Origin of the sequence: Algoriphagus boritolerans DSM 17298 = JCM 18970, from assembly GCF_900108085.1 — a bacterium.
GTDB lineage: Bacteria > Bacteroidota > Bacteroidia > Cytophagales > Cyclobacteriaceae > Algoriphagus > Algoriphagus boritolerans.
On sequence record NZ_FNVR01000001.1, the window covers coordinates 1 to 57,671 of the forward strand.

General features: G+C 43.0%; 46 protein-coding genes and 3 pseudogenes (1 of these 49 running past the window's edge). 25 read left to right on the forward strand and 24 right to left on the reverse strand.

All coding sequences use genetic code 11. From position 1 onward, the window contains the following. From C4S61_RS00005 to C4S61_RS00035, 7 genes and pseudogenes are all read left to right on the forward strand, one after another. Positions 1–245: pseudogene (locus tag C4S61_RS00005) on the forward strand (IS4 family transposase); the annotation flags it as partial. A gap of 165 nt (positions 246–410) precedes the next feature. Continuing rightward, the gene (locus tag C4S61_RS00010) at positions 411–2,801 is read left to right on the forward strand and encodes a S8 family peptidase (RefSeq protein ID WP_103922756.1); all 2,391 of its coding nucleotides are present in this window, start codon (positions 411–413) and stop codon (positions 2,799–2,801) included. A 16-nt stretch (positions 2,802–2,817) separates the two neighbouring features. Continuing rightward, a complete protein-coding gene (locus tag C4S61_RS00015) occupies positions 2,818–4,986 on the forward strand; it encodes a KAP family P-loop NTPase fold protein (RefSeq protein WP_160111178.1) in 2,169 nt (722 codons plus the stop codon). Positions 4,987–5,654: 668 nt separating this feature from the next. Continuing rightward, the gene (locus C4S61_RS00020) at positions 5,655–6,134 is read left to right on the forward strand and encodes a zeta toxin family protein (protein WP_262494998.1); all 480 of its coding nucleotides are present in this window, start codon (positions 5,655–5,657) and stop codon (positions 6,132–6,134) included. After that, positions 6,124–6,330 (forward strand): hypothetical protein, encoded by a 207-nt coding sequence (locus tag C4S61_RS00025; protein WP_103922758.1) that lies wholly within the window; start codon positions 6,124–6,126, stop codon positions 6,328–6,330. Before C4S61_RS00020 ends, C4S61_RS00025 begins: the two co-directional genes overlap by 11 nt. 344 nt (positions 6,331–6,674) lie before the next feature. After that, positions 6,675–6,875 carry a YgaP family membrane protein gene (locus C4S61_RS00030; RefSeq protein ID WP_103922759.1) on the forward strand — a complete coding sequence of 67 codons (201 nt, stop codon included), beginning with the start codon at positions 6,675–6,677 and terminating at the stop codon, positions 6,873–6,875. Between the two features lie 162 nt (positions 6,876–7,037). Further along, entirely contained in the window at positions 7,038–8,444 is a 1,407-nt protein-coding gene (locus tag C4S61_RS00035) for a Gfo/Idh/MocA family protein (protein ID WP_103922760.1), read from the forward strand. Between the two features lie 30 nt (positions 8,445–8,474). Here C4S61_RS00035 and C4S61_RS00040 read toward each other — a convergent pair whose 3' ends face one another. The 3 genes and pseudogenes from C4S61_RS00040 to C4S61_RS00050 all read right to left on the reverse strand — a co-directional run bounded on the left by C4S61_RS00040 (position 8,475) and on the right by C4S61_RS00050 (position 10,671). Then, a complete protein-coding gene (locus C4S61_RS00040) occupies positions 8,475–9,320 on the reverse strand; it encodes a 3-keto-disaccharide hydrolase (RefSeq protein WP_103922761.1) in 846 nt (281 codons plus the stop codon). Further along, the gene (locus C4S61_RS00045; RefSeq protein ID WP_103922762.1) at positions 9,317–10,114 is read right to left on the reverse strand and encodes an endonuclease/exonuclease/phosphatase family protein; all 798 of its coding nucleotides are present in this window, start codon (positions 10,112–10,114) and stop codon (positions 9,317–9,319) included. Before C4S61_RS00045 ends, C4S61_RS00040 begins: the two co-directional genes overlap by 4 nt. A gap of 144 nt (positions 10,115–10,258) precedes the next feature. Next, positions 10,259–10,671, reverse strand: a pseudogene (locus C4S61_RS00050) (FMN-binding negative transcriptional regulator). Between the two features lie 50 nt (positions 10,672–10,721). Here C4S61_RS00050 and C4S61_RS00055 point away from each other — a divergent pair. Beyond that, positions 10,722–12,998, forward strand: coding sequence for a helix-turn-helix domain-containing protein (locus C4S61_RS00055; RefSeq protein WP_103922763.1), 2,277 nt, complete (start codon positions 10,722–10,724; stop codon positions 12,996–12,998). Between the two features lie 206 nt (positions 12,999–13,204). After that, positions 13,205–13,924, forward strand: coding sequence for a DUF502 domain-containing protein (locus C4S61_RS00060; RefSeq protein WP_160111179.1), 720 nt, complete (start codon positions 13,205–13,207; stop codon positions 13,922–13,924). 89 nt (positions 13,925–14,013) lie between these two features. On the opposite strand, the gene C4S61_RS00065 is transcribed toward C4S61_RS00060, so the two are convergent. The 6 genes from C4S61_RS00065 to C4S61_RS00090 all read right to left on the reverse strand — a co-directional run bounded on the left by C4S61_RS00065 (position 14,014) and on the right by C4S61_RS00090 (position 18,445). Continuing rightward, on the reverse strand, positions 14,014–15,531 hold the full coding sequence (locus C4S61_RS00065; RefSeq protein WP_103923133.1) for a M20/M25/M40 family metallo-hydrolase: 1,518 nt from the start codon (positions 15,529–15,531) through the stop codon (positions 14,014–14,016). Between the two features lie 168 nt (positions 15,532–15,699). Then, positions 15,700–15,894, reverse strand: a complete 195-nt coding sequence (locus C4S61_RS00070) for a DUF1059 domain-containing protein (protein ID WP_103922765.1) — start codon at positions 15,892–15,894, stop codon at positions 15,700–15,702. A gap of 28 nt (positions 15,895–15,922) precedes the next feature. Beyond that, on the reverse strand, positions 15,923–16,381 hold the full coding sequence (locus C4S61_RS00075) for a DsrE family protein (protein ID WP_103922766.1): 459 nt from the start codon (positions 16,379–16,381) through the stop codon (positions 15,923–15,925). Positions 16,382–16,552: 171 nt separating this feature from the next. Next, positions 16,553–17,185: a Crp/Fnr family transcriptional regulator gene (locus tag C4S61_RS00080; protein WP_103922767.1), complete on the reverse strand. Its 633-nt coding sequence runs from the start codon at positions 17,183–17,185 to the stop codon at positions 16,553–16,555. An 83-nt stretch (positions 17,186–17,268) separates the two neighbouring features. After that, positions 17,269–17,808, reverse strand: a complete 540-nt coding sequence (locus C4S61_RS00085) for a DinB family protein (RefSeq protein WP_103922768.1) — start codon at positions 17,806–17,808, stop codon at positions 17,269–17,271. Between the two features lie 169 nt (positions 17,809–17,977). Beyond that, a complete protein-coding gene (locus tag C4S61_RS00090) occupies positions 17,978–18,445 on the reverse strand; it encodes a YehS family protein (RefSeq protein ID WP_103922769.1) in 468 nt (155 codons plus the stop codon). A gap of 458 nt (positions 18,446–18,903) precedes the next feature. Here C4S61_RS00090 and C4S61_RS00100 point away from each other — a divergent pair, with 458 nt between their 5' ends. The 4 genes and pseudogenes from C4S61_RS00100 to C4S61_RS00115 all read left to right on the forward strand — a co-directional run bounded on the left by C4S61_RS00100 (position 18,904) and on the right by C4S61_RS00115 (position 22,693). Further along, positions 18,904–21,075, forward strand: a complete 2,172-nt coding sequence (locus C4S61_RS00100; RefSeq protein ID WP_103922771.1) for a B12-binding domain-containing radical SAM protein — start codon at positions 18,904–18,906, stop codon at positions 21,073–21,075. A 118-nt stretch (positions 21,076–21,193) separates the two neighbouring features. After that, positions 21,194–22,042, forward strand: coding sequence for an alpha/beta hydrolase (locus tag C4S61_RS00105; RefSeq protein ID WP_103922772.1), 849 nt, complete (start codon positions 21,194–21,196; stop codon positions 22,040–22,042). A 62-nt stretch (positions 22,043–22,104) separates the two neighbouring features. Further along, a pseudogene (locus tag C4S61_RS22585) lies at positions 22,105–22,293 on the forward strand (type II toxin-antitoxin system HigB family toxin); the annotation flags it as partial. 148 nt (positions 22,294–22,441) lie between these two features. Beyond that, entirely contained in the window at positions 22,442–22,693 is a 252-nt protein-coding gene (locus tag C4S61_RS00115) for a helix-turn-helix domain-containing protein (RefSeq protein WP_235009690.1), read from the forward strand. Between the two features lie 45 nt (positions 22,694–22,738). Here the strand turns inward: C4S61_RS00115 and C4S61_RS00120 are convergent, their stop codons facing one another. The 3 genes from C4S61_RS00120 to C4S61_RS00130 form a co-directional block, all read right to left on the reverse strand. Next, positions 22,739–23,941 (reverse strand): serine hydrolase domain-containing protein, encoded by a 1,203-nt coding sequence (locus C4S61_RS00120; RefSeq protein ID WP_103922773.1) that lies wholly within the window; start codon positions 23,939–23,941, stop codon positions 22,739–22,741. A 61-nt stretch (positions 23,942–24,002) separates the two neighbouring features. Next, the gene (locus tag C4S61_RS00125; RefSeq protein WP_103922774.1) at positions 24,003–24,239 is read right to left on the reverse strand and encodes a DUF2442 domain-containing protein; all 237 of its coding nucleotides are present in this window, start codon (positions 24,237–24,239) and stop codon (positions 24,003–24,005) included. Positions 24,240–24,270: 31 nt separating this feature from the next. After that, complete coding sequence (locus C4S61_RS00130; protein WP_103922775.1) at positions 24,271–24,453, reverse strand: DUF4160 domain-containing protein; 183 nt, start codon at positions 24,451–24,453, stop codon at positions 24,271–24,273. A 33-nt stretch (positions 24,454–24,486) separates the two neighbouring features. Between C4S61_RS00130 and C4S61_RS00135 the strand changes: the two genes are divergently transcribed. Continuing rightward, positions 24,487–25,323, forward strand: coding sequence for an alpha/beta hydrolase (locus C4S61_RS00135; protein WP_103922776.1), 837 nt, complete (start codon positions 24,487–24,489; stop codon positions 25,321–25,323). A gap of 14 nt (positions 25,324–25,337) precedes the next feature. On the opposite strand, the gene C4S61_RS00140 is transcribed toward C4S61_RS00135, so the two are convergent. The 3 genes from C4S61_RS00140 to C4S61_RS00150 all read right to left on the reverse strand — a co-directional run bounded on the left by C4S61_RS00140 (position 25,338) and on the right by C4S61_RS00150 (position 29,299). Further along, on the reverse strand, positions 25,338–26,354 hold the full coding sequence (locus C4S61_RS00140; protein WP_235009692.1) for a PDDEXK nuclease domain-containing protein: 1,017 nt from the start codon (positions 26,352–26,354) through the stop codon (positions 25,338–25,340). A gap of 78 nt (positions 26,355–26,432) precedes the next feature. Then, positions 26,433–26,921 (reverse strand): VOC family protein, encoded by a 489-nt coding sequence (locus tag C4S61_RS00145; RefSeq protein ID WP_103922778.1) that lies wholly within the window; start codon positions 26,919–26,921, stop codon positions 26,433–26,435. Positions 26,922–27,139: 218 nt separating this feature from the next. Beyond that, positions 27,140–29,299, reverse strand: a complete 2,160-nt coding sequence (locus C4S61_RS00150; protein WP_103922779.1) for an alpha-glucuronidase family glycosyl hydrolase — start codon at positions 29,297–29,299, stop codon at positions 27,140–27,142. Positions 29,300–29,474: 175 nt separating this feature from the next. Here C4S61_RS00150 and C4S61_RS00155 point away from each other — a divergent pair, with 175 nt between their 5' ends. Together C4S61_RS00155 and C4S61_RS00160 are read left to right on the forward strand one after the other, a co-directional pair. After that, positions 29,475–32,693, forward strand: coding sequence for a UvrD-helicase domain-containing protein (locus C4S61_RS00155; protein ID WP_103923135.1), 3,219 nt, complete (start codon positions 29,475–29,477; stop codon positions 32,691–32,693). Continuing rightward, positions 32,686–35,547: a PD-(D/E)XK nuclease family protein gene (locus tag C4S61_RS00160; protein WP_103922780.1), complete on the forward strand. Its 2,862-nt coding sequence runs from the start codon at positions 32,686–32,688 to the stop codon at positions 35,545–35,547. The genes C4S61_RS00155 and C4S61_RS00160 overlap by 8 nt, the downstream gene beginning before the upstream one ends. A gap of 166 nt (positions 35,548–35,713) precedes the next feature. Here the strand turns inward: C4S61_RS00160 and C4S61_RS00165 are convergent, their stop codons facing one another. Continuing rightward, complete coding sequence (locus C4S61_RS00165) at positions 35,714–36,163, reverse strand: YciI family protein (RefSeq protein ID WP_103922781.1); 450 nt, start codon at positions 36,161–36,163, stop codon at positions 35,714–35,716. A gap of 12 nt (positions 36,164–36,175) precedes the next feature. Beyond that, positions 36,176–37,564 carry a TIGR00341 family protein gene (locus C4S61_RS00170; protein ID WP_103923136.1) on the reverse strand — a complete coding sequence of 463 codons (1,389 nt, stop codon included), beginning with the start codon at positions 37,562–37,564 and terminating at the stop codon, positions 36,176–36,178. A 394-nt stretch (positions 37,565–37,958) separates the two neighbouring features. On the opposite strand from C4S61_RS00170, the gene C4S61_RS00175 reads away from it, so the two are divergent. From C4S61_RS00175 to C4S61_RS00190, 4 genes are read left to right on the forward strand one after another with little or no spacing between them, the layout of a single operon-like run. Next, the gene (locus tag C4S61_RS00175) at positions 37,959–38,330 is read left to right on the forward strand and encodes a response regulator (RefSeq protein ID WP_103922782.1); all 372 of its coding nucleotides are present in this window, start codon (positions 37,959–37,961) and stop codon (positions 38,328–38,330) included. A gap of 59 nt (positions 38,331–38,389) precedes the next feature. Beyond that, complete coding sequence (locus tag C4S61_RS00180; protein WP_103922783.1) at positions 38,390–39,187, forward strand: MlaE family ABC transporter permease; 798 nt, start codon at positions 38,390–38,392, stop codon at positions 39,185–39,187. Between the two features lie 3 nt (positions 39,188–39,190). Further along, positions 39,191–39,949 (forward strand): ABC transporter ATP-binding protein, encoded by a 759-nt coding sequence (locus C4S61_RS00185; RefSeq protein ID WP_103922784.1) that lies wholly within the window; start codon positions 39,191–39,193, stop codon positions 39,947–39,949. Next, on the forward strand, positions 39,946–40,929 hold the full coding sequence (locus tag C4S61_RS00190; protein WP_103922785.1) for an MlaD family protein: 984 nt from the start codon (positions 39,946–39,948) through the stop codon (positions 40,927–40,929). The genes C4S61_RS00185 and C4S61_RS00190 overlap by 4 nt, the downstream gene beginning before the upstream one ends. A 39-nt stretch (positions 40,930–40,968) precedes the next feature. On the opposite strand, the gene C4S61_RS00195 is transcribed toward C4S61_RS00190, so the two are convergent. Continuing rightward, positions 40,969–42,021, reverse strand: coding sequence for an endonuclease/exonuclease/phosphatase family protein (locus C4S61_RS00195; protein ID WP_235009694.1), 1,053 nt, complete (start codon positions 42,019–42,021; stop codon positions 40,969–40,971). Positions 42,022–42,339: 318 nt separating this feature from the next. On the opposite strand from C4S61_RS00195, the gene pgi reads away from it, so the two are divergent. Then, entirely contained in the window at positions 42,340–43,989 is a 1,650-nt protein-coding gene (gene pgi / locus C4S61_RS00200; protein WP_103922786.1) for a glucose-6-phosphate isomerase, read from the forward strand. On the opposite strand, the gene C4S61_RS00205 is transcribed toward pgi, so the two are convergent. Continuing rightward, positions 43,986–45,524 (reverse strand): hypothetical protein, encoded by a 1,539-nt coding sequence (locus C4S61_RS00205; protein WP_146064317.1) that lies wholly within the window; start codon positions 45,522–45,524, stop codon positions 43,986–43,988. The genes pgi and C4S61_RS00205 overlap by 4 nt on opposite strands. A 171-nt stretch (positions 45,525–45,695) precedes the next feature. Between C4S61_RS00205 and C4S61_RS00210 the strand changes: the two genes are divergently transcribed. Further along, on the forward strand, positions 45,696–46,106 hold the full coding sequence (locus tag C4S61_RS00210; protein ID WP_103922788.1) for a LytR/AlgR family response regulator transcription factor: 411 nt from the start codon (positions 45,696–45,698) through the stop codon (positions 46,104–46,106). On the opposite strand, the gene C4S61_RS00215 is transcribed toward C4S61_RS00210, so the two are convergent. After that, the gene (locus tag C4S61_RS00215) at positions 46,103–47,311 is read right to left on the reverse strand and encodes an S-adenosylmethionine:tRNA ribosyltransferase-isomerase (protein ID WP_103922789.1); all 1,209 of its coding nucleotides are present in this window, start codon (positions 47,309–47,311) and stop codon (positions 46,103–46,105) included. The two genes, C4S61_RS00210 and C4S61_RS00215, sit on opposite strands and share 4 nt — an antisense overlap. Before the next feature lie 70 nt (positions 47,312–47,381). Between C4S61_RS00215 and menC the strand changes: the two genes are divergently transcribed. Continuing rightward, entirely contained in the window at positions 47,382–48,464 is a 1,083-nt protein-coding gene (gene menC / locus C4S61_RS00220) for an o-succinylbenzoate synthase (protein ID WP_103922790.1), read from the forward strand. On the opposite strand, the gene C4S61_RS00225 is transcribed toward menC, so the two are convergent. Beyond that, positions 48,461–49,609, reverse strand: a complete 1,149-nt coding sequence (locus C4S61_RS00225; protein ID WP_103922791.1) for a lactonase family protein — start codon at positions 49,607–49,609, stop codon at positions 48,461–48,463. The two genes, menC and C4S61_RS00225, sit on opposite strands and share 4 nt — an antisense overlap. A gap of 172 nt (positions 49,610–49,781) precedes the next feature. Here C4S61_RS00225 and C4S61_RS00230 point away from each other — a divergent pair, with 172 nt between their 5' ends. Continuing rightward, a complete protein-coding gene (locus tag C4S61_RS00230) occupies positions 49,782–52,316 on the forward strand; it encodes a phosphoenolpyruvate carboxylase (protein ID WP_103922792.1) in 2,535 nt (844 codons plus the stop codon). A gap of 209 nt (positions 52,317–52,525) precedes the next feature. Here the strand turns inward: C4S61_RS00230 and C4S61_RS00235 are convergent, their stop codons facing one another. Next, on the reverse strand, positions 52,526–53,725 hold the full coding sequence (locus tag C4S61_RS00235) for an outer membrane protein assembly factor (protein ID WP_235009697.1): 1,200 nt from the start codon (positions 53,723–53,725) through the stop codon (positions 52,526–52,528). Positions 53,726–54,077: 352 nt separating this feature from the next. Here C4S61_RS00235 and C4S61_RS00240 point away from each other — a divergent pair, with 352 nt between their 5' ends. Further along, positions 54,078–54,626, forward strand: a complete 549-nt coding sequence (locus C4S61_RS00240) for a fasciclin domain-containing protein (protein ID WP_103922793.1) — start codon at positions 54,078–54,080, stop codon at positions 54,624–54,626. Positions 54,627–55,161: 535 nt separating this feature from the next. On the opposite strand, the gene C4S61_RS00245 is transcribed toward C4S61_RS00240, so the two are convergent. Together C4S61_RS00245 and C4S61_RS00250 are read right to left on the reverse strand one after the other, a co-directional pair. Beyond that, positions 55,162–57,501, reverse strand: coding sequence for a TonB-dependent receptor domain-containing protein (locus C4S61_RS00245; protein WP_103922794.1), 2,340 nt, complete (start codon positions 57,499–57,501; stop codon positions 55,162–55,164). A 62-nt stretch (positions 57,502–57,563) separates the two neighbouring features. Beyond that, positions 57,564–57,671, reverse strand: the 3' end of a protein-coding gene (locus C4S61_RS00250) for a sensor histidine kinase (protein WP_103922795.1). It continues 1,146 nt past the right edge of the window; 108 of the gene's 1,254 nt are visible here — the last part of the coding sequence; the start codon falls outside the window, past its right edge; the stop codon is at positions 57,564–57,566.

A 57,671-nucleotide genomic window follows, 5' to 3' on the forward strand; every position in this document is an offset into this window, starting at 1 on the left:
CGGACAGTGAAAACGGAATCAAAATCCAGATATGGGTGGCCCTGATCCTAAATCTGCTGTTCACGGTGCTTCATAAACGGGTTAAGGAAGCCGAGGACTTTTCCACCATGGTGATGGTGGCGGCGAAAAATCTATGCTCTTATGTCAGCCTTGAAAAGTTTCTGCTTCACACAGAGGCCTATTTTAAAAGTATATTTCAAAAGGATCTTAAAAATGTACAAACAGAATTGTTCTTCTCTGGATAGGGGGTACTTTTTGAAAAGAATAAAAAAAGCCCTCCAAAATTAATCTGAAGCACTTTTTCTGTACTTTGTGGAATTAGTCGGACGACAGTAACTTTAAAAGATACTTTTGAAAGAGAAGCAGTAAGCCTTTCGCTCAAGCCAGACGGATTTTTTACGGAGTATATTGTGGTTTTTGAGATTGCCGACTCAATAGATGAATTTTACAAGGCCATCAAAGAAGTGCCCGGCATGTTCTTTTTAAAGGAACAATTAGAAGAATTTGAGCCGGATGAAGATTTTTATAAAGGTGACCACAAACCTTATCCCGGACGAGTCATTGCGTCTATGGTAAACAAAAAATCCATTGATGAAATAATAAGGCTTTGGAATATATTCGATAAAGACAGAGATGCTCCCTTTGACACTGGATTAGCCAAATTCAAGGATTTATTCAAAAAGTTGAATAAGGTCAGACATTATACTGTTGAAGATAGATTACTGGATACAGGATTGTCTTCATACCTAGAGGAAATAAGGGAAATGGGGCAGGATATTGTCCGATTTGAAGTAGAATTCACCTATCCGGAAAGCCGGGAAAGAAGAGACAGAGCTTTTGATGAATTCCATAGATTAATTAAAGAAGTTGGGGGAAATGTCATTCATGGTTCTCGGTTGGAATTGGCAAGCATTCAGTATTTTGCATGTTTGGCTGATGCTCCTGTCTCTGCATTTGAAAATATCACCAATCAAACCAATGTAAGATTTTTAAGAGCATCACATGTTTTGTATTTCAGGCCACCAGGACAGTCTAGTGTTTCCGCAGAATCTAATGAAACAGTCGAACTTGAAAGTGAATTTCAAGCAGAAGAGCCATTTGGAGATCCCTTCGTGGCGGTTTTTGATGGTTTGCCATTAGAAAATCATGAACTGCTGCAAGGACGGCTAGTCGTTGATGATCCCGATGGATTTGCTTCTAAATATGTTGCCGGTTCTAGAATACATGGCACTGGCGTGGCATCTACCATTTGTCATGGAGATTTAAATGGGGAAAGACAATCTCTCGTTCGACCCATCTATGCAAGGCCTGTGATGCATTACAATGGATTTGATGGAGAAGAATTTCCTCAAGATCGATTGCTCATCGATTTGCTCCATAGTGCATTTGTCCGAATGGTAAAAGGTAACCATCAAGAGGCTCCAGTAGCACCAAGAGTCAAGGTAGTAAATAGTTCTCTAGGGGATAGGTTTCGCCCATTTAGAAAGGAAATGAGCTCATGGGCAAAGTTCTTAGATTGGGCTGCATATGAATATAACCTACTCTTTATAGTAAGTGCAGGTAATTTTGTTAGTCCGATTAAGTTCACAATAGACCCAGCTGAATTTAGAAATCCAATTTCAGAAGAGGGTAAAAAGTCTTTTTTAGATCAAATGCTGAGACAGGATTTCAATCGGAAAATTCTTTCACCTGCTGAATCAATAAACTCACTTACAGTAGGAGCATTAAACAAGGACATGGCTGAAATTGATCCAAGTAACCCCATGTTTTTCGCTAGAATTAATGTTAGCGCTGATCATGGATATTTGGCTCCTTATTCCAGGTTTGGCTGGGGAATGAATGGTTCTGTAAAACCGGATATTCTGATGCCAGGGGGGAGAGCATTATTGAGAAGAGCACCAGCTGATCGGGGCACAGATCATGTGAATCTCAATTTTGAACAAGGTGGATTTACGAATCCTCCTGGAATACGTGTTGCATCAGCAGGTCCGGAAGGTCAGACAAACCATGTTTCCTATCAATTCGGGACGACTTTTTCAGCAGCCCAGACAACCCATTTAGCCGGAAATCTCATGGAAGTTTTGCTACAGCTAAACCAAGAATCCGGTCCAAGTCAGCAAATAGCTGAGTCCTATTTTCCGGTGCTGGTCAAGGCATTGATTGCTCATGGTGCAAATTTGGGAGAGAACTACAGCCTCTTTCGGGATTTGATTCGTGAATTTCCATCGGTGGAGAATAATCAGGTAAAAGCTAGAACAGCAGCTTATACTGGTTATGGAGAAGTTAATGCTCCTCGCGTGCTCTATTGTACTGCACACAGGGTAACGCTTATAGGAATCGGGGAGCTCACTTGGCACGAACAGGAAAGTGCCCACATTTTCAAATTCCCTTTACCGACTTCCATTTCTTCACAGGTTGTACAGAAAACACTCGTGACGACTTTGGCCTGGTTTTCACCCTGCAATGTTTGGTCAAACAAATACCGGATTGCTCATCTCTACCTTTCCAATTTTAGGAACAATGAAGATTTAACCTTGGAAGATGGAATGTATGATTTCAGAAAAACAAGCCGAGGTACTTTACAGCATCAGGTTTATGAAGGGAATAGAGCTGACGCTTTTATCGAAGGTGGATTTTTGATCGTAAAGGTAAACTGTCGAAAAGATGCCTCTGATTCGGAATTAAAGTTTTGGAAACGAATCAAATACGGACTAGCAGTCACTTTGGAAATCCCCGACACTGTTGAGGTTGATATCTATGAGGAGATTAGGGAAGCTATTCGAACTCAGGTTAGGGCTTAAAAATTCTACTTCAATTATGGTAAATACCGATCAACCAATTTCGAAAAGAGAAGACGACTATTTTCAGAGATATCCCTTTGCAAATCGAATAGCAGCAGTTATTCAAGGTCATTCAAATAAGGAATCCTTTGTTGTAGGAATTTATGGCAAATGGGGAGAAGGTAAATCCTCCGTGCTGAATTTTATGAAGGAGGAGCTAGACAAAGATTCCGATATAGTCATCATTGATTTTAATCCGTGGCTCTTTTCAGATGAAAAACAATTATTGATGTCATTTTTTGGTGTTTTGGCAACAGGGATAAATGTTTCATTAGATAAGAAAAAGGAAAAAATTGGTAAAAAGCTTCTGGACTATGCTGACGCTATTTCTTCGGTTGGTGCTTTAGCAGGATTTTCAGGAGGGAAGGGGGTAATGGAATTTTTTGGTAAAAAGCTTTCCAATGTTTCACTCGATGAATACAAAAGCAGAATCAATAATTCCTTGGAAAAAGCTGGCAAGCGTGTAGTTGTAGTAATGGATGATATTGATAGATTGAGTATTTCAGAGATAGAGGTCGTATTTCGTCTGATTAAACTAGTGGCTAATTTCAACAATACAGTTTACTTGTTATCTTTTGACGATGAGTTGGTTGCATCCGCTTTGGATAGATCCTATTCAAAAGGGGGTTATGATTATCTGGAAAAAATTATTCAATTACCTCTTGGACTACCTAAAGCCCAAATATCTGCAGTTCGTGATTACACTCTAACTTTGATTTTAAAACAGTTTGAAATACACAATATTAAATTGGTCGATTCTGAGAAAGATAGATTTATAAGATTATTTGATCAATTTTTTCTAAAATTCATTCTGACTCCTAGAGTTGCAGTACGTATTTCAAATTCTATTTCATTTTCGATTCCACTACTAAAGGGTGAGGTTAATTTGGTTGATCTTTTGTTCATTGAAGGGGTGAAGGTTACATTTCCTCAGACTTATGAGTTTATAAAGAAAAATCCATCACTTTTTACGAGTTCATATAGATCATTTGGGTTTCAGGAAAAAGATGGACCCCAGAAAAAAGAAGATGCAAGATTGCGGATTAAGAATCATCTCAAGCTGTATTCTGATCAAACTCAAAGTCAATTTATTGATTTTCTAACCGAGTTATTTCCTCAGCTTAAATCTGTTTTCGGTTTATACTCGGTTGGTGATGATAGTTTGAATGGATGGTATTCACAAAAGCGGATTTGTTCGGCAAGGTATTTTGAAAGGTACTTTACCCTTGTAGTATTAATAGGAGAATTACCAGATGTGGTTTTTGATGACATAATTGAAAGATTAGGTTCCAAAGACTATTTGGATAACAAGGAAGAATTACAATCCCTTTTTTCTGACTTGAATGAATCTGAATTTGCGTTGAAAATTCAGTTTTTGGAAAACTCTTTTTCAACAAGTCAAAAGGAATACGTGGCACTAAACCTTGCTTTGGTGGCATTAATTTTTCCAGTAAAGGATTCCTCCGGTTCAAAAATGTTAGCTCCATTTCAACAGGTAGCATATTTTATCCAAAAATGTGTTGAAGATCAACCCATTGAAAACTGGGGAGAATTTGCTGTGAAATTGGTTGATTGTGCTGAACCACTAAATTTTGCGTTTGAGATCTGGAGAGTACTTCACCCAAAGAGTGATGGAGGATCAAGGCCAAATGTACTTTCAGAAGAAGCTTTCAGCAAGGTTTCAGAAAGACTTTATCAAAGATGTAAAGCCAAATTTACATTGGATCAGCTGTATGAAGAAATTGAAGATTCTTATTTCAGATATCTACTCGAGATCGGAAGTAGGATAGAAAGGGATAGAATAAAGGAAGAAATGAAACTGTGGCTAGAAGAGGACAACAATAACTTTCTGAAACTCCTATATGCCTTTAGTCAAACTACTCATTCGTATTCTGGAGGGAAACATGGGGGTAAGACATACAAGTCAAATTTTAGTGAGACCTTTTATAGATTATTGGAAAAAGTAGTGGATATAAACTTTTTCTATTCCATGTCGCTCGAACTGTTTGGTGATCAATCTGATTTCGAACCGACCTCTGATCGGGACGAGCTTTCTGATGAGCAACTCGTGGGATGGTTTCAAAGAGTTCATTTGAAAAAGGCAATTGGCGAGGTAATTCAAGATGATATAAATACTGATTCATAGTTGTTCATTGATTTTAGCGGATTCAATTCCCAAAAAATCTCCCCTCCAGCTTAATTTTTTCTCTTTTACCCCAAAAAATACCCAGTACTGTGTATTTTTCTGAATCTGAAATTCACTTTCTTGTGACTACTAAAGACTTGAAAGTAAATGTATGTAAAACAGTTTTCAATTCACCTCAACAAACTAATTCTAAATTAGAGAGCAGTCCTAACCGGATTAGAATTTTCAACTGGAGCACTGCTCAAGCTCCCTCTCCTCTACGAGAGGGGTGGGGTGAGGTAGACCAAGGCCGGTCCCCCGTGCTCCCGAAAAGCATCGGCCGAAAGTAGTTATTGTTGGCAGCATGCGGGGTAGGATAAGAGGCCAATTGCAAATTGGTAAGGATATAAGGGTAGGACAAGGCGTAAGGAAATCTTTTTTAAAAAGATTTTAGCCTTTGGCCGGAATGCAGGGAAGGAAAATCCCACCCAGTCCAAACGATAATTTAACTACTCCCAAAAGGGGGGACAGTTTAACGAAAATGAAGTCAATTTAGAAGCGTATCAACCAGAGTATCCGGTTTTTTTGCGTAAATGAAAAAGTTGTACATTATTTCAGGGTGTAACTGAGCGGGTAAAACAACTGCATCCTACACAATTTTACCTGAGATTCTTGACTGTAAGGAATTTGTGAATGCTGACGAGATAGCGAAAGGCCTTTCTCCCTTTCGCCCGGAGAAAGCAGGCATTGAAGCAGGTAGATTGATGTTGAGAAGAATAAAATTACTACTTGAATCAGGAGAAAACTTCGCGTTTGAGACTACACTTTCTACAAAGAGTTATGTGAACTTCATTGAAAAAGCAAAAGCCGAAAACTACCAGGTTACCTGCTTGTTTTTCTGGCTTAATTCTGTAGAGTTAGCGATTTCAAGGGTTGAAACAAGGGTAAAGGAAGGCGGTCATAACATTCCTGAAGACGTTATTAGAAGGAGGTATAAGCATGGACTGAAGAATTTTTTCAATCTTTTTCTACCGAAAGTGGACAATTGGCTTTTTGTAAACAATTCGGGGGATACATATGAAATTATCGCAGAAGGCACAGCAGATGAAATTAATGTGAACAATTCGCAACAGTGGAAGGAACTTAAAGAAAAATATTATGGGAACTAAAGAGCAGTTAAAAGAAGAACGGGACAGAATAGTCAAAGGACTTGAAGAGACTTATAGAAAGCTTGTCATATTTAAGAAATCAAAGAAAAGCCCTATGATTGTGGTAAGAAACGGTAAAATTGTAGAAGTTGATGCCAATGAAATATTACCTACCACAAGTTATAAACGAAGCGCCGGCACTCTTCCCAATTCCTAAACCGGAACCATCCTGGTATCCATCAGTCAACTGACCGTGGATGAGGCCAAGCTGGAGGAAAGGTTGCTTCAGTCGGTGAAGTAAGTCTATAAAACCTGAATACTTTAAACCCGGGCAGGAAGTCTTGTCCGGGTTTTTTTAGCATTACAATAGATTAAAATATTAGTCGATTGTTTTTTCTAAGTTAAATTTCATTGTTTAAGAATTAATTGCTCTACAATAGTGGAATCATTTTGACTCCAAAATCACCTCCATCTGTGACTTTTGTCATTTCCAAGTTTGACAGGATGGGGTAGCTTCGGTATAGAATCTCATTTGAGGGATTTGACAAAACTGGAGAAATCATGAAAAAGAACTTGGGAACTACTGATAAAATCATCAGGCTGATTTTAGCTGCTGCGCTGGTTCTATTGTATTTTACAGGAACCATCACCGGAACATTGGGTATTATTGGCCTAGTACTCGCAGCGGTATTTACGTTGACAAGTATGGTGAGTTTTTGCCCACTGTATGCAGTCTTCGGACTTAAGACTTGTAAGGTCTAAAAGGCTTTAAATTCTTGTTAGACAATTGATAGTGCTTTCAATTTAGGGGAAAGACCGGTGGCCTATGCTGTCGGTTTTTTTGTACTTTCTGTTTTTCGGTACGGACTTCTTTCATTTTTTTGTTAAATAGCTTTTGCAAACCCAAAAAATGAAGGAATTACTATGAACCGAAGAAGAGAATTTTTGAAATCAACCGGATTGGCTGGTTTAGGCCTTTTTGGTGCAGGAAGTGTCCTCGCGGAAGAGTTTCAAAACTTACCGCATGAGGCAAAATATGGTGCATCCAGAGTGCAGACTTTTAATATGAGTGGTTTTGCAGCTCCAAAAATTGAAACCGTTCGGATAGGCATTGTTGGATTGGGTCAAAGAGGACCCGGCGCAGTAGATCGATTAAGCAAAATCGAGGGAGTTGAGATCAAAGCACTTTGTGACTTGCTTCCTGAGAGAGCGGAGAAAGCAAAGAAATCCCTGGAAGGGACTCCCCATAATCCTGAACTCTATTCCGGTAGTGCTTATGCCTGGAAAAAAATGTGTGAGCGACCTGATTTGGATCTTATTTACATTGCAACTCCTTGGGAATGGCACGTTCCGATGGCGGTTTTTGCTATGGAAGCAGGAAAGCATGCTGCGGTGGAAGTACCTGCGGCAAGGACGCTGGACGAATGCTGGCAATTGGTGGAGACTTCTGAGCGAACCAAAAAGCACTGCATGCAACTGGAAAATTGCTGCTACGATTTTTTTGAAATGATGACCTTGAAAATGGCTCGGGAGGGATTTTTCGGCGAGGTTTTGCATGTGGAGGGAGCCTATATCCATGACTTGCTTTGGTTGAATTTTGATAAGGATAAGGGCTATCAGGGAATGTGGCGATTGGAGGAAAACTTCCGAAACGGCAATCTTTATCCGACACATGGGCTGGGCCCAATCTGTCAAATCCTGAATGTGAACCGTGGTGATCAAATGGATTTCCTGACCTCGGTTTCTTCCAATGACTTTCAGATGAAAGCCAAGGCACAAGAATTGGCACAGGAAGATCCGTTTTGGAATTCGTATGCGACAAAGAACTATCGCGGAAATATGAATACCACAGTAGTCAAGACAAAAAAGGGTAAAACCATCATGATCCAACATGATGTGACTTCACCTCGGCCTTACTCACGTCTTCATGTGGTGAGTGGGACAGAAGGCTATGCGCAAAAGTATCCTGATCAAAAAGTGTCAAAAGGGCACAGTTGGATGAAAGAGGATGAAATGAAAGAGCTCCAGACCAAGTATACGCCTGAGATCGTGAAGAAAGTAGGAGAACTGGCCAAGCAGATCGGAGGACATGGAGGCATGGACTTTATGATGGACTGGAGATTGATCGATTGCCTGAGAAATGGCCTACCCTTAGATCAGGATGTCTATGATGCGGCACTTTGGAGCTGCATCACGCCCCTGAGTGAGTGGTCAGTAGCCAACCGATCCAACTCAATCGATGTACCTGACTTCACGGGTGGTCATTGGAAAACCAATACGCCAGTTCCGATTACCCTCGAGGGGGGAGGGACTACTAAAGTAAGAGTCTAAGCAAAAAAGGAGGCGAATTCGCCTCCTTTTTTAATTCTTACCTAGTGCCTGATTCACTGTTTTTCTCAGTTTCTTCGGATTATCCTTGATCTTAGTTAGGTCAATCACGGCCACTCTTCTGAAATCTATCGGATGGCTTTCGCTTTGAAGTGAAATATAGCCTTCCTTCAACAGTTTTCCGTCAATTTTCACGGATGGGTCTACAGGACTCACATTTCCACCACCGATCTGAGGTTTGAAATAGCTTAAGACTGTGTCTGTTCCGACTAAATGGTGAACGGCTTCATCGCCCATGACAATGAAGTTGGCCTGAACCCATTGGTCTCCATGATAGGTTTCGGACTTGGAATTGATGCAGTGCGGGGTGAAAAGTGTATCCGCCATGACCACATTGGTACCGGGAGTACAGAGATTGCATGTGGTCCTTGGGTCTTTGCCGTTGCCGCCAAGAAACTGCGCTTCGATCGAGATCGGGAAATCTTGATCCTTCAGCATGGTCTTGGGATCTTGGGAGTGAAGCATCGCTCCGCTGTTTCTCAGCGCCCAGCCTTCACCTCCGGGACATTGCTCCCCAACAAATCGATATTCAACTTGTAGGAGGTAGTAGGAAAATGGGGTTTTATAGAAAATATGACCGTACTGTTGGTCAAACTGCGTGTATCCATCGTATCGGACTTTCATCATTCCGTCTTCAACACGAAAGGTGTTTGCAAAATTCTCTCCCACTTGATGAGTTCGGATTTTTACAATCCAATCATTGATGTCTTTTCCGTTAAATAGCTCCTGCCATTTTGTATGCTTGCCGGCAATGGTGAAATTCCATAAAAAGATAATTCCTACGAGGGCAAGGAATCTAAAGCCTGTGATACGTTTCATTCATTCTGTTTTTTAATCCTTAGCACTGCCCAAACCGGGTAGTGATCAGAAATGGTGATATGGGATAAAACTTTGTATTCTACTAAGTCAAATTTGCGGGAGTCATACCAAATGTAATCAATTCTGGCCCCGGTTTCGGGAGTTCCATAGGTGTTTAGCGTATCCCCGGCGACGGCACCTGCTTCTTTCCAGTGGTTAGGGATCCGTTGATATTCAGGCGAATCAGGCGTAAAGTTGAGATCACCAACCCATATCACAGGTTTATCTAGAGTAGCTGCATAGGAAAGTAATGAATCCAGTTGAGCAATTCGATTCGCTTCAAACTCATGACAGAGATGAGTGGTGCCGAAGTAAAATTCCTCCAGTGTCTTGAGTTCGGCTTTGACCCAAGCTATCGCCCGAGGCTCACCACCCGCGGGATTTGGGAGGTTTACGGTATGATAGTTTGAGCCTTTTTTGACCAGTACTCCTTCTCCATACCCTCCGCTGTCGTATTCCATGGCTTTTCCAAAATACCCTTTGTATCCAGTTTCTCTTGCAAGTTTTTTCATGAAATCAAGGTGTCCGCTATACAAGGTATCGGATCTTACCGTCATGCTGTCCACCTCCTGAAGTCCAATTACTTCGGGTTGTACCTGAATAAGAAGGTTGGCCAAATCGGCCAAGTTTGGTGTCGCTGGCTTATCAGCACGTTCACCGTGAAGGATATTGAAAGTTAAAATTTTTATTTCCTGTGCAGAAAGAGGAAATGCCAAGAGACAACAGGCAATCCAAGCGAAGAAAAATTGCTTCATTCTCAAATGTATAAAATTGTATTTTACATCAGTATCCGAATTTGATGAAGGGAGAAAGAATTTTATCAAAATAATTATCCTTTTGCTGAATTAAAGTTGAAAGTGGAACTTTATTTCAGAAAGGATTTGAGCATCTACTCAAGCTTATTCAGTTTTTCTTCTTTTTTTCATCTCTTCCGCAAGGGCCTGCTCTATTGGACGTGAACTTTCCTCCAGTTTTTGGATGATAGCGCGGTAGTTTTCATCATCACGATTCTGTGAGAGTTTTGCGCTTGCATGTGCTTCAGTGATTCTTATTTCAAATCCAACGAGCGCTCGGATCTGACTTTCCAGATAGGGAGTGGACATTCTCTCTACCCGTACTCGATTCGGTCTGACTCGTTCATAGCCTTCCACAAGATTTTTTAAGTGGTCCATCATTCCTCGCCTTCTATGATTCTTATCTTCCCATAGACATGAACGGCCAAATAATTCCAAGTGGGTACATTCTCATGATTGTACCAGGAAGAAGAAATGTAGGCATAAGGTCCCTGAAAATTGACCAATACCTCCTCCATTTTTTGCCAAAAAAGTGGGTATTTTTAAGGAAAAAATCTACTTTAGTTAAATGGAAAATCAATCCACCGACAGACTTCAACTGGCGGCAAAGTTTGTCAACAATACTGGGGCTCCGATTTTTTTAACAGGGAAAGCAGGTACAGGCAAAACAACCTTTTTGAGAGACCTAAGTCACCTGACTCACAAGCGATTTGTTATTGTGGCTCCTACTGGTATCGCGGCGCTCAATGCCAAAGGTGTCACGATCCATTCTCAGTTTTTGCTGCCATTCGGCTCTTTTCTTCCTACTCGGGAGGCGGAGGGTAACTTTACGGATCACAATGGATTCTATACGCAGCAGACCCTCGCAAGAAGGCATCCCTTGAATCAGTTTCGACGAAATGTACTCAAGGCGATTGACCTGCTGGTAATCGATGAAGTCAGTATGCTTCGGGCCGATATTTTGGATGCCATAGACTATCGGATGCGGAGTGTCAAGCGAAATTATAATGTTCCCTTTGGTGGAGTGCAGATCCTGTTGATAGGCGACCTCTATCAGTTGCCGCCGATAGTCAAAGATCAGGAGTGGACAGTGCTGAGTCGATTTTATAAGTCGATGCACTTCTTTGAAGCTAAAGCGCTTCAAAATTCAGGAATGGTCTATCTGGAATTGGACAAGATTTTCAGGCAGCAAGACGACGTGTTTATCCGGATTTTGAATCACCTCCGGGATAATTGTGCTACTGCAGATGATGTCAAGATCCTCAATCAGCATTTTAGAACATCAGATCAAATCAGTGACTTGCCTCCCTGCATAACCCTGACTACACATAATTACAAGGCAGATGAGCTTAATCTCCGTGAACTTCGAAGTTTGCAAACGCCCTCTTTTTTCTACGAAGCGGACGTGGAGCGGGATTTTCCGGAAAATCTATTTCCACTTCCTCAATCCATCGAACTGAAAGTAGGTGCACGTGTGATGTTTATCAAAAATGACACCTCTGGATTATCCTCCTACTTCAATGGGAAATTAGCAACCGTAATCAGTCTCGAGGAGGAGGAGATCAGGGTAGAAATGGATGACTCCCATCAAGAATTCATCCTGAAAAAGGAACTTTGGGAAAACAAAAAGTACAGAATCAACCCGGATACCAAAGAACTGGAGGAGGAAGTGATTGGGACTTTTGCCCAATATCCGATCAAACTTGCCTGGGCAGTGACCGTGCACAAAAGTCAGGGACTGACCTTTGATCGGGCCATTATCGACGTGGGACAGGCCTTTGCGCCCGGACAGGTCTATGTAGCATTGAGCCGGTTAAGGAGTTTGGAAGGACTGGTCTTGCGTACTCGGGTGCAACCTGATGTGATCTACTCCGATCCCAAAGTGGTGGATTTCACGCTGGGAACGGGTCTTCAACAAAATCTGACAGACTTGCTCTCAGCTCATCAAAGTCAGTATTTGAGCCAGTTAATTCAGGATACTTTTGAGTTTGAAAGTTTGACCAAATCAATCAGTCAGTTTGATAAAGATCAGGAAAGCAGTCTTGAGTTTGAAGACGAGACATTGAGAAAAGACTTGCCTGTCATCTTTGAAGCCTTGGCTTCGGAAGGGGAAAATACCCGAAAATTCCGAACGCAGCTCATGATTTTACTTCAGCAGGGCGAACACGAAAAACTTTTGCAGCGTGTCGAAAAAGGATCAGCCTATTACCTTGATTTTTTAACCGGAGTTTTGGAAAAAATGATTCTTCATGAGATCAAAGTGGAGGATTTTTCCAGAATAAAATCCTATCAAAACGGGCTGGAAGAGCTTGAGTTGGAGATGATCCGAAAGTACCTGGGGATAGCCAAAAGCGGGCGGCTGATCCAATCGATTCTCAAAGGAGAAGTCACCGGAAGAATGCCTGAGATCGAACAGCAAGCAGCTTCACTTCGAAAATCAATTGTGGATACTGTCCGAAGAAGCTTGCCAGAAAAAGCCAAATCAAGCACTAAAACAGGACGAAAAAAGGCAAAAGAGAAAATACCAAAAAACCCCAAAGCGAAGAAGGAAGATTCCAAGGCGGTAAGTCTTGCGATGTTTTTGTCCGGAAAAACTCCTCAGGAAATAGCTGAGGAACGCGGCTTTGTGCTGGGTACGATCATGGGACACCTGTCCTTCGGTGTGAAGTCCGGAGTGCTGAAATTGGAACAATTGGTAGCAGAAAAGGACATCAGGGAAATTCAATCAGTCGCCGGGAAATATGACTCACTAAGACCCTATTTCGACTATTTTGAAGGAAAATATGACTTCGGGACACTTCGGTTGGTATTAAATTTGGAAAATAATAACCGAGAATTGGAATAGAAAATCCCATTTTATGCCTGTGTCAAACTCCTTAAAGGGAAAATAAATTCCCAATAGGAGCCCATATTTACCGGTAAGTCAAAGCACTGAGTTCTTCTTTTGATTTTTTTTGGATTCTCCATTCTGGCATGCTTTTATCTTCATTTTTATCCTTCCCTGGACTGTGCCTCAAGTTTTTAAAATTCCAAAATCTTCACTTGAAACAAATGAAAAAATCTCCTCCATTACCAACAGATAGACAAATTCCCTTAAGTAAATTTTGGTCGAAAGCATTCTTCATCGAGACTTTACTCAATGGACTGATTTTGGTTTTGCCGATGATCATTATTTTATTTTTGTTATCCTTAATATTTAAGTTTGTATTTAATCTGGTTTCTCCGATCAGCTCTCTATTGGATAAAAATGCGGATGAGCATAATTTTTTGATCAATATCCTGGCATTGCTGATACTCATAGTTTTGATTTTTATGATAGGCTTGGCAATAAGAAGTGCCAGAAGTTTCAAAACCTTTAAAAGTTTTGAAGATAGATACTTGTTGCGTATACCTTTATACTCTACACTTCAGGAGACCATTGCGCAATTTACAGGACTTAAAAAAATGCCGTTCAGTCAGGTAGTGCTGGTTGATGCTTACAATACCGGTGTCTTGCTTACCGGATTTATAACGGAGAAAGCCTGTGACGGAATTTACACCGTTTTTGTTCCCACTGCACCAAATCCAATGAACGGTAATATTTACCATGTGCCCGTCAGGCAGATACGGTTTTTGGACATTGAGTCTGAAAAAGCCATGCGCACAATTATGGGTTTGGGGACAGGTTCTTCAGTTTTGTTTTCAGCGAGAGTTAAAACAGAAGAAGTCGAAGAGCTGGATGAGGTGAAGAAATTTCCGATTGCAAATGATACCAATCCCGAAGTTGAATAAATTCTGACTAAAGTGTATGAAACTTTAGAGATCCTAGAAACCCTTGATTTGAGCCATGGAAGCCGTTTTAATCGGCTGCCGGTGCAACATCAATACATGGGTTGGGTCAAGACACTCATGATGGTCAAGATTCCCTCTTTGTAATTTCCTAATCTTAGGTTTTCATTGGGGCTGTGCTGATTGTTATCGGCATTGACTGTCGGAATAGTAACAGCCGGAATACCCAAAGCGTCTACAAATGGTGAAATGGGAATGGATCCGCCGGAAATCCGGATTTGAACTGGGGCTTTGCCGAAAGCTCGATCCATGCTTTCTCTCAGCCAAGCTCCAGCTTCTGAATCCATGGAAGTTCTGAAGGCTTGGTAAGAAATTGATTTTTTCACCTTCACGATTTTGGGATACTTCATTCGCTCTTCGTCTGTAGGATCAGCTTCTACAATGTGAAAACCTAGGTCTCTAATGTGATTTTCAATTAGGCCAAAAAGACGATTAGGGTCAGATTCCGGCACCAGTCGCATGTCGAGTTCTGCTACTGCAATTTCCGGGACGATTGTTCTTGCCTCCTGCCCAACCCAAGCCGAGCGCATTCCGCGGATGTTTAGAGACGGATATTGAATGCTTTCCTGATAGCTTTGTCCAACTTGATCTGTTCGGGAGATTCCCAGGCGCCTTTTGATGGCAACTTCATCATCTGGAACTGCCGCAAGAATGGCCTTTTCTGACTCACTGAGTGTGATTCCGTCATAAAATCCCGGGATCACCACCCTGCCATTTTCATCTTTCATACTTGCCAAAAGCTGAGCAAGGAGCAGTGCCGGATTAGGTGCGTAGTTGCCATAATGCCCGCTGTGTTGCGGAAGTTTAGGGCCGTAAGTCGTCAAAAACAATTCAGAAATTCCCCTTGCGCCATAGCTCAGCGTGGGTTCATTACTGGTGTGGCGTGGGCCATCCATGATGAGCATCAGGTCGGCGTCGAGTTTGTCCTTGTACTGAATCACGGCAGCAGGAAGTCTTGGCGAACCCTGTTCCTCCTCAAAATCCAGGATGATCTTTATTGAATAATCAGGAGAAATTCCAGCCTCCTCCAAAGCGTCCCAAGCACTGATAAACATGGCCAAAGGACCCTTATCATCCGAACTGGACCGGGCAAAGATTCTCCAATCGGCATTGTACTCATGTTTGAGTCGATCCATGGGAATGATTTCCCAAGTGCCGTCAGCTTTTTGTTCTTTCAGGACAGGAACATAAGGATCCGGCTGAAACCATCGGCTTCGATCTACGGCTTGGCCGTCCACATGAAAGTAGAAAAGTGCCGTTTTCTTTGCATTCGGTTGCTTCTTTTCCACCAAAAGCAAAGGAATCCCACCTGTCTCCAAGCGCTCTTGCGTCCAACCTCTTTCTTTAAATGCATTTTCGCACCATTCAATATTAACCTCGATTTGCTCCGGGAAAACCGCATCATTGGGCATGGCGACGATCTCATTCAGCAAGTTCAACGCGGGCTGCCATTGCTTTTCTGTGAGCGCTTCAAGCTCGGATTGATTTAGCGATTGAGCTTGGAGAGCTGTGCAAAAAAGGAGTGAAATTGCAAGGAAAGTAATTCGCATGGTTGGGTGGATTTCCAGAAAAATAGGCAAAAGTGTGACGAGGTCCAATGCGTTTTGCCTAAAAGAAAAAAGAAAGAAATAAGTCGGGACATTGAATCAATTAAGACTTCCCAATCCCGGCTTTATTCTAGGGTTCTTCATGTCAAACAATTTGAAAATGAATTCCTTCTAAGAAGTTTTGCCTTCTGGCAAATCAACAATCACTGATTTAATTTTCGTTATTATCTCCGGAGTGATTTCTTGTAATCCATGTACGATTTTGGCATGTTCTGAAGCTAGGTTCAATACTTCTGTTTCAGTTTTAGCTTTGATTACACCCTCGCAATCAAAGCCTACATCTCGGCAACGAATTAGTTTTTCCATTTTGGTTAGTGTTTAGTTTTACAAAGAATCAGTACACAAACATTCGATCACTATCAATCGACAATTGCAAGAGTACTTTTGGCAATGCAAATTCATAAGGCTTGTCTTTGAGATCCGCTTCAGTAAGTCCGCGGGCTTTGCTTGACATTCCGGACAAATAAAATTTTCCCCCACTTCTGACAATGGAATCGTAATGGTCTCTCAGTTTTCCCGTCCCAAGACCGGCTAAATTATCGAGCACATCATTGCGTAACAGCTGAACGGCATCTCCGGCAAGAAATAGCATTACAGTGTGCCCTTCTTCAACTGCGGTTTTTGCCACCAAAAAACCTAAAGCTGCGGTTGTGGGATTTTCGGGTCCGTTTGTGATATGAATGAGGATTTTGAGCGGGCCATCCTTTTCATTTTCTGCTTGCGCAAAGGAGTTGGTTGAGAAGCTAACCAATGAAATTAGAAGGAATGATTTAATTAAAAGAAGTGCTTTCATGTTGAGAAGAGGTTTTGTATAAAGTAAACAACGCTTTGTTGTTTAATACTTTAAGTATAAAACCAGATCTCAAAAAATATGTGTATCAAATGATACACTACTGAAAATAAATAGTAAAAAACAGATTATTAGATTGCTAATTTACCTTGTCTACTTGTTGAAAAATTGCTTTCAATACAATAACTCAATATATCCCCGGTGAAGCTTGACGAGGTTTTCTTTCTCAAATTGCTTCAAAATCCTTGAAATTACCACACGCGTAGTTCCCAAATCGTTTGCTAAAGTTTGATGGGAGACCGGGATTTTTTTTGAACCTTCATTCTTGAAATATTCCGAAAAGTAGTCCTTTACACGAATTTGAATAGGTTTGAAAGCCACATTTCCAAAAGCTGAAAGCAGTTCATCGTATCTGCTTTTAAAAGTCTTGAGGATAAACTTATTCCATGAAGGGTACTTAAGCTGCCACTCTGCAATCAAGTGGGCAGGCAAAACAAGAATTTCTGAGGGCTTTATAGCTATGCCGTTTGCAGTGCTGTAGTAGTCAAAATAGGCGGCTGAAAGAGACATCATGCAGGTTTGCTCCGGCCCAACGTAATACAAGAGAATTTCCCGGTCCTCATTTTCCTGATATACTCTCAGTAGTCCTTTGATGACGATGGGCAAAAAATTCAGATATTGACCTTCACGAATGAGGATGTCGCCTTTCTTGGCTTTGATGATTTTTCCGTGTTTCAGGATTTCTTTTTGGAGCTCAGGTTCAGAAAAAGATTTTAACTCCTTGAATAAGTCTGCTGATGTTTCCATAAAAATGAGATTTGTTAAAACCTTAATTTATATCATGATCTGATTTAAATTGAACTAGAAGCTTTTTTTCTAGTAAGCTGATTCTAAAGTGAATTCATAGTAGAGATGAGTTGCGAAACTTGTCCTCGATGTCGATCAATATGAAATCGCAAAAACTCCAGGCGTTGATGGAAATCCAAAGCTCCTGAGATCGGGTGGTGCTGGGCTTGGAGTCTCAGTTCATTTTCCTGCAAGTCTTGGGCAAAAGCTTCAAGAACATTCTGCATATTCAAAAAAGATGTCTTCCAAAAGGATAAAGAACCCCCTAATCGTGGTGCAGCTACAGCAGGAACCTTTTCGAGCGGTTGCCAAGTCCTCTCAACGATTTGTTCGATGGATAAATCCTTATTATTGAACTCATAAGTGCGAATCATTTCCCCTTCTCGGATGGCGTGAAGTGTTTTCCACATACCTAAAATCCCTCCCTGTTCCGCCCAATACAGATGTTCGGTATTTTCGATACTATTCCAAACTTCAGAATTTGGCTTCCACCTCGCCTGAAATTCTGAAAGGTTAGCTATTTGATCCAAGTATCTGTTTCGTGCGGTAGAGACATCTTGTACAAGCTTTTGGACTTGGTTCATTGGAAATGGTTTTGGTGGAAAAAATCAGGGGGATAAAATTCCTTGACCCACTCAAATTAATCACTTGGTCAGAATAATACTAATGACTTGACTGTCTTTGTTTTCCAAAATCAAAAAAATCAAGCCTTATTTTATTTTACATTTCAGAATGGCTTGAATCATTCCAATATTAATCCTCCCCAGGTCGGAACTTCATTTGTAAACCCTGTAAAAAATTCCTCAAAATCTGATCCTTGCATTGTCGGTATTGAGGTTGAGTAGGTCGGCGGAAAAAGGCACTCAACTCGTGCTTGCTCAGTCTGAAACTTTTCAAGGCGAAAACTGCCAGCATATCGTCATCCTTCATATCCAAGGCAATTTTCAGCTTTCTGAGAATGGCATTGTTATCAAGTGATTTCTCTGCCACTGGTGTAGAGTCCTCTTTTGGACCGCGCTTTAGGATGATCAATCCATTTAGAAATGCGGCCAAATCCTTGTCGTAGATCGCCTTATACGCTTCATCTTCGTCCTTTTTGAGCCAGTTGCTTACTTCTTCCCGGGTGACAGTAAGGCCACCTTTGCTGAAAATATCCATCATCACAAAGTCATTGAAATCGAAAGTGTAGCGGAGGGTTCGAAGGACGTCATTGTTGCTCATGGAGACAAAGATGCTTCAATTTAATGGCAGAGGCTCAAAAGGAAGGGAGAAATTTCCTCCCTTGGTAAAAAAAACCTTGTTTCACAGATGGCACAGATTTGCTTCGCTCAAGAAATTGTTCCCGTTGATTTTCGCAGAAAAAGTCGCAGAGTCTCACAGATTATTTCCCTTAGATGGCCACAGAAAAGAACATAGATACTTATGGGTTTCTGTTGCTGGCTGCTCAAAAAAAGCTTTAGCTTTTCTCTGTGTTCTCTGAAAAGCCTGGAAATATCGAAAGGGTATGCAGTTCTAAATAGTTTTAAGATGAGCCAAACTCCTCTCTTTTTTTCTCTGTGGTAAAATTTTTCCTCTGATAGCTGCAGAAAGTGACGCTGAAACGCTTTAATTTTCTCTGGTTACCTATGTGGCTGCGGTGAATAAATACGACCTTTGACCCAGTTCAAAAATCAAAGCCCTTGTCTACCAAAGTCCTTTTTATTACGCCTCCTTTTACCCAGCTCAATACCCCTTATCCGGCGACTGCTTACATCAAGGGATTTTTGAATACGCTTCAGGTCTCCTCCCGGCAAGCTGATTTGGGAATTGAAGTGATTTTGAAACTTTTCTCCAAAAAAGGACTCAGCCAAGTATTTGAAATGGCTTCAGGCAAAAGCGAGGAACTTTCAGAGAATTCTGCCCGAATCTTGAGAATGAAGTCGACTTATTTGCAGACGATCGGGACAGTCATTGATTTTTTGCAGGACAAAAATCCCACACTTGCTTACCATATTTCCGAAGGAAATTTCCTGCCCGAAGCCAGCCGTTTTGAGCAATTGGATGATTTGGAATGGGCTTTTGGCACTTTGGGAGTTCGGGATAAAGCAAGGTATCTGGCGACCTTGTATCTGGAAGATATTGGAGATTTGATTACCGAGGCAGTAGATCCTCATTTTGGATTCAGCCGCTACGCCGAGCGATTGGGAATGTCTGCTTTGACTTTTGACGAAATGGAGGAAGCGCTCCATCAGCCGATGAGTTTGATCGATTCGATGCTGCTGGAGCTTTTGGAAGAAAAAATCCAAACCTGGAATCCTGAGTCCGTGGCCTTTTCGGTGCCTTTTCCGGGTAATCTCTATGGCGCGCTGAAATGCGGTCAATACCTCAAGCAAAACCATCCCAATATTAAAATTTGGATGGGAGGCGGCTATCCCAATACGGAGCTTCGTTCGCTAAAAGATCCGCGGGTTTTCGATTACATCGATTTCATTACCTTGGACGATGGGGAAGCTCCGATTCAGCTTTTGCTGGATTATTTGGATGGAAAAAGAACCCTGAATGAGCTGAAACGGACCTTTTTTCGTATCGATGGCGAAGTCAAGTTTTTGAATAATTTCGCCGTAAAAGACCTTCCTCAGCGGGAAGTCGGCACGCCGGATTACAGCGATTTGAAGTTGCGGGATTACCTTTCGGTCATTGAGGTGGCAAATCCCATGCACAGACTGTGGAGTGATGGCCGCTGGAATAAGCTGACTTTGGCGCATGGTTGCTATTGGGGCAAATGCACGTTTTGCGATATTTCGCTGGATTACATCGGTCGCTACGAACCGATCAATGCTTCGATTCTTTGCGATCGAATCGAGGAAATCATGGCTCAAACCGGTACAAATGGATTTCATTTTGTAGATGAAGCGGCACCTCCTGCATTGATGCGGGACCTGGCAATTGAGATTTTAAGACGCGGATTGGTGGTGGTTTGGTGGACGAATATCCGCTTCGAAAACAGCTTCACCGCTGATCTTTGCCGCCTGCTTCGGGCCTCGGGTTGCATTGCTGTTTCGGGAGGCCTGGAGGTAGCATCGGATCGGCTTTTGGCTCTGATCAAGAAAGGAGTGACCGTCGCACAGGTCGCTCAGGTAACAAACCATTTCACCCAATCAGGCATCATGGTTCATGCCTATCTGATGTACGGTTACCCAACTCAGACTGGGCAGGAGACGATCGATTCCATGGAAATGGTGCGCCAATTATTTGAAATTGGAGTTTTGCAATCCGGTTTTTGGCATCGATTTGCCATGACGGCCCATAGTCCGGTGGGTTTGGACCCAAAAGCTTTTGGTGTAATGCGAACGGATTTGGAAGTGGGAACTTTTGCAAATAATGAACTGGATTTTAACGATCCCGTGGGAGTGGATCATGCACTTTTTTCCGAAGGACTTCGCAAATCGCTCTTTAATTACATGCACGGAGTTGGGTTTGATATTCCGCTCCGGGATTGGTTTGATATCAAAGTTCCGCCAACTTCAATACCTAAAAAATACATCGAACGGCAGATTCAAGGCGAGGCGACTCCGAGCTATCGCGATCAAAATCGAATTATCTGGATAGGTTCGCCCCCTGAATTAATGGAAACGGAGGAAGGAATCTGTGAATTGATTTTTTCCGGGAAAAAAGAAGACTTCGCCATTGAGCTTCCCATCGAGTTGGGCGAGTGGGTTTGTTGGCTTTTGGCAAAAGTCGGCTATGAGAAAGACCTAAATACACTGAAGCCGATCCGGGAACATTACGAGCAGGAATTGGGAGATTTTCAGGAATTGCTGGACTCTGAAGTTTGGGAGATTCTTCGTGAGCACGGATTGTTGGTTTTTTAAAAAATAGACCTTTCCTTTAACTATCATGCTTTTCGGCTTAATCCAATAGTAGTTTTTGTTTCGTTCCTTTTAAACTTATCCGTCATTCACGGATTAAGTAAATACACCTAATTCTTTTATGCAATCAATTATCCGTTTCCTTATTCTCAGTCTTTGCCTTTCCACTTTTGGGTGCGCTTTCAAATCCGTACAGCGAAGCAAAAACATTTCCTACATGCAGGCGAATTCAGAAATGAATTTGCCGGAAAAGCAGCTGAATATTTTTTCGCCCAAAAAAGCCAAAAATCTCCCAGTTTTGATCTTCTATTATGGGGGAAGCTGGAAAAGTGGCAAGAAGGAGTTGTACAGTTTCCTTGGAAATCGATTGGCTCGAAGAGGTGTAGTTGCTGTGATGGTCGACTATCCGCTCAACCCGGAATTTCAAGTGCCTTCGATGGAGGCAGCGGCTACCAATGCCGTGATCTGGACCGCTGAAAATATTAGAGAATATGGTGGGAATCCTGATCAGCTCTTTGTTTCAGGGCATTCTGCCGGGGGACATTTGGCAAGTTTGGTTGCGGTGAAAGACTCCAATTTTGAGCAACTCGGGAAAGAAAATCCATTGAAAGGGGCAGTTCTGATCGATCCTGCGGGTTTGGATATGTATTCCTATCTGATGGAAACAAGTGAAGGAGAGGGAAAGAAATACACGAATGCTTTCACCACTGATCCCGAGATTTGGAAACAATCTTCGCCGATTTTCTTTTTGGAAGCCGGTCAGATTCCGATGTTGATTCTGGAAGGAGAGGAAACCTATCCAAGCATTCGGGCAGGAAGGGGTAGATTTACGAAAGTGGCAGAAGAAAAGGGGTTGGATGTGGAGGTAAAAATCTATCCCAAGAAAAAGCACATTCCGATGATTACCCAGTTCCTTTGGACTTGGAGTAGGGGATATGAAGATGTGTTAGAGTTTTTAGAGAAAAGGTGATAAGAGGAAGTATCAAATCCGTGAAAATTTACCGTTATAGAAGTTGGTAAAATGCCAATTGGAAAAAGAACCAAGACATATTAGATAGTTTTCCAACAGCCCAAATCATTAAAGGGAATAGAGCCGGGTTTAAAATAGTTGGTAATAAATATCGACTGATCATCGAAGTTAATTTCGATGATAACTTGGTAAAAACTTGTTTTATAGGTACTCTTTCAGAGTATGACCAGATAGACGCAAGTACAATCTAATTTTCGACAAAAAATGGAAATCTAAAATAGCTGGTATCTCCTTGAAAATGAAGCTGATTTTGAATTAGCAAGAGAGCGCTATGAAGCTTTAAAGAACTCCGTTGAAGGCTCAAAAGACCATGAGGAAAAAATGCTTTTGGTGCATTTGATGTTAGAATATGAAAACAAATTATGGGATCTGCCTGAGGTTGATCCTATCGAAATAATCAAAATCCGAATACAGGATTTTGGGTATAACGCAGCGACTTTGGCCAAAGAATATGGTGACAAGGGAACAGTCAGCAAAGTGTTGAATTACAAGCAGTCGCTTTCGCTATCCATGATTAGAAAATTTAGCCAACTTCTTAAAATACCAGCGGAATGGTTAATAAAAGAATGTCCATTAAAGAACGCGGGCTAAGAAAAGGAGAACCCTTAGTTTCATTGTAATATTTTTTCCTCGCTATTATTCGAACGCCTGATAGATCATTTGCTTAAATTTATTTTCATAGTAGGAGCTGTACGGTGCAACCTGTGTCATGAAAATGGCGACCATCTCCTCTTTTGGATCTATAAAGAAATAGGTACAATAAGCCCCGTTCCAATAGAATGTGCCTTCTGAGCCCAGGGCTTTGGTATCAGCCAGGTCATCCACTACAGCAAAGCCAAAACCGAAACCTTTTCCCGGATCCTGAAAAAGATCCTTGCTCTGATTCATACGCATGAGTTCTACGGTTTTGGAACTTAGGTATCTTTTCCCATCCAATTCACCTCCGTTTAGCATCATTCTGGCAAAAAGCGAATAATCCTGTGCTGTCGAAAAAAGCGCGTTGGCTCCTGCGAAAACTGTAATTCCTGAAGTTGCGGTTTGTCTTGGAGATTTAATCAACTTGCCAGCGTCGTCATAGGTATGCAGTACTGTCATGCGCTTTGCCTGCTCTTCTGAAAGATTGTACCCGGTATCCTTCATTCCCAGCGGGTCAAAAAGTCGTTTCTGAAGGAATTCAGCTACCGTCTGACCGGAGAATACTTCAATCAATCGCGCCAAGATATCGGGGGAAGCGGAATAGTACCATTGCTCACCGGGATGCCCATAGAGTGGAAGCTTTGCATAAGCTGAGACCCTTGCGGCAATATCCTTGTGCTGGGTGTAATAAAGTCCCCGAATGACCTCTTCATCGACTTTTGTACTTCCCAATCCATGTGAAAATCCAGCCGTCTGACTCATCAGTTGAGCGATGGTGATCGGTGATTTGACAGGTTCCAAACCTCCTTCAGTTCCCAGCTTTGGGTCTTTGGCAACCTTGGCATCCTTAAATTCCGGAAGGTATTTGTGAAGTGGATCGTTAAGAAAAAAGTGACCTTCTTCATACAGCATCATAAAAGCCGCGGTAATGATAGGCTTGGTCATGGACTGAATGTAGTAGATCTGATCTGAGCTAGCAGGAGTTTTCGCAGAAAAGTCATTGTATCCCAAGGCTGATTCATGGACTTTTTCGCCGTTTTTATAAACTAAAGTGACAACACCGGGTAATCTGCCTTCATCGATCTCGTTTTGGAAATAGGCGTCGTAGCGGGTAAGACGGTCTGTGGAAAGACTGGATTGAGCTAAGCCTGAACAAATCAGGACTAGTGAAAAGAGGATTGTGGAAAGGGTTTTTTGGATCATGTGTTTTTGGGAGTAAAAAGAGACTCGAATTAGAAATCCTTAGTCTCAAAAGGGTTCGATTTTAAGAAATCAATTCGCTGACCAATAAATCTTGATCCAATTCTTCCCAATGGATTCCTTCTCCATTTCCGACAAACCTCCAATTTTCCAACTGCTCTTTGGTAGCTTCCCGGAGCCTTGGAAACCATTCAAGTGGAATTCCAATTTCACGACCGTCTTCCAAGAAAATGGTCATTTTTTCATTCGAAAAAGCGAGATTTACAGCTTGGTTCGATTTAAGATTAATTAAAGTACTCATCCCAGCGTGTTTCTAATATTTCTAAATTCAATTAGATCAAAATACGAATTTCCCGCAACTCGATGGCTGAAAACTTTTTTGATACCACCAGTTCGATTGGGTTTAAATTGAATTTGGCCGTCATGCCGGATTTTTCGGTATGAACATGCTTTGGCAAATGATCATTGCTATAGAAGAAAAATCTAAATCCATTTTGCTTGAATATGGTCGGCATACTTCTAAATTTAATCAAAAACTTATTTGATTCATGTCTCACCTTGAAACCTCCTACACTACCCATGATGGCCTAAAACTTTACCTCCAAGCTTGGATGCCAGAGAATCCAATAGCCGGAATGTTGCTTGTTCATGGTTTGGGAGAGCATAGCGGTCGGTATGGACATATAGTCGAAAAGCTAAATAACTTGGGGGTGGCGGTATTTACCTTTGATGGGAGAGGTCATGGAAAATCAGCTGAAGGAAAGCCAACGGCCTACTTTGATTCTTATGAAGACTACTTAAAGGACATCGATGCACTTTTTGGAAAAGTAAAAGCCTATCTCCCGGGAAAGCCTTCCTTTCTTTATGGACACAGCATGGGGGGAGGATTGGTGGCAGCCTATGTTTTGAAGTATAAACCTCATGCCACGGGGGTAATAATGAGTTCGCCTGCGATCAAAGAGGCAGAGGGCACATCCTACTTATTGATTACACTTTCGGGTTTGATGAATAAACTTATGCCTAGGTTTAAAGTCTTGAAATTGGATGTGGCTGGAATCTCCAGGATTCCTGGAGAAGTGGAGAAATACAAGACAGATCCACTGATATATCAGGAAAATATTCCTGCCCGGACGGGCTATGAGCTGTATCAGATGATGCAGTACATCCAAAGCCAGGCAGCGAATTTTAAACTTCCATTTCTCCTGATTCATGGAGACGCGGACAGACTGACAAACCCAAAGGGATCAGAATTGCTAGCTCAAAAAGCAAAATCAGCTGATAAGACCTACAGGATTTTTCCGGGGGGATATCATGAGCTGATCAACGATTCTGATCGGGAGGAAGTGATGATGGAGATTATAAATTGGGTAGAAAAAAGGATTTGATTTTATCCAATTGCTCATTGGATTCGATTTCTTTCAATTCTCTCTTTGGCTTCGATTAAAAGTTGGTGGAGCTTCTTTTCCAACTCCTTTTTTGGAGGCATTTCTGTCCAATATTCCGCGACCATTATTTTGTCTTTGTGCATTTCCAGCAGTTCAACTTGCTCTTTATTTGTTTCGGCACAGAGAATTAAGCCGATAGGTTCCTTTTCTCCTTCTTGTCTTTCATGTTTGTTGAGCCACTTAAGATAAAGATCCATTTGACCTTTAAACCCGGCTTCAAATTTCCCGATTTTCAGCTCAATTGCGACCAAACGCTTTAAATTTCTATTGTAAAACAACAAGTCCAAATAAAAGTCCTCCTCATCGATGATCATTCTTTTTTGGCGTTCCATAAAGGCAAATCCTTTTCCCAGCTCTAAAATGAATGTTTCCAACTCCTGAAGAATCGCTTTTTCCAGATCGTTTTCGAGATAGGTATTTTTTAGTCCAAGAAAATCCAATAAATAAGGGTCTTTGAAAGTGTGTTGTAAAGAATTGTCTATCTGATCCTGTTGGATATTGGCTATTTCCGACCTTTCAAATGCTTTGCGTGATATTTGATGTCTGAGATCTCTTACGCTTAATTGATTTGTAGTTACTAAATGAGAATAATAATTCCTTGCCTCGGGTAATTTCAGAGGTATTAATATCAAAAAATGACTCCAACTCAATTGTCGTGACAGTGTAACGACAATTTCAAATTCCGGAAATTGGTCAACAAATTGAATCATACGACGGACGTTTTTCTCGGTGAAATTTCGACCATAGTTGACTTCCAGTTGGGCAGAAATTGTAGCAATGATTTGTTTGCCGTACTCAGCTCGTTCATTGTTTAAAATTTCATCACTTATTCGTTTGCCAACCTTCCAAAATAATAGCGTTAATGCGCTATTGGCAACAACGGCTATTTGGTTTCGACTCTGTTCGATCAAAGAGGATAAATCCTGAAAGAGATGGGATTCGGACTTGATTAGATTATTTGTAGTCATCATTCATTTTTTTAAAACGATTTGGAAATCAAATTTTTCAAATCATTAATGCCAATTAGGCCTTGACTTATCTTGACCAATTTATTTTATCTCTTTCAATAGTCCATTCACGTCCAGTTGCCTTGTATACATGGTTAATTCACCGTTCTCATCTTTTGGCCAAAGTTCTTTCGGCCGATCCCAATACAATTCCACCCCATTCTCATCAGGATCGTCTAGATAGATCGCTTCCGAAACCCCATGGTCAGCGGCACCTGTAAGTGGATACTTTGCTTCAGAAAGTCTTTTGAAAATTACTGCCAAATCTCGTCTTGTTGGGAAAAGTATAGCGGTGTGAAAAAGTCCCGCTGTATTTTTGGGTGCAGGCTTCCCGCCCTTGCTCTGCCAGGTATTCAAACCGATGTGGTGATGATAGCCACCAGCAGAAATGAAAGCTGCATCTTTTCCATACATCATCACCAATTCAAATCCCAGCAACCCGCAATAGAAGTCTAGCGATTGTTGGAGGTCAGTTACTTTCAGGTGTACGTGTCCGATTTGGGTTGCGGCAGGTATGGTGTAGGGTTCCATGTGATCTGATCTTCATTATTCAACATTCATGATTCGATGTTCGATATTTCATTTTTGTCAAAAAAACGAGCCGAATAAATCTTGGCTTCGACTCCGCTCAGCCTGACATATCATTTTTCCTCCTACAACTTCCTAACGCTTCGTCAATCGTAACTCAAAAACTTGTGCTGAGCTTGTCGAGGCATCCGAAATCCGAAATTCCGAAATCCAAAATCAATCTACCATCTCGGTCGGATCCCGGGAGCAGTGGGAAATCGTAAGCTTTTATAGTATTCCAGATCACCCGCTGGCTGTTCGATTTCTGCTGGAAATGGCCGCTTCGCAAAAGTCTGGAAGTAGAGCAAACAGGAATTCCTCCACCATTCGGCTTCCGATACCTGAATAGCCAATAGCTGTCTCACATGATCAAATCGTTGCGGATCTAGCTCAGACTCCAAAGAAGCCCAAGTTTCCTGCATTTTTCTGGCCGTTTTCACCCCTTGATCATAATGAAGTCCGATTTCCTCCCAAAGGGTTTTCCCTGATTTCAGCTCAAAATCCCAGGGTAGGTGATGAAACCAAAGCAAATACTTCTCAGGAATCTGATTGGGATCAGACCACTGGTGTACAATTTCGGGAGCATATTGACCCAACGCATTACTTCCGCTGCTGGTTCGGTCAAACCCTATTCCCAAACTGTCTGCCTGATGATAGTACAGCGCCGTCCAATCCGGTCTGCCCCCTGTCACCCAAGGACCGGGGCCATAGTGATGATCCCAACCCATGATATGATGCAGTCCAAGTGGCATCATGTAATTTACCGCAGCTTCGTGCGATTCGAGTAGAATTTCTTCGATTTTTGACAGGACTTCCGGGCTATTGCCAAAAGTCATTTTTGTCCATTCTTCCGCAATCTCAGCAGAAGTCAGGGTATGATCCCATGCCTGACGTCCAAAGGCATACCAATTGGATTGCCCAAAAAGATGTCCTGTCCAATTGCGATCGGTGCCGATGTTGGAGACTCCGGCCATCAGGGTCAGGTTTTGACCAGAATTACTTCCATCAATGATGCCGGCTACAGTAGAAGCCGGAGTAGGGCGATAGGTTTTGCTGCGCAAAACTTCCTCCCACATCGGTGCCAAGAAGACCAGCTGCGTAGCCTGACCGAGATATTCTTGCGTGATCTGAAATTCGATCCCGAGGTTGGTGTTCTCGACAGCTCCAAAGAGTGGATGGAAAGGCTCTCGCGGCATAAAATCAATCGCTCCGTTTTTTACCTGAATGATCACGTTATCCCGAAACTTCCCGTCCAATGGCTCAAACTCCAAATTAGCCTGCTTGTGCCTGTCCTGATCTACTTCATGTGAATAGACAAAGGCTCTCCAAATTAGCACTCCTCCATGTGGGGCGAGTGCATCTGCCAGTACATTTGCGCCTTCCGCATGGTTTCGCTGGTATTCATGCGGACCCGGTTGGCCTTCGGAATTGGCTTTCACCAAAAATCCCCCAAAGTCAGGGATGAAAGAATATAGCTCATCCGTCTTTTCTTTCCAGAAAGCTATGACCTCCGGATCAAGTGGGTCGGCAGTCTTCAATCCCCCGATTTCGATAGGCGCGGAGAAGCGGGCAGTGAGAAAAACTTGTATCCCATAAGGCCTGAAAATATCAGCCAGTACCTTGGCTTTTTTCATAAAATCCGTAGTCAGAATTCGTGCGTTTGCATTGACGTTGGTGAGCGACACGGCGTTGATTCCGAGGGAGGCATTGGCCCGTGCATAGTCGATGTAGCGGGGATCGATGTAGCCCGGAAGCTTGTGCCAATCCCAAATCGAAAAACCTGCATAACCTCTTTCTACAGTTCGGTCCAGGTTGTCCCAATGGTTGAGCATCCGAAGTTTAACTTTTGGTTGTTCTGATTTTTGAGTGCCTGGATCAAAAGTTCCGGTTTGGATGCTTCTCAGCCAATTGAATACACCATATAGGACTCCAACCGGGCGGTTTCCCACTATTGTGAAATAGGTTTTGCCCTGAAAAATGATCGGTCCCATCCAAAAGCCATCCTCACCAAGTTCCAAGATTTGGGCTTGTTGGTCCAATCCTAAAACTTGCGATAGCTGTTCTCTGGTTCCCAGCCAAACTTGGGTTTGACCGAGTCTTTCTTGGGAGAAAACTGGCGCTTTACCTAGCATCTTTTCCCCGGCGATCTCCAGCTCCTTTCTGATGACATCGTAGGTTGGGCTTTCTCCAAAGAAGAAAAAACCGGAGAAAAGCGATTCCAATTGCGCTTTCATCTGCAGGGCCTCGACTTTGTCGTAGTCCAGCCAAAGCTCATAACCGTCTTTGGCAAAGGATGAATAGGTAAATGCAAAAAAAAGCAGTAAAGTCAAGAGGTTTTTCATAGGGTATTAGATTCAGGATTTCAAGTTGTTCAAAAATCAACCGATTTCCAATCCAGGGATTTCTAGAGACTTTGATAAAATTGATGGGTGGTTTTCCGACAATATTCGTCACCCTTGCTTTTTCTACCATGGAAAAACACCCCACTTTCCTATCTTGGAGGATCGATTTTTTCCCATGGACAAGAAACCCTTCATCATCTACAAATCTTCCGCCGGCTCGGGTAAGACCTACACCCTGACGCTGGAGTACCTCAAGCTGGCCCTTGCCAATCCGGGGGCATTTCGTCAAATCCTTGCGGTGACTTTTACCAATAAAGCCACCGCTGAGATGAAAGAGCGGATCGTAAAAGAACTCGTTCGACTGCGAACCACCGTGAATCCTGCCGAAAAAATGGATGAGGAACTGATGAAAGCCCTGCATGTGGATGAAGCTGGTTTGAAAGGGAAGGCTTCCCAAACTTTGACCGCGATTCTACATGATTATGGGCACTTTGCGGTGAGTACGATTGATAGTTTTTTTCAGAAGGTGGTCAGAGCATTTGCCAGAGAAATGGACCTCAATGCAAAGTTTGAAGTCGAACTCGATCAGCAGGCGATACTCGATCGAGTCGTGGACCGGGTGGTCATGCTGGTGATGGAGGATGAGTTTCTGCACAAATGGCTGGTGGATTATGCCTCCGAGCAGATCCAAAACGGTAAATCCTGGGATATCCGTCGGAATATCCGGGAATTGGGAGGTCAGATTTTTCAGGAAGATTTCAAGCGCTATTCGACTGAGGTTAGGGATTTTCTAAAGGAAAAGGAAAACATCTCCAAACTTCAGGTTTTTGCCCGGGAGAGAAGGGCGGAGTTGATTAAACTAGCCACTGAACTCAAAGTACAGGCAAATGAAATTCGAATAGCCAATGGGCTTGAATGGACTGATTTTAAAGGAGGTTCAAAATCATTTGCCAAAAAGTTTGATCAGTTAGGAGATAGAAAGAATCCTGTGCCAGAGGTCAATAAGACCATGCTCGATGCGATTGACAATTCGGAAAAGTGGTTTACCAATAAGAGTCCTCAAGCCTCTCGAATCGAAGCGGCTTTCGGTGAAGGTTTAAACCAGATTTTAGCCCAATTTGAACAGCTTCTCTATCAGTGGAATACCATCGAGGCCATATCCAAAAACAGCTACGTCTTCGGAATTTTCAGGAATCTGCTTGACGAGCTTTCGGTCATCAAAGACGAGGAAAACATCCTCCTGATATCGGATGCCAATGAATTTCTCAAAGAAATTACCCAAGAGAATGATGCTCCTTTTATCTATGAAAAAGTTGGGAATCAATACCGTAACTATCTGATTGATGAGTTTCAGGATACTTCGGGCTTTCAATGGGCTAGTTTCAAGCCGCTTTTGGAAAACTCACTTGCGCAAGGCAACACGAATCTGCTGGTGGGCGATGTGAAGCAATCCATCTACCGCTGGCGGGGGGGAGAGATGAAACTTTTGCTGGAACAGGTGGAAGCCGAAACGGGTATTTTTGGGATTAACCTTCAGAATCTCGATACTAACTTCCGCAGTCTTCCCAATATCATCGAATTCAACAACGCGCTTTTCAATAAGTTGCCGGCCTCGTTTGAGTCCTATTTGAGTGAAAAATATCTGGTAGAGGATCCATCGATTTTGTCCAGAGCCTATCAGGATGTTTCGCAGAAAATTTCCCCCAAAAAGGCTAAATCAGATTTTCGTGGCAAAGTGAAACTGGAGTTTTTGACCCCAATCAAGGAGGATGAAGAAGGGAGCTTCAGCGATCAGGTGTTGGCCAAATTACCGGATATGGTTCGGGAACTTCAGGATCACGGTTACAGCCTTCGGGATATTGCCTTTCTGGTGCGGAGCAAAAAAGAAGGAGAGGCCATTGCAGATCGATTGATGGAGGTGACAGCCGAAAATAGCGACCCCAAGTACCGCTTTGATGTGCTTTCGGATGAATCCATGTACCTCACCAAATCCGCCTCGGTGAAAGCCTTGGTAGCCGGATTGAGGTATTTGCAGTATCCGGACGATCTCGTTCAGTTTAAAACGATGTGGTATTATTGGTCGGTCTTGAAGGATGAACCTGTGAACCACTCCCTTTTTGCAATTGGTCAAATTCCGGAGCATTTAAAGGGTAGGGTAAATTCATTCCAGGAAAGGGAAATGCTGCTGCTTCAGCTTCCATTGATGGAAGTACTCGAGGAGTTGATTGTGGCGCTTGACTTGATTGAAAATGGATTGGAGAAAGCCTATATCTCTGGTTTTAAGGAAGCCGTTTACGATTTCACGGCCAACAATCGGTCTGATCTTGCGGGTTTCCTCGAGTGGTGGGAGGAGAATCAAACCAAGCGAACAGTGAAAATACCCGAAGGTCACGATGCGATGCGGATTCTTACAATTCACAAGTCAAAAGGCCTGCAGTTTAAAGTGGTACTGATGCCTTTCTTGAAATGGACGATTTTTGATACGACCAAAGGAAATGTGGTCTGGTCACCTTTTGAAGACCGTGAAAAAATGCTGTCTGCGATCATTCCACTCACTTTGGGAGGAAATCTTGCCCAATCTGCTTTCAGCCCAATCTACTCAGAGGAAGCGATTTTGGCCTATCTCGATAGCTTGAATATGATCTATGTGGCACTCACCCGTGCAGAGGATGTGTTTTGGGGATTGGTGCCTTATCAGGCAAATATTGAATCTCAGAATAAGTTGGAGATTCACCTTCAGCAAATTCTCGAAAATGGAATCGAATCGGATGAAGGCTTGAATTTGGGAGCGCATTTTAATGTCGAAACCAAAGTTTTTGAATTAGGTGACTGGCCGGAAAAAAAGCCTGAAAAATCAGCGCTTTTGCCTGTTCCAAGCTTGCGATGGTCTTATCAAAATTGGACAGAATTACTGAGAGTGAAAAAGTATGCTGTTGACTTTTCTTCGGAAGGCTTGGAGCAACGGAAGAAGCGGAATTTCGGGCTGCTTGTGCATGAGATTTTGGAGAAGTCCGTCAATCTCGAAGCTGTCAAGGCCAATTTGCAGGCATTTTATTTCGAAGGAAGACTCAGCCAGTCTGAGAAGGCTGAGGTTCAGAATCAGCTAATTGAGCTTTTTTCCAATCCCGTTTTTAGTGATTGGTTTGAAAGTGAAGGGATTTTGCTGGCGGAGCAGGGAATTTTGCTTCCGGGAGGAAAGCAAAAACGGCCCGATCGGATTATCCTCCGCGAAAATGAATCCATCATCGTCGATTTCAAGACGGGAGAGGAGCAAGAGCGCTATGGAATTCAGGTCCGTGACTACATGGTGTTGGTCCAAAAGCTCACCCAAAAGCCGGTAAAAGGCTATTTATGTTATTTGGAAACCGGTAAAATCGAGACAGTCCATGCATAGTTTTTTAAGAAATACTGCCCGGGAAATCCTGGAAAAACACCAGAATCTCCAGAATCTAAGCATTGTCCTCCCCAACCGAAGAGCCGGACTTTTCTTTACCCAGCATCTCGGGACGCTCATTTCTGAACCCATGTGGATGCCGGAAGTGAAGACGATTGAAGATATTTTCTACCACTATGCCGGACAGCGACCTGCGGATGAGCTGACCTTAATTTTCGAGTTGTATCGGGTTTATAGGGATCTGCATCCCGCTCCGGAGGATTTTGACAAGTTTTTCTTTTGGGGCGAAATGATCCTCAAGGACTTCAATGACCTGGATCAATTCATGGCCGATGCCAAGAAATTGTATCACCAGTTGGCTGAATTCAAGGAATTTGAGTCGGATCAGAGTTTTTTGACTGAGAGTCAGGTTGAGTTGATCCAGCAGTTTTGGGCTTCGTTTGTGCGGCAGGACCGCATGCATCAGGAGAAGTTTTTGAAGTTTTGGGAAATGCTCCATCCGCTTTATCAGGCATTTCAGGCTTCGCTGAATGTTTCGGGTTTGGCCTATTCCGGTAAGTTGTATCGAAAAGTAGCCGAAGCACTCGATCAGATTCCAAAGCCGGAAAAGCATACCATTTTCATCGGTTTCAATGCTTTCACCGGAGCGGAGGAGAGGTTGATCAAGCATTTCATCACGCAATTTGGAGCCGAAATTTACTGGGATTTGGATGCCTATTACCTCAATGACAAGAATCAGGAGGCTGGGCTTTTCTTCAGAGAATATCAGCGGGACAAAGTTTTTGGGCCAACTTTCCCTGAAATCATTCCAGCTTTGATCCAAACCAAAAAGGCCAAAATCCAAACCTACGCTACCCCGCTGAAAACCAATCAGGCGAATCTGGTGGGAACGATTTTGGAGAAGATTCCCAAGGAAAACTGGGAGGAGACGGTGGTGATTCTTCCTGATGAGCAAATGCTTTTCCCTGTCCTTCATTCCTTGCCGGATCAGGTGGACAAAGTGAACGTGACCATGGGCTATCCGGTCAAAAATGCCCCGGTTTATGCCTTTCTTGAATCAGTCTTGGAAATGCAGCGCTTCATCAAAGTCGAGGAGGGAAAAGTCCTCTTTTACCATCAAGCGGTCAAAAACTTACTTTCATCGATCTACTTGAAATCAGCCAATCCCGGCTTTTGCAAAGGGTTGCTGGCTGAGATTCAGGAGAAGAATCAAATCTATATTTCCCGGGAAAATCTGCATCAAGGTGGAGCTTTTTTTACCCTGATTTTCCAAAAACTGGAAAGCGAGCAACTTTTCAGCTACTTATCGACCTTGATGGAGGAATTGGCCGAAAGGCTCAAAGACGAGCCGCTACAGCGCAGTTACCTCTATCAATGCTTCAAGCAGTTGACTCGACTTCGTGAGATTTTTGATAAGCAAGATTCCCTCACGGTCAATCGGGAGTTTTTTATTCGGCTTTTCAGACAGGTATTCCGGGAGGTGAAGTTACCATTCGAAGGCGAACCGCTTCAGGGTTTACAGATCATGGGAGTGCTGGAATCGAGAAATCTTGATTTTCGTCGTGTGATCATTTGTACAATGAATGAGGCGAGTTTTCCTCCTTCAAGCGGACTGAATTCCATGATTCCGTTCAATTTACGCAGAGCATTTGGACTGCCTGTTCAGGAGCAGAATGATGCAATTTATGCTTATACTTTCTACCGCTTGCTGCATAGCGCGGAGGAAGTTCACATGATTTACACCACAGCTTCTGATCAGGGAAAGTCCGGGGAGAAAAGCCGTTATATCCAGCAGATGATGGTGGAAATGGATCTGGATATGAAGGAGGAGGTGATTTTTGTACCCATCGACCAGAAGTCGCCGGGAGAGATTACGATCGAAAAAGTTCCGGAAATTCTTCAGATTTTGGAACGCTATACGATTCAGCAGGATGGTACTCCTAGCGTGTCATTTTCACCTTCTGCATTAAATGTGTACTTGGATTGCCGATTGAAGTTTTACCTCAAATACATCGCGGGAATCAAGGAAAAGGAGGAAGTGACCGAGGAAATCGATGCCGGAGTTTTTGGGAATCTGGTGCACTACAGCATGGAAAACCTGTATTTGGGGTTCATCGAGCGGAAAAAGCGGAATGTGCTGGAGCCTGGAGATTTTAAAGAACTGAAAGCTAACTGGGTTTTTCCTGCGATCGAAAAAGCAATCCGAACCAATTACCATTTGGAAGATGCCGCCGAGACCAAACTTAATGGACAGATGGCTATCGCACGGGATGTTTTGCAGAAATACATCACCCGGGTGTTGGAGATCGATGAGGAATCAGCTCCGTTTCGGTTGATTTCTTTGGAAAAAGGGAAGGAGTACGGGGCTAACCTCAAGATCAATACGAGCGAGGGTGTACGGGAAATTGCGCTAAAAGGAATCATTGACCGGGTGGACGAACTGAACGGCGTGATACGGCTGATCGATTACAAGTCGGGTGGAGACAAGAAGGAGTTTAAGGATATTCCCTCGCTGTTTGATCGGGATAATAAGAATCGAAACAAAGCCGCCATGCAGACGATGTTCTATGGCTTGATCTATCAGTTTGAACATTCGGAAAATACAGCTCCTCTGAAACCGGCGATTTACAACTTGAAAGAGGTTTTTTCGGAAGACTTCAATCCGTATTTACAATTGAGAGAACCCCGAAAGCAGGGAATTGAGCTGTCAGATTACCGAGATCATCAGGATGAATATAGGGAAGGGCTGAAGGGACTTTTGGAGGAATTGTACGATCCTCAGGTTCCCTTTTTGCAGACAACAGATCTGAAAAAGTGTGAGTATTGTCCGTATCGGGAGATGTGTGGAAGATAGGGTTCAGTTGGCAGTGGCAGTAGGCAGTTTTCAGATGTCAAGGAGGGAAGTTTGATTTGTGAGTCGTAAAGAGTGAGTAGTAAGTTGATTGTTGACTTTACCACTAACAACTGACCACTTACTTTTTACAAAATAGTAAACTACGACTGACCACTGATCACTGCGACTAAAAACTCTTCTTCGTCACTTTAGGATAGATTTCGGGCAGCATCATCAGGGCAGCCGAACCATACCATTCCTTCAGGTCCATTTTGAGGACGCCGGCCTTTATCGCTGGATCGGTTTCAGTCAAAGCTTTGGCCTCTTCCAAGGTTTGGACATCGAAAATGTAGATTCCGCGTAGCTCATCATTTCCCATAAAAGGTCCTGCAACGATTAATTTCCCCATTTCGGCCATTTTGCCTATGTTGGCCATGTGTCCGGCTTGGATTTCAGATCGCTGCTCGGGGGTATAATTGCTGACACTATCCCCCCGAATCAGGAAAGCCATGATGTACTTTTTCATCCCATAATCATCGGCGCCTAGTCTTTGTGCCAGGGTTTCGTCGTATTGATCTTGAGCAAAAGCAGATAAGCCAAGGCTTACAAGCAAGAGGGAAAAGAGGATCTTTTTCATAGGAAAGTGGGCTCAGTCGATAATTAGTGCAACAGTATCGGATTTTGTCCGGATTTTAAGCCAATCCTGAAATTTTTTAATTTCAGAGCGTGGAGGTTGGGGTTGAAAGGAAGCATAGGCAGAAATCAGGGTATCGGTTTCATTTTTGTCCAGATCGGTAAAAATTGACCGCCCCAAACTGAATTTCTTTAGGTTGGGGTGGTTTATTTTAGCTTCACGTGCTACCTCATTGCTTAGATTTCGGATTTGGGCATCTTCCGAGAGTTCACGTTCGAGTAGTGCGATTTTTAGGTCTTTATCTAGGATCAGTCCTCCATTTCGCTCATAGAGATCCTTCAGGATGTCGTTTCTCAAGACATTGATATCGGTTCCGTTACTGCCGCTTTGATTGATGATCAATTCTGTCTCGATGAGTCCAAGAGAGGTAAGTTTGTTTTTTAAAATTTCAACTTCCTCCTCCGACACCAAATCACCGATCAGGCTGACTTCAATCGTCCGGCTGGTATTGGAGTATTCAAAATTGGTGTTTAGAATTTGCGTTCTGGGAAATTGCATCTCAATGGCGACAAATTGCCTAGCCTGCTCATTCCAAATGGTTTTTTTGACAATTCCATAGGCTAGATAAACACTTGGAATCAGGGTCAGGATGGTGAAAATGGTGATGTAGGTTTGCACTCGCTTTTCTCGAGTTGAGTCCAAAAAATGCTTTTTGGGATAGCCCATAAAACGCACTATCAAGTAAGTAGATAAGCTGATGAAAACTGAATTGATGAAGAACAGATAGAAAGCTCCAAAAAAGTAAAGCAGGTTGCCCGTGGCAAGTCCGTATCCTGCCGTGCAGAGTGGGGGCATCAAGGCCGTGGCGATCGCTACTCCCGGAATCGCATTGCTTTTTTCTTTTCTTGAGCCAGCCACTATTCCGGCAAGTCCCCCAAACAAAGCTATCAAAACATCCCAAACGGTAGGTTCTGTCCGGGCGAGTAGCTCTGATTCAGCCCCATATATCGGGGTAATCGTAAAATAAACAGTGGAGGTAAGGATGGCAATAAAAATCGCAACGAGGAGATTTCGAATTGATTTTTTGAGCAACTCAAAGTCATTAATTCCCGCTGCCAATCCTATCCCCATGATTGGTCCCATGAGGGGAGAGATTAACATGGCACCGATAATAACTGCCGTTGAATTGACATTCAACCCGACCGATGCGACAAGGATCGCAAAGATTAAAATCCAAAGATTGGCGCCTTTGAACTCGACATTTTTGGAGATGTATTCGATGGTTTCCAGCTCGTCTTCCTTGCCTTCTTCGAGATCGAATCGCTGACGAAGATAGATCAGCAACCGGATCAGTCCGCTTCGTTTTACTTTAGATTTTTTTGACTCTTGAGTAATTTCAGACATGCGATAAAAATAACTTTTTTTCCAGATTGGGGCTTCTTTTTCCACTTTGGATTAAATATTCCTCCAAGCGGGCAGAAAAGAGCGAATCCTGTTTCCTTACAGAAAGAAATGAGAAACCGTGATTTTTAATCTTAATAAATAATTGAGATATATAAATCCAACTAGCTGATTTATATCGTATTTAAACCTGATTTCGCCTTATCGTAATTTTAGCTATCTAAAAAATTTAGATAAACCTAAAAAAATACTGTCACCCGAATTGTATCTGTTATTGGTAACAGAATCATGATAAAACAAAAAAGATGAATTCTCCACCTCTTCTTTTTTTTTGTTTCTTTGAGCCCGTTACGTTAATGGTTTTAAACCTTAAAAGTAAATTCTCTATTTTTCTGTCATGAGTGACTTCACAAAAAGGAAGATTTTAGTTCTAGATGATGATAAGATTCAGCATCTCCTGTTTCGGAAGAGAGTAGCGATCCTGAAAATCGACATTGATTTAATTTTCTTCGAAGATGCTTTGTCTGCCTTAGATTTTATAGCGGCCTCTCCTCCGCATGTGGTTATTTCCGATATCAATCTGAATAAGATGGATGGATGGGAATTTTTGGAAGAGATTCATGGTTTGGGTTTCAATGGAGCATTTTATCTCCTTTCGGGATCGATTTATCCGGAAGATCGAAGTCGCGCTACTAAGGATGAAAGAGTATCTGGTTTTTTTGAAAAACCCATCAAGGAATCTGACCTACATTACATACTTGGCCTCTGATCCTATGTTACTAAGGCCTTTTGATAAAATTACTTAATTTCGGAAATCAGAAAATCACTATGGCGGAAGAACCAGATGACCGAAAGCCTTTGCTTTCGAAAAAATTGGATAAGTTTTTTGTAGGATTAAACGATGCCTGGAATTTCGTGAGGCGATTTTTTCAGGAAGTTTTCTTGCCACCTTATGAGTTTAAGGAGGTAGTGCACCAGTGCTATCGGATAGGGGTGGAATCGCTTCCTCTGATTTCTCTCACCGGGTTTATTGTCGGTATCGTCTTCACCAATCAGTCCAGGCCTTCGCTCTCAGAGTTTGGGGCGGCATCCTGGCTTCCTTCTCTTATTTCCATAGCAGTAGTGCGCGCCATGGGGCCCTTAGTGACTGCCTTGATAGCAGCAGGAAAGGTAGGGTCGAGTATCGGTGCCGAAATTGGTTCTATGAAAGTGACAGAGCAGATTGATGCCATGGAAGTGTCAGCTACCAATCCATTCAAATTTCTGGTTGTGACGCGCGTATTGGCCACCACTTTTATGATTCCGTTATTGGTGATGTACACGGACTTTGTGGCGCTGATGGGTTCATTTTTAAGTGTGAACAAAAATGAACTGGTGAGCCTTACCACATTTTTCGTGCAGGTTTTTGAATCAATTACCTTTTTAGATGTGACTTCATCGATCGTAAAGTCTATTTTATTCGGATTTACCATCGGTATCGTGGGGTGTTATAAAGGGTACAATTCCTCTAAAGGAACAGAGGGGGTAGGTTTGGCTGCCAATGCTGCCGTAGTGATGGCAATGTTTCTGATTTTTATCGAGGAACTGCTCGTACTTCAGATAGTCAATGCAATAAGAGGAGTCTAAACTATGAATCAGCGAGAAAAAGTAGTAGAAATAAGAGACTTGAAGAAGGCGTTTGGCGACCTGGAAGTATTGAAGGGCGTGGACTTGGACTTGTTCAAAGAAGAAAACCTGGTAGTCCTGGGCAAATCGGGTTCGGGTAAGTCTGTCCTGATCAAAATTATGGTGGGACTATTGACTCAGGATTCGGGAAGTATGAAGGTTTTTGGGCAAGAAGTTTCCCGATTGAAGAAAAGGGATCTGAATGCCCTCAGGCTGAAAATCGGCTTTTCTTTCCAAAACTCCGCGCTGTATGACAGCATGACCGTAAGGGAAAATATGGAGTTTCCTTTGGTGAGAAATGAGAAAAATCTCACTCGGGCTGAGATCAGCCGAAGGATAGAGGAGCTTTTGGATAGTGTGGGGTTACCTCAGACGATCAATCAAATGCCTTCTGAACTTTCGGGAGGCCAGAAAAAGCGAATCGGAGTAGCTCGGACACTTATCCTAAATCCGGAAATAATGCTCTATGATGAACCGACAGCAGGTCTGGACCCGATTACTTGCGGAGATATTAATAACCTGATTCTCGAAGTCAGAGAGCGCTATAAAACCTCCTCCATAGTCATTACTCATGACTTGACCTGCGCCAAGCAGACAGGTGATAGAATGGCAGTATTATTGGATGGTCAGTTTGACGCTTTAGGGACATTTGAAGAGGTATTTCCCAATGCGGAAGATGACCGCATCAAATCATTTTACGATTATAATTTTATAAACTCATGAGAGGAGAAAATAAACGATCAGTCCTGGTAGGGATTTTTGTTTTTCTGGGAATTGCAATTCTGGTGGCAGGAATATTGACCCTGGGTGGTCAGCAGAAAAAATTTGTCAAGTCTATTCATTTGAAGACTGTTTTTGACAATATCGGAGGTTTGCAGACCGGAAATAACATCTGGTTCTCGGGTGTCAAAATCGGAACGGTGCGAAAGATCAATTTCTACGGGGATTCTCAGGTAGAAATCGAGATGAATGTGGAAAAGTCAGTGGCAGATTATATCCGAAAAGATTCCAAAGCCACCATCAGTTCTGATGGATTGATCGGAAATAAGATCATCGTGATCTACGGGGGAAGTACCGAAGTGCCTGCGGTCGAAGAGGGTGACCGACTGGAGGGTGTGATGCCGCTGGATACGGATAAAATGATGGAAACGCTTCAGGTCAACAATGAGAATTTGGTTGAAATAACGGCAGATTTAAAAGTATTGACCGGTAAAATCGCCAACGGAGACGGAATTATCGGCGCAGTCATGACAGATTCCACATTGGCCGAAAACTTCAAAACCATCCTTGTCAACCTGGATCGGGCATCTTCCAATAGCTTACGAATGATCAATGAGTTGAATGCCTTCACAGCCAAACTGAATAAGGAAGGTAACCTGTTCAATGACTTGGTGACAGATACCACCATGGTCACAGACTTAAAGGCAAGCATGGAAAGCCTGAAATCCACAGCAGAAAATTCAGCTGAAATGACCAGAAAACTGAACGAAATAACGGATAAGTTGAACTCATCGGACAACTCCATGGGCATGTTGCTCAATGATCCGGCCTTTGCCGAGTCGCTAAAGAGCACAATGCAAAATGCAGATTCTGCCACTTACAATCTGAATAAAGGCATGGAAGCGTTGGAGTACACCTGGCCATTCAACCGAGGCTTTAAGCGAAAAGCAAAAGCAGAAGAGAAAGCAGAATCCGGAAATTAAATCTACAAGCCGATCAGAAATGATCGGTTTTTTTATTTCCTATTCAGCCTCTTTATGTCCGTTTCTGATTTTTTCATTGGCTTCCTTCTTTTCCTCAGCCGAAGCTGTTTCTGTATCTGTGGATTCATATGAATTCAATACGGCCTTGAGTTCTATGGGGAAGTGATCCGAACCGATGGGTTTCAGTACATGGATCTTGGATAACCCAAAATGCTTGCTCAGGAAAACATGATCAAGGGGCCATCTAAAAAAAGGATACTTTGCATGAAAAGTGCTATAGAAGCCCCTTCCTCTTCGTGGATCTGCCATTTCGGAGATTTTCAGAAAAAGTGAAGTCGTATAGCTCCATGCCACATCATTCAAGTCGCCAATGACGAGTGAGGGCCGGGGGTTTTCTTTCGATTTTTTGCCAACTATCAAAATCTCCGCATCGCGTTCTGTCGAATTTAAGCTCTCCCCTGGCACAGGTGGGGTGGGGTGGATGGCATAGATCGTGACGGGTTTTCCATTTCGGAGCTCGACATCGATCTCCAAAGAAGGAATTTCTTTACTGATTAGATATTTAATCTCTTGTCGTTTGAGGGGAAGCTTGGAATAAAGGGCCAGTCCATAGGTGTTGTCCAAAGGCAAAAGAATGCGATGCCGATAAATGTCGTGCACCGGGGTCAATGCATCTACCCAAGCCTGATCAGTTTCAACAAGAAAGACCAGGTCAGGATCATTTTTTTTGATTAACTGAAGTATTTTTTCGTAGCTTCTATTGTATTGATAAACATTCCCGACAATGAGATGAATTCCCTGTTGAGAGTCATAGGGTACTTTTTGGATCATCTTTTTTCCAAAAACAGAATAGGGCCAAACTAAAAAACCGAGGTAACCCATGCTGACAATTACACCCCCCATCCAATAAACAAAACCAACATCATTCCTCCCAAAAATCATCCATAGAACCAGCAGCATCCCCAGCGATACGAGTTTTTGGAAGCGGGGATAATCAAATATCCGAATCCACCAATGGTCCAACTTGATGGAAGGAATCCAGGTAAATGCTAAAAAAAAGAGAATAGGGATTTTCAGGATGAGGAGTTCCACAAAAAAGCGCTTGAGTTGAAAAGTAAAGAAATAGGTTTTGAAGTTTAAATCAATGAGTTTTTTATTAGTGATAATTGTTTTCTCGGATCATCCCTCAATAAAAGGGTGCAGCGATAAAGTTTTTCTAACTCCTGACTAGAGCCAAAAAACAGTGTTACAAGTAATTCTCCACTGTTTTTCTGTTAGAAGGAAGAGGGCCGAAAGTCACAGGGTTTAATTTTTATTGATAAAGTATTTTACCCGGTCTGTTGACTTTTTGTCTTCATTCCCCCGATATAAATCTTATTTTTGTCCCTCAACCCTATTAACCAATATCGCATGAAGGCTATAAATCCCTCAACAACTCCGGCCTGGTCAAAACTGGTCGAACTAGCCCAAAAACAAAAGGATCATAACATTTCCTCACTTTTTCAGAACAAAGGACGCTTTGAGGAATTCAGCATCCAACTCGAAGATATTCTGGTAGATTATTCCAAAAACCGAGTTTCTGAGCAGGTTTTGTCAGCGTTGGTAGACCTGGCTCGTGAAACACACGTCCCTGAGGCGATTGAGGCTATGTTTACCGGACAACCCATCAATCAAACTGAGAATAGAGCAGTACTTCACACGGCACTTAGAAATAGAAAAGGTCAGCCCGTTTACGTAGACGGCAAGAATGTAATGCCGGATATTCAGGCGGTTTTAGACCAAATGAAAGAATTTGCGGACAAAATCTACAGTGGAACCTGGCTTGGCTACACTGGAAGGCCCATTACAGCCCTGGTCAATATCGGTATTGGAGGCTCTGACCTCGGTCCGGTGATGGTGACAGAAGCGCTCAAACCCTTCCAAAATCCGAAACTGGATATCTTTTTTGTCTCCAATATAGACGGTACACACATCGCTGAAACACTCAAAAAAGTCGATCCGGAGACCACACTGTTCTTCATTGCATCCAAAACATTCACCACTCAGGAGACCATGACCAATGCCCACACAGCTAGGTCTTGGTTTTTGGGTAAAGCGAAAGACGAAGCCGCAGTGGCCAGGCATTTTGTGGCACTTTCTACCAATGCCAAAGCGGTGGAGGCCTTTGGAATCGATCCGGCAAATATGTTTGAATTTTGGGATTGGGTAGGTGGAAGGTATTCCCTTTGGTCTGCCATAGGTTTGCCTATCGCTTGCGTGATTGGATTTAAGAATTTTGAAAAGCTGTTGGATGGAGCGCACTCCATGGATGAGCATTTTCGTCATTCCCCGTTTGACCGAAACATCCCGATGATATTGGCCTTGATCGGCCTATGGAATACAAATTTTCTTGGTGCTACCTCAGAGGCAATTTTACCTTATGATCAATACATGCATCGTTTTGCGGCCTATTTTCAGCAGGGCAATATGGAAAGCAACGGTAAATATGTGACACGTGACGGTCAAAAAGTCAATTATACCACGGGCCCGATCATCTGGGGCGAACCGGGCACCAACGGCCAGCATGCATTCTACCAACTGATCCATCAGGGGACGCACCTGGTCCCCTGCGATTTCATCGCTCCGGCCAATTCGCATAACCCGATCGGCGATCATCATCAGAAGCTCCTCTCCAACTTCTTTGCACAGACGGAAGCCTTGATGAAAGGAAAATCTCTCGAGGAAGTGATTTCAGAAATGAAAAAAGCTGGAAAATCAGAGGCTGAAATCGAAAAGATCGCCCCCCATCGGGTTTTTGAGGGTAACCGTCCTACCAATTCAATTTTAGTAAAAGAAATTAATCCCTATACTTTGGGCCAATTGATTGCAATGTATGAGCACAAAATCTTCGTACAGGGAGCAGTTTGGAATATTTTTAGTTTTGATCAGTGGGGTGTAGAATTAGGGAAAGTACTGGCCAACGGAATTCTTCCGGAGTTGGAAGGTGATGGGGAGATAACTTCACACGACAGCTCTACCAACGGGCTGATCAATTCCTACAAACAAATGAGAAAAGGCTAAGGCGTAAAAATTCCAGCCAAATCCACCTTGAATACCTTCGGGGGAACGGTCAGAGAGCCAAAGCTGATTCGTTCCCCCGATATCGTTACTTCCCTATCGGGATCGATTGCTATGCCCTCTGTCTGTCCCAAACTGGCCGGACTCCCAAGGAAAAACTGATTTCCTTCTTTCGAAAAAACCGAGCTGGAAACCGAAGCAAAGGTCCAAATAAAGCACCTTGAGCTTACTCCCTGGTTTTCATATCCCAGCAAAACCACATGTTTCCCCTCCGGAGTTACATCTGCCCCCGTAATTAAGCCTTTGGCATCAAAAGTCTCGGTTAAAGTCGCGATTTGTTTATCAACTGTAGTAGAAAGGGTGTAGTGTTTGGTCTGTCCGTCACCACGGTTTTTGGAAAACAGGTGAAGTTGATTTTCCCAAAAAATCATCGCCTCACAGTCAAAGTTGTGATCGACATTGGCGCCGGAAAAATCACTTTGATCCGGATAGCTAAACTCAATTACGTCTGCCGCCACTTCGTCCTGAACCAAAAGTGCCGGAATGGAAATTTTCAGGATTTTCAGGTCCGTGCGGTTCCCCGCATTATTTCCAAAATCCCCAATAAATAGATGCGTTGGGCTTGCTGTCAGATCTTCCCAGTCCACGTTTGGCACATTGGTCACTTTGATTGTCCGGACTAAAGCGCCAGTCTCTGCATTTATCTCCTGAATCTCAGCAGAATTTCCACTGTCATTGATCGAAAATATCCTGCCTTGAATCCATTGAAGACCCGAGGTTTCATTCGTTGCAGGGTTTAATTCAGCGAGTTGATAGGGGTAAAGGTTAGCTGGATAGCCACTTTCGCCGAGAATCAGGCGCTCGGCCGAGATTTCAAAATCATTGGGTTGAAACGTATCCACGGGTTCAGTTGCCGAACTGGATATCTGGTAATGTTGGTGAGTAAACCCCCTTGAGGCCGTTCCGATTCGAAATGAATTTCCATTGCTGAGATCAAGTTCCGCTTTTAGCAGGAGGTCATCCTTCACATAGCTGTAATAGAAGTCCGAGGTGCTTGAGAAGACCCCTGATTCAGGTTCAAGGATTTTTGGGGACCCAGAAAGGTTCGATTTTGAGAATGTGAACAGTCCGTAATCCGAACTTGCTTTGATTGTAAGTGTTTCCACGGCATTGTCCACGATCAGTTGACCGGAGACTGAGACAGGAAGGCTTGTGGAGATTGGTTGAGCATTGGATTCCCCTGAGTATTCGTAGGTACCAAAAGGTAAATCGATGGAATAAGCAGTGCTGAAGTCGTTTGGATCGAGTGCTATGTTGAAGGATTCACCACTGGATTCGGTGAATGTGAGCTGGAGTTGATTGTTGAAAACGTGCTCCCATTGAAATGTGGCATTCGTTCTTCCGGAGGGACTCCCGGCTGCCCTCAGTTCTATTCCTGTAATACTTACTTTGCCGGTTTTTGGTATCGGTTTTTGCTTTTCTCCGCAGGAAAAAATCAACAGGAGGTAAAGTAAAAAAACAGGATATCTGATTTTCATTTTGCTGGAATATGAAGTAAAAGACGTAAGCAATGAACTGATATCAAAATAATCTCAATTTTTGGAGCAATTCAATGGGTACTTTTTCAGATTAGGCAAGGGGTTTTGCCCAAATCGAAAACAGAAAACAAATTCATTATACATGCTGTTGCCAGTCATAAAGATCGAATTATGAAAGAGCTATTGGAAGAAATTAGGGAAAATGGCAACGGAAATTCAAAACTTGAAGCTAGTCAGGAAGAGAAGCTTTTAATAAAAGATGCGATTTTCGTGAGATTTGAGGGAAATCTTGTCAAAGTGAAATACGATGATATTCTCTGGTTGAAGGGCGATGGGAATTACACTACGTTGGTTTCGAGACATTCTGTTTTCTCCGTTCGGAATATTTTGAAAGACTTCGAAACCGCCCTTCCTGCAGACCGTTTTATGCGAATTCATAAAAGCTACATCGTGCAGGTATCGGAAATCAACGCAATCAACACCCGGGAAATCAAAGTAGCCTCGGACCTTGTTCCGGTCGGAAGAACCTACTACCACGAATTGGTAAATGGCATCCAAAAGCTAGGCAACCATCCCGACTAAATCCATAACAAGCTACTGTCACCGTAACTTAAAAATCGGTAGTCTCGGTCCAAAGCTTCTTGGTATACCACACTCCAACTTTTTCCCAATATTGTGGCAATCAATAGGATCAACGTAGATCCCGGTTGGTGGAAATTGGTGATCAAGCCCTCAATCATCCGGAACCTATAACCGGGGAAAATGAAAATTTCGGTACTTCCCAGGATTGTTTCCAATTGATTTTTTTCCATATAATTTAAGACAGCCTGCAAGGCATCTTCTTTCGAAGGCACAGTTGAGCGATTTTCATAAGCAAAAAGCTTTTCGATTCTGAATTCTGACCCTTTATTTTCCAATAACTTCACCCCAAACCAGAACAGACTTTCCAGAGTCCTGACCGAAGTAGTTCCTACAGCAACAGTTTTTCCTTTTTGTGCCAAAAGCTTTTCTACTGTTTCCCTGCCGATCTGAATTTGTTCGCTGTGCATCGGGTGCTCCAGGATATTTTGAGCTTTGATCGGTTGAAAAGTGCCTGCACTGACATGAAGTGTTACCTGTGCTTCTTGAATTCCTTTTGCCCTTAATTTTTCAAATATTTCCGCTGTAAAATGCAGCCCTGCCGTTGGTGCTGCCACCGCACCTTCCTTTTTGGAGTAGACGGTTTGATAGCGGGATTTATCCTCTTCATTGGGTTTACGGTTGAGATAGGGTGGAAGGGGAACTTCCCCGCTGGCTTCCACCAGGTCAACAAAAGCAACAGTTGCGTCATCCCAGGAAAAAACGACTGACTTGCTTTCGCGGTCAGCTAATTGCGCAGAAAGAATAACGACCCGTCCATTCACCCGAACTTGCCCGGTTAAGATTTCATCATCTTTCCATTTTTTTGAATTTCCGATCATTGTTTCCCAGGTGACAGGGTGCCTGGTAAGCATGATTTCGGATATGACTGTGGTGGGAGCTACGGGCTGCAGCAAAAAGATTTCTATTCGGGCACCTGTTTCCCGCTGAAATATCAATCGGGCCGGGATTACTTTGGTGTCATTGTAGACCAGAAGGGTGTCGGACGACAATAAACTTGGCAAGTCATAGAAATGAAGGTGCTCCATTGCGCCTTTTCGCACGTGTAGCAGCTTGGAGGAATCCCGCTTTTCCAGTGGAAATTTCGCAATGCGCTCCTCAGGCAGTGTATATTCGTAATCTCGCAAGTCTATCTTTGGAATCTCCATTTGTTCCCGGTTTTCGGGCGCAAATATAGGTTTCAGTCAGCCATTCTTCCCTGTTTTCAGTTAGTATTCTATGGTAAATACCGTGCAACTTCAATTTTCTTACCTCAAACGGACGCTGATTTTCAGGTTTGATGCAGGTACCTCCCGGGGAGTTTTGAAAACCCGGGACGTCTATTGGATCCAAGCTACTGACCCCAAAAATCGGGAGATCAAAGGTTGGGGTGAGGCGGCACCTTTGGTGAAGTTGAGTCCGGACTACCGGGATGATTTTGAGGAGGTTTTGAATAGAATACTTCAGAAGCTGAATGGGGAAACTTGGGAATCGGAGCAGGATTCGGTCCTTGCCAAATTGAAAGACCTGATTCCATCTGAGCTTCCGGCTATTCGATTTGGAGTAGAAACAGCCGTTTTGGACTGGAAGAATGGTGGGAAAAAGCGAATTCTGACCAACGATTTTTTTGATAGTCAAAAACCAATTCCAATTAATGGATTGATCTGGATGGGAGATCGGGAATTCATGCTTGAGCAGATTGATCAGAAATTGAATGAGGGATTCAACTGCATCAAGATGAAAATCGGTGCGATTGACTTTGAGCAGGAAATAGCCCTCTTGGGCTACATCAGATCTCAATTTTCATCGGAACAGATTACCTTGAGAGTGGATGCCAATGGTGCATTTTCAAGGGCTGAGGCGCTGAAAAAACTGGAAAGATTGGCGGAATTTGACATCCAAAGTATTGAGCAGCCTATCCCTGCAGGTAATTGGAACGAGATGCGAAGGCTCTGTGAAGTCACTCCGGTGGCTATCGCTTTGGATGAGGAGTTGATTGGAGTGCCGGACAAAGAGCAACTCCTCGATCAGATTAAGCCCCAACACATTATTCTTAAGCCAACTCTGGTAGGTGGGATTTTGGAAACGCAAGACTGGATTCATCTTGCGCAATCGCGTAATATCGGCTGGTGGATGACCTCGGCCTTGGAAAGTAACATCGGTCTCAATGCCATTAGCCAGCTTGCATCGACTTTTAATCCGGCTATTCCACAGGGTTTGGGCACGGGGAAGCTTTACCACAACAATCTCCAATCACCTTTGGAAATCCAGTCAGGCTTTATCCGGTACAATACCGATACGGCTTGGGAAGATCCTTCTTAGTCATTTAATCTGAAAAGGTAAACGGGTTTGTTCAGTTCAGCTTTCCAAAGGGTTTGGGTGAGTTTGCCGGTAAATTCATCCCGTTCAAAGATGACGATGTCATTACTCGCCTGATGTGCAGCGAGTAGGTATTTGCCATCGGCAGTGAGGTTGAAGTTTCTGGGCATTATACCTCCCGAGGAGATGTTCTGAACCAGAACGTATTCACCGGAAGGCCTTTTCCCAAAGACTGAAATCGTGTTGGCATCACCCCGGTTGGAGACGTAGACTTGCTTCCCGTCCGGTGAAAGCCGGATCTCTGCCGCACCTACCTTTCCTTCAAACCCATCTGCCAGTAAAGAAAGCCGTTGCTTCGGTGACAAAACCCCATTTTCGTAATAAAACACATCCAGTATAGCCGTCATTTCTTCCACGACGAGCACTTCTTTGCCATCTGCCGAAAAAGTCAAATGCCTGGGCCCATCACCGGGCGATACTGGAAATTCTGACGAAAGCTTCAGAGGTTCTGACTGATTAGGATCAAAGTCGTAAACGTAGATTTTGTCTGTCCCAAGATCAGCTACCAAAACCCGCTTCCCCTCAGGATCAAAAGTGGTGCTATGCACATGCGGACTAGTTTGTCGGTCAGCGTTGACACTTTTGCCAGAGTGCTGGATAGTCTGTGCATGTGCCAGCATTCCTTCCGGGGAAACTTTGAACACACTCAGGCTCCCACCGGTGTAGTTGCTGAGGATGACAAAATCTTCGTTTGAAGAGAGGGAAATATGGCAAGGATGGTCTCCTCCGGATTCTTTTTGGTCCAATAAAGTCAGTGAATTATCAGTCGGATTTCTAGAAAAACTTAAGACTTGTCCTCCGGGGGTGCCAGACTGCTCCTCCAGCGAAAAAACCCGCTTGCCATCCTTGCTTGCAATGACAAAAGATGGATTTGCGATTCCACCGGCGATTGTTTCCACCGTCAGGATGTTTTCCTCGGGTGAAAAATACAGGTGATTGATTCCCTGTATCGGCAAGTCAGTATATGTTCCGATGAGGAATTGGTAACTTGTGGGTGAGACTGGTTCTGAAGTCACTTGGGTTTCTTGTTTGGGAGAAGTGCATGAGACCAAAGCCAAGGTAGCAATCAGGATAGGAAGGAGTTTCATGGATTGAAATTAGAAATAATTTTTGGCTTGAATTTTTTCTTTTTCAATCGAAAAGAAGAAAAAAATCTATCAAAAAATAAAAAAATCACCATAAAACTTATTGAATTCATAATTTTTGTTCTAAAAAATAGAAATTTCACTAATTTGCCATAACTATCAAATCTGACCTCGGATGTTTCAAATTTATGATACTCAAGTCGCCAAGCGATTTACGATTTACAACAGTCTATTTTTGGATCTACCCTTTGACGATATCTACGTCACAGGGACATTGCTTCCTTTCTTAGGAAAAGCCTGTGAACGAGGGTACGTCGAAGGAAAGTCTCCTCGGGAAATCATTGATGGCTTTTTTAAGGAAATGATGCCCGGGGAAAAGGGAAAGGCACAGACTGATTTTCTTTTTCAGATGATTCAATATGTGGAGCGCCAAGTAGTATTATTTGACTCCATCGAGGATGCTGCCTACGAAAAGGTCAATGATATCGGAGGCAAAGGTTCAGTCAAAGCCCTGATCAGTAGAGTAGAAAATGACCGAAAAAAGGATCAACTGATCGAGAAACTCAAAAACTTCTCCGTCAGACTGACCCTCACAGCTCACCCGACCCAGTTTTATCCAGGTAATGTGCTCGGAATAATCACGGATCTGGAGGCGGCCATTCGGACAGATGATCTGGAAAATATCAACCTCCTTTTGCAGCAACTGGGTAAAACAGGCTTTATCAATCGGGAAAAGCCCACTCCATTTGATGAAGCGATCAGTTTGATTTGGTATTTGGAGAATGTCTTTTATCACAGTATGCCTGACATCATCATCCGATTGCTGGAAGGCTTGGGGCAGCCCTTACATACCTGGGAGAATCCATCCATTCTTAAAGTTGGATTTTGGCCGGGTGGAGACCGGGATGGCAATCCGTTTGTAACCCATGAGACTACGATTCAGGTGGCTGACCGTCTGAAAAAGTGGCTGATGCGCTGCTACTACCGAGATCTCCGAAAACTTCGAAAGCGTCTGACCTTTAAGCATGTGGAAGAACACATCGTCCAGGCAGAGCGCGGAATTTATTATGCCTTATTTGAAAATAAGGAAGTGTACTCTACCAAAGAAGACCTTTTGGCAGTGCTTTTTGAAGCACGGGAAGCCTTGATCAAATACCATGACGGCCTGTTTTTGGATCTCCTGGATCGCTTCATTCTGAAAGTTCGAATATTCGGATTTCACTTTGCCTACATGGATTTGCGGCAGGATAGCCGGAAGCATGACGGACTTTGGGAGGAGGTTTTTACGATTCAGGGAAGGAAGTTTACAGGTACAGAGGATGAGCTAATACAAGCGGTATTGAATACTCAGTCGCTTCCTGATCTTGATCAATTTAAGGAGCCATTTCACAAGGAAATGCTCCTGTCAACCGCCACCGTCAAGTCCGTGCAGAAGACAAACGGGGAAGATGGACTTCACCGCTACATCATCTCCAACTGTCAGTCGGTCCTTCACATTATCGAGGTGTACCAAATGGCCAAGCTAACCCTGGGAGTGGAAGTGGGAAAATTGCCATTGGATATTGTTCCCCTGTTTGAGACCATCGACGATTTGAAAATGGCTCCTCAAATCATGACAAAGCTCTACCAAATGCCTGAGTATAAAACACATCTCACCAGCCGTGGACACAAGCAAAATATCATGCTTGGTTTTTCAGATGGTACTAAGGATGGAGGGTATTTGAAGGCAAACTGGTCAATACTCATTGCAAAAGAAGAGCTGACCCGAGTCTCCAGAGAAAATGGGATCGAGGTGGTGTTTTTTGACGGAAGAGGTGGGCCTGTGGCAAGAGGAGGGGGAAATCTTCATAACTTCTATGCCTCTCTGGGTGATAAAGTGGAGAATTCAGAAATCCAGGTGACCATCCAAGGTCAAACGATCTCTTCCAATTATGGAAAACAAGCTTCCTGTATTTACAATTTTGAGCAATTGCTGAGTGCCGGTGTTGAAAATCATCTTTATCCGAATTTTGAAAACAGCCTGGACGAAAAGCAAAGAGCCCTGATTGAGAAATTGGCAAATATTGGATACGAGAAATACAAAGACCTGAAAAGTCACCCCAAATTCGTTCCCTACCTTGAGCATGTTGCTCCGTTGAAGTTTTTTGGAATGACTAATATCGGATCCAGACCCCTGAAAAGAGGGAAGGATTCAGGGCTGAAATTCGAAGATCTACGAGCCATTCCTTTTGTAGGTTCCTGGGCTCAGATGAAGCAGAACATCCCCGGTTTTTATGGAGTGGGTTCGGCTATTTCCGAGTTGGAGAAGGAAATCGGTTTGGAAGAATTAAAGAAACTCTACCAGGACAGCCTTTTCTTCAGAACACTCCTGGGCAACTCGATGCAATCCCTCAAAAAATGCTTTTATCCGGCTACAGCCTATTTGAAAAATAATCCTGAGTACAGCGAGTTCTGGCAAATGTTGTTTCAGGAGTTCGAGTGTTCTGTAGACAAACTTAAAAAAATCGCAGGCATGGAAGAGCTTTTGGAAGATAATCCGGTCAGCAAAACTTCCATTGAGATCCGGGAGCGTATCGTTCTTCCGCTGATCACCATCCAGCAATATGCAATACAAACTATTCTGGAAAACGGATCTTCGACTGAGATTCTGGACAAATTGATCCTCAGGACGATGTTTGGGATTGTCAATGCAACCCGAAATGCTGCTTAAATCGGGTTTGGAATAAATCAAAAGCCCTTGGAATTGAATTTTCGAGGGCTTTAGTGATTGCTCTGGTAATTCAAGATTTGTCAATTTTAACTTAGAAACTAGAGCCAAGAAGGAAGAATCTGGACTTTTTTATTTTTCAGATTTTTTAATTCAAATTTCTGACCTTCTCAAAGGTCCGGCTTCTTGTCTTTAGCCTCTTGCTTCTATTTTCAAAAGCTTTCATTAATATTTAAATAAAACCCTGAGTTTCCCTTCTGCCCGAAGCCGTAGTCAGCGGCTATGGTGGTACGGTTTTGCTTATTGATCATCACCCGAAATCCCACTCCATACCCAGGATTAATTTTGGAGAAAAGCTTCTCATTGTCAGTTTTGCTACTGAAACTGGCCGCATTGAGGAAGATGGTCCCGCCGAATGTTTCTTTGTTTTGTTGCAGTGGAAATCGCCACTCTGCTTCCCCATAGACCATGTTTTCACCCCGAAATCTTCCTTGTGCATAACCCCGGCCGGATCTTCCAAACATATCCCAGGTAATGGATGGGAGACTCATGTAGGGTACGTCGCCTGAAACGACAAAATTTCCAAATCCCCAAAGCGCGATTAAATTTCTTTTCCGCTGCTCCCGCAAGTTGATGTAATGCCGGTAATCTAGCATAAGTAAGGAAGAACTCTGATCCGAACCCAGAAATGCTGGGTTGATTTTGTACTGAATCCAGGCAAAGTTCTTCTCGTAGGGGGAAACTGCCTTGTCTCGGTTTTCCATCACGCCATTTAACGAAACACCGGATAGGGTATAGCGATCCAAATCAAATCCAAGGCTGCTATTGTATGCATCATGGGAGTAGATAGGATTAAAATCCGAGGCAGCGTCGTTGTAATTTTCGATTTTGGAGTGAATGTCCAAATGATATCCCAGGCCCAGGTAAAACTTAGAGTCCCCGATTCTTTTCAAAATTGTTTCATAAAACCGGATCAGGCTGAAATCCATGCCTTGTTTTCCCCATAGCGATCCTCCTTGATTGGGATTGAAATCCAGCTCATTGGGAGCCTTGCTTCCCAAACCATAGGTGAACTGGGAAGTCAGAAAATACCGCCAGTCACCCATGAAAATCAGTTTGTTCTCATTTGAGAAAATATTGCTCCTGGAGCTGAAAATCCATTGTTTCTTAGTGGTATAGAGAAAGTTGCCCACAAAGTTGGAGATCTTGGTGGTCGACGGTTCACCCATATACCAGGTAGCGGATGGGGCCAATCCAAAAAGCCAGCCATTTGCAGGATTGGATCCAATGGCCGGTAACGGCACGATTTTCAGCTGGTTAAATTTATTGGGCCGATAAGTGACCGAATCAGTCTGTGCCCCAAGATCCAGGACTATCGTAAAAAGAATCCCAAGAAGTAGGCTTGCTTTCATAAGTTTGGGGATGGTTTGGTGGACGAAATAAATTCTATCGAATCTAACTTTTAACCCGGAATTGAATTAGGAATAAATCCCAATTCGATAAAAAATAATTGCATTTTACAAGGCTGGAGTCTTTTGTTCCTAGGGGTTCCAGAGTGTACTCTTCCCTTTGAAGAAATAGTTGAGAAAATTTGGTTTTGACTCCCCTAAACCATCAGCCTTACCCGGGTCGGGTCTTTTGTTATTTTATTTTCCCTACCCTTAATAATTGACTTTATCCGGATTATTGGCTCCAGATTTCAACTATCTAAACAAAAAGTGGACTTGCGTGTTTGACTTGAAACATCTCCAACAAATTATTAAAATGAAAAAAATTAAATTCTTATCTCTCGCTGTCGCATCATTCGCTACAGTAATCGCAGTAGGTTGCAGCGCTCCTAAAGAAGAAGCAACTGAAGAAACAATGGAAGTGGTAGAAGAAGTCGCAGCGCCGGTTGAGGCTCCCAAGACAGTGGTAGACATTGCCGTAGGATCTCCGGATCATACGACTTTGGTAACCGCTGTGACTGCTGCGGGTCTCGTTGAAACGTTGAGCGGTCCAGGACCATTCACCATTTTTGCTCCAACGGATGCTGCATTCGCTGCACTTCCTGCCGGGACTGTGGAGAATCTGGTTAAGCCTGAAAGCAAAGACCAGTTGACTTCCATCCTTACTTACCACGTAGTTTCTGGAAACGTTTTGGCAGCTGACCTTACCGACGGACAAAAAGTGACCACACTCAATGGCCAAGAATTGACAGTGTCAATCGCAAATGGTGTGGTGAAAATCAACGGCGCCACAGTTACTGCCGCAGATTTGACAGGAAGCAATGGTGTGATTCACGTAGTTGATGGAGTTTTGCTTCCTCAGTAAAATTTGGATTAGGTTGAATGTAAAAAGGGTCGGTTTTAGCAACCGGCCTTTTTTTTTTGCCCTTTGCACATCAGATTGTACGGCAGAGCTGTTTGTAATTAACCTTCAATACTTGATTTCGACCGGGTAATCCAAATTGAAGCTATTCAAAAGCTATACGGATAGAAATTGACCGGGAAAGGATGGAAGTGCTGCAGTACACCTTGCCTTAACTTAGGTAAATTGATATTAATGCTGCCTTAGATTCAATCCTAATTCATTAAACCCGAATTATGCCTTAAGAATCCCAAAATGCAAGAAAATTAAGTAGTTAAAAAATGAGGCATAGCATCGCTCTGGTGAAGGAATTAAATGCAGCGAAAAATTTTGATTTTGAAGCATTTTAGCCTCGTAATAGGAAGTCCAATTTAAAAATCAGCGATAAGTGAACACAAAAAAAGGTAGAGTATTGTGAATTAATCACTTCCCCACCTCTTTTGAAAATAAATAACCCTTTTACTTAATTACATTTCGATTGATTTTTAAATCCAAACTTTTAGAAGTTTAATCTGGCTGTCATCAGGAAGATTCGCGTTTCCCGTTTGGCATAAAAGTCCTGAGAAAACCGATTGGTCAAGGCATTGCCTGCATATCTCCGGGTATCAAATACATCCCGTAAACTAAGCGATAGATTTCCCCGATCTTCAAAAAAGGATCGCTGAAGGCTGGCATCCAAATAATACTGGGCCAAATCCCTTCCCTGCGCCTCTACTTCCGGAGAATCATAATTTGCTGCCAACTGGAAATTGATGCCATAAGGCAGCTTGAAATCCTGGATCAATTTTACATTCCAGGAAAATCCGGAATTGGTAAATTCTTCACTGATATTGGATCCATCCACATCGATTCGGAATAGAGTTACCCCTCCATTGATGGAATACCAGTCATTTACCTCGCTGATTCCGATGAATTCAACACCGTAGGAACTGGCAGAAAGTAAGTTTTCAGGCTGTGAATAAGAGATTCCGTCTTCCACAAATGTGATGAAGTCCAACTGACCGTTGACTTTTCTATAGAATAGGTTGGTAGTGAAGCTGGTTTTGTCAAAGTTGGCCAAATGCCCGAACTCGAAGGAGTTAATCATCTCCGGTTGAAGGTTTGGATTGCCACGACGGATGTTCAGCGAATCGGTAATGTCCGGAAAGGGGTTTAGCCTCCAAGCTGTAGGACGGTCAATTCTTCGACTGTAGGTGAACTTCAGGGAATGCTTGTCATTCAGCTTATACATGGTCTGCAGGCTGGGAAACAGGTTGAAATAGTCCTGCTGATTTTCCTCGTTGGTATTTTCCAGGTAAGTATCCACTTGGGTAAACTCACCCCTCAGACCGAGTGCGTATTCAAACTTGGAGCGCGTGGAGGAATAGACTACGTAGCCTGCATGGATCTGGTCTTTGTATAAAAACCGGTTGCTGACTGCAGGGTCTTCTACAAAATCCTGCGTGCTCTCATCCCTTCTCAAGTACTGGTAATCGTTGTCAAATTTCCGGATGTTGGATTTTAGACCCGTTTCAAACTTGCCGTTTTCCAAAGGTTTGATGTAGTCAAACTGAAACACAGATATATTTCTTACTTCATCCGTAAAGGCACGTTCCTGCCCGGTAAGATTTTCCGGACTCGGATTTAGTGTATTGCCAAATATCTCAATTCGCTGAGTCTTAAACTGATTTCTATAGGAGTGACTGGCGGTAAAGCGGAGCAAATGCCCTTTGTCTTTGAAATTGTGCTCAAAAATCAAAGCATTGTCGACTCCTTCATCGATTTCATCTTCGGTATTTCTTCGGACATAGTCGAAGGATTCGTCTTCGCCAGATTCGTTCATTCGGTCCAATTCGGCGTAGAGGGTATTTGTCTGAAAATCCTGCCCATATTGGAAGACGCCCTCGTAGCTGAGGATGTTATTTCCGAAGTAATAATCCGCCCCGTAGTTCAAATTATGACCTTGGTTTCGATTGACATTGTCTGTGTTTTGGGTCAAAGTCTCCTGATCATCAAAAATCATCCGTGTCGACCTTCTGGTTCCTACGTCCTTCCAATCGCGGTAATTATACCCTCCAAACACATTGAAATTGGCTTTTCTGTGATTCAGTCGTGCTCCAAGGTTGGTTCTGTTTCGGGTGCCATACGTCGCTTCCAGTCCGCCATGCGTACCCAGATCCTGACCTTTTTTCAAAATAATATCGATCACTCCCCCTTCTGCCTCCGCGTCAAATCTTGCGTTCGGATTATTTATCACCCGAACTTCCTCGACCGCACTCGCCGGAAGCTGATCCAGGCTTTGGGTTAAGGATGAATTCCGACCATTGATCAGGATATTGGTACCCGAACTACCTCTCAGCGAGATGGTCCCATCGTCTGCCACAGAGATGGATGGAGTGTTTCGGAGAATATCCAGCAGCGTCCCTCCGGCATTGGCGATGTTGTTTTCAGGTGTGATCACAATTCCTTCCAGACTTGATCTCACGGGCATTTTTGAAGTTTGTACCACGACCTCCTCCAGGTTTTGGCTTTCGCTTTTCATCAGGACATCACCCAACTCCACGTTTTGAGTGACATTCACTTCAGGGATAATCTGATCTTCAAATCCAAGAAAGAAGGCTTTGAAGGTATAAGTACCGCGGTCCACCTCCAGTGTGAAGTCGCCGTTTTCGTCAGAATCCGAATAGGCTACGGGGTTAGTCTCATCCCCGGCGGCAAACAGCGCTACCTGTACATATCCTAAGACTTCTTTGCGTTGTGCATCCTTGAGGGTTCCGGATACCTGATAGGTCTGTGACCAAACGAGCGTGGGAAATGCGAAAAAAAAGAGAATAAAAAGAAATGATTTAATAGGTTTCATCGGGCAGAGCGTTGGTTTTGATCCAAGTGTAGGGATACATTTTGTATCAATTTTGAAGTTGCTTACCTGAATAGAATCCGAATCACATGCAGATTGTTTTCGAAATAATAAAAAAGCCGGAAACCGTAGTTTTTGCAGATCTGATTGACGATAGCCAGTCCCAGTCCCAC

What these genes read in the sequence shown, in the direction of transcription:
- C4S61_RS00015 (WP_160111178.1), top strand. Translation starts at nt 2,818, where the DNA reads ATGGTAAATACCGATCAACCAATTTCGAAAAGAGAAGACGACTATTTT.
- C4S61_RS00025 (WP_103922758.1), top strand. Translation starts at nt 6,124, where the DNA reads ATGGGAACTAAAGAGCAGTTAAAAGAAGAACGGGACAGAATAGTCAAA.
- C4S61_RS00030 (WP_103922759.1), top strand. Translation starts at nt 6,675, where the DNA reads ATGAAAAAGAACTTGGGAACTACTGATAAAATCATCAGGCTGATTTTA.
- C4S61_RS00035 (WP_103922760.1), top strand. Translation starts at nt 7,038, where the DNA reads ATGAACCGAAGAAGAGAATTTTTGAAATCAACCGGATTGGCTGGTTTA.
- C4S61_RS00040 (WP_103922761.1), bottom strand. Translation starts at nt 9,320, where the DNA reads ATGAAACGTATCACAGGCTTTAGATTCCTTGCCCTCGTAGGAATTATC.
- C4S61_RS00045 (WP_103922762.1), bottom strand. Translation starts at nt 10,114, where the DNA reads ATGAAGCAATTTTTCTTCGCTTGGATTGCCTGTTGTCTCTTGGCATTT.
- C4S61_RS00055 (WP_103922763.1), top strand. Translation starts at nt 10,722, where the DNA reads ATGGAAAATCAATCCACCGACAGACTTCAACTGGCGGCAAAGTTTGTC.
- C4S61_RS00060 (WP_160111179.1), top strand. Translation starts at nt 13,205, where the DNA reads ATGAAAAAATCTCCTCCATTACCAACAGATAGACAAATTCCCTTAAGT.
- C4S61_RS00065 (WP_103923133.1), bottom strand. Translation starts at nt 15,531, where the DNA reads ATGCGAATTACTTTCCTTGCAATTTCACTCCTTTTTTGCACAGCTCTC.
- C4S61_RS00070 (WP_103922765.1), bottom strand. Translation starts at nt 15,894, where the DNA reads ATGGAAAAACTAATTCGTTGCCGAGATGTAGGCTTTGATTGCGAGGGT.
- C4S61_RS00075 (WP_103922766.1), bottom strand. Translation starts at nt 16,381, where the DNA reads ATGAAAGCACTTCTTTTAATTAAATCATTCCTTCTAATTTCATTGGTT.
- C4S61_RS00080 (WP_103922767.1), bottom strand. Translation starts at nt 17,185, where the DNA reads ATGGAAACATCAGCAGACTTATTCAAGGAGTTAAAATCTTTTTCTGAA.
- C4S61_RS00085 (WP_103922768.1), bottom strand. Translation starts at nt 17,808, where the DNA reads ATGAACCAAGTCCAAAAGCTTGTACAAGATGTCTCTACCGCACGAAAC.
- C4S61_RS00090 (WP_103922769.1), bottom strand. Translation starts at nt 18,445, where the DNA reads ATGAGCAACAATGACGTCCTTCGAACCCTCCGCTACACTTTCGATTTC.
- C4S61_RS00105 (WP_103922772.1), top strand. Translation starts at nt 21,194, where the DNA reads ATGCAATCAATTATCCGTTTCCTTATTCTCAGTCTTTGCCTTTCCACT.
- C4S61_RS00115 (WP_235009690.1), top strand. Translation starts at nt 22,442, where the DNA reads ATGTTAGAATATGAAAACAAATTATGGGATCTGCCTGAGGTTGATCCT.
- C4S61_RS00120 (WP_103922773.1), bottom strand. Translation starts at nt 23,941, where the DNA reads ATGATCCAAAAAACCCTTTCCACAATCCTCTTTTCACTAGTCCTGATT.
- C4S61_RS00125 (WP_103922774.1), bottom strand. Translation starts at nt 24,239, where the DNA reads ATGAGTACTTTAATTAATCTTAAATCGAACCAAGCTGTAAATCTCGCT.
- C4S61_RS00130 (WP_103922775.1), bottom strand. Translation starts at nt 24,453, where the DNA reads ATGCCGACCATATTCAAGCAAAATGGATTTAGATTTTTCTTCTATAGC.
- C4S61_RS00135 (WP_103922776.1), top strand. Translation starts at nt 24,487, where the DNA reads ATGTCTCACCTTGAAACCTCCTACACTACCCATGATGGCCTAAAACTT.
- C4S61_RS00140 (WP_235009692.1), bottom strand. Translation starts at nt 26,354, where the DNA reads ATGATGACTACAAATAATCTAATCAAGTCCGAATCCCATCTCTTTCAG.
- C4S61_RS00145 (WP_103922778.1), bottom strand. Translation starts at nt 26,921, where the DNA reads ATGGAACCCTACACCATACCTGCCGCAACCCAAATCGGACACGTACAC.
- C4S61_RS00150 (WP_103922779.1), bottom strand. Translation starts at nt 29,299, where the DNA reads ATGAAAAACCTCTTGACTTTACTGCTTTTTTTTGCATTTACCTATTCA.
- C4S61_RS00155 (WP_103923135.1), top strand. Translation starts at nt 29,475, where the DNA reads ATGGACAAGAAACCCTTCATCATCTACAAATCTTCCGCCGGCTCGGGT.
- C4S61_RS00160 (WP_103922780.1), top strand. Translation starts at nt 32,686, where the DNA reads ATGCATAGTTTTTTAAGAAATACTGCCCGGGAAATCCTGGAAAAACAC.
- C4S61_RS00165 (WP_103922781.1), bottom strand. Translation starts at nt 36,163, where the DNA reads ATGAAAAAGATCCTCTTTTCCCTCTTGCTTGTAAGCCTTGGCTTATCT.
- C4S61_RS00170 (WP_103923136.1), bottom strand. Translation starts at nt 37,564, where the DNA reads ATGTCTGAAATTACTCAAGAGTCAAAAAAATCTAAAGTAAAACGAAGC.
- C4S61_RS00175 (WP_103922782.1), top strand. Translation starts at nt 37,959, where the DNA reads ATGAGTGACTTCACAAAAAGGAAGATTTTAGTTCTAGATGATGATAAG.
- C4S61_RS00180 (WP_103922783.1), top strand. Translation starts at nt 38,390, where the DNA reads ATGGCGGAAGAACCAGATGACCGAAAGCCTTTGCTTTCGAAAAAATTG.
- C4S61_RS00185 (WP_103922784.1), top strand. Translation starts at nt 39,191, where the DNA reads ATGAATCAGCGAGAAAAAGTAGTAGAAATAAGAGACTTGAAGAAGGCG.
- C4S61_RS00190 (WP_103922785.1), top strand. Translation starts at nt 39,946, where the DNA reads ATGAGAGGAGAAAATAAACGATCAGTCCTGGTAGGGATTTTTGTTTTT.
- pgi (WP_103922786.1), top strand. Translation starts at nt 42,340, where the DNA reads ATGAAGGCTATAAATCCCTCAACAACTCCGGCCTGGTCAAAACTGGTC.
- C4S61_RS00205 (WP_146064317.1), bottom strand. Translation starts at nt 45,524, where the DNA reads ATGAAAATCAGATATCCTGTTTTTTTACTTTACCTCCTGTTGATTTTT.
- C4S61_RS00210 (WP_103922788.1), top strand. Translation starts at nt 45,696, where the DNA reads ATGAAAGAGCTATTGGAAGAAATTAGGGAAAATGGCAACGGAAATTCA.
- C4S61_RS00215 (WP_103922789.1), bottom strand. Translation starts at nt 47,311, where the DNA reads ATGGAGATTCCAAAGATAGACTTGCGAGATTACGAATATACACTGCCT.
- menC (WP_103922790.1), top strand. Translation starts at nt 47,382, where the DNA reads ATGGTAAATACCGTGCAACTTCAATTTTCTTACCTCAAACGGACGCTG.
- C4S61_RS00225 (WP_103922791.1), bottom strand. Translation starts at nt 49,609, where the DNA reads ATGAAACTCCTTCCTATCCTGATTGCTACCTTGGCTTTGGTCTCATGC.
- C4S61_RS00230 (WP_103922792.1), top strand. Translation starts at nt 49,782, where the DNA reads ATGTTTCAAATTTATGATACTCAAGTCGCCAAGCGATTTACGATTTAC.
- C4S61_RS00235 (WP_235009697.1), bottom strand. Translation starts at nt 53,725, where the DNA reads ATGAAAGCAAGCCTACTTCTTGGGATTCTTTTTACGATAGTCCTGGAT.
- C4S61_RS00240 (WP_103922793.1), top strand. Translation starts at nt 54,078, where the DNA reads ATGAAAAAAATTAAATTCTTATCTCTCGCTGTCGCATCATTCGCTACA.
- C4S61_RS00245 (WP_103922794.1), bottom strand. Translation starts at nt 57,501, where the DNA reads ATGAAACCTATTAAATCATTTCTTTTTATTCTCTTTTTTTTCGCATTT.